The sequence below is a fragment of the Citrobacter sp. CRE-46 genome (genome assembly GCF_059615875.1).
The window spans coordinates 514787-571950 of sequence record NZ_CM184341.1 but is presented as its reverse complement, the minus strand read 5'-3'; the positions used below and the strand labels follow the sequence as shown (position 1 = coordinate 571950).

Below are 57164 nucleotides of genomic sequence, written 5' to 3'. Positions count from 1 at the left end.
ATACGCGTATCTTTACCGATGATAATTTTTCGTGAACCATGACGTGCCAGCACTTTTCCTGCCGCCCACCCCAGTTTCAGCACAAAGTCAGGGGTAATTGGGGAGTCGCCTACGCGGCCACGGATCCCATCAGTGCCAAAATATTTACGATTACTCATAGCGTTTGTTTTCCTTTGCAGACAATGTGGCTTCCACCACACGCATCGCTTCTACGGTTTCTTTGACGTCATGGACACGAACGATCTGCGCCCCCTGCATTGCGGCAATCACCGCGCACGCAAGACTACCGTTCAGGCGTTCGGATGGCCCCACATTCAGCAGTTGACCAACCATTGATTTTCGTGACATTCCAACCAGCAGCGGCAGCTCAAAATGATGAAACTCAGCCAGGCGTGCCAGTAATGTGTAGTTGTGGGTGAGATTTTTACCGAATCCGAATCCCGGGTCGAGCAACAATTTATCTTTTGTGATTCCGGCTCGTTCACAACGTGCTATTTGCTCAACAAAGTAACGATTTACCTCAGCGAACACATCCTCATACTTTGGCGCTTCCTGCATAGTTTTCGGTTGCCCCTGCATATGCATCAAACAAACCGGCAGTCCGGTTTCCGCGGCGGCTTCCAGCGCCCCGGGCTCCGAGAGTGAACGAATGTCATTGATGATATGTGCGCCGACCCGCGCGCATTCGCGAATCACTTCGGGTTTCGAGGTATCGACGGAAATCCATACTTCAAAACGTTGAGCAATCGCCTCCACCACAGGGATCACTCGCTGCAGCTCTTCTTCCACGCTCACATCAGCAGCGCCAGGACGCGTGGACTCCCCCCCCACATCAATGATAGTCGCCCCAGCGTTAATCATCAGATTTGCGTGTTTTACCGCCTCAACCAGAGAGTTGTGCGCCCCGCCATCGGAAAAAGAATCTGGCGTAACGTTTAAAATCCCCATGACGTGAGGATGGCTGAGATCCAGTGAAGAACCCTGAGCAAAGAGTTTCATAGTTTTATCCCTGGTAAAAATCTTGAGTATGCAGATAAGAAAAACCCCGGAGCAAGCCCCAGGGTTTTCAATTAAAACACGGTCATCATCAACGATAACTTATTTGTCGCCCAGTTGCTCTGACATGGTGCCAGAGTCCGGCGCACGCGGTTCATCAACCGGACGCGGCGCGCTCGGCTTGCCGGTGCTGCCAGAGTTGTTGTTAGAAGAACCCGGTTCTTCCCAACCCGCTGGCGGGCGCACGTCGCGGCGAGCCATCAGATCATCAATCTGCGGCGCATCGATGGTCTCATATTTCATGAGCGCATCTTTCATCGAGTGCAGAATGTCCATGTTTTCGTTCAACAGACGACGCGCACGGTCATAGTTACGCTCAATCAGCAGCTTAACTTCCTGATCGATAATGCGAGCCGTTTCATCGGACATATGTTTAGCTTTCGCAACAGAACGTCCCAGGAACACTTCGCCTTCTTCTTCAGCGTACAGCAGCGGACCGAGTTTATCGGAGAAGCCCCACTGAGTAACCATGTTACGCGCCAGGTTAGTCGCGACTTTGATGTCGTTCGACGCACCGGTAGAAACATGTTCAGCACCGTAGATGATCTCTTCCGCCAGACGACCGCCGTACAGCGTGGAGATCTGGCTTTCCAGCTTCTGACGGCTGGCGCTAATTGCGTCGCCTTCAGGCAGGAAGAAGGTCACACCCAGCGCACGACCGCGCGGGATAATCGTTACTTTGTGTACTGGATCGTGTTCCGGTACCAGGCGACCGATAATCGCGTGGCCAGCTTCGTGATACGCGGTAGATTCTTTCTGCGCTTCCGTCATCACCATGGAGCGACGTTCCGCACCCATCATGATTTTGTCTTTCGCTTTCTCGAACTCAACCATCGACACGACGCGCTTGTTGCCGCGAGCAGCAAACAGCGCCGCTTCGTTCACCAGGTTCGCGAGGTCAGCACCGGAGAAGCCCGGCGTACCACGTGCAATGATTGCCGCATCGATATCCGGAGACAGCGGTACGCGACGCATATGCACTTTCAGGATCTGTTCACGACCACGAACGTCCGGCAGACCAACCACAACCTGACGGTCGAAACGGCCTGGACGCAGCAGCGCAGGGTCAAGAACGTCCGGACGGTTAGTTGCCGCGATAACGATAATACCTTCGTTACCTTCGAAGCCGTCCATCTCAACCAGCATCTGGTTCAGGGTCTGCTCACGTTCATCGTGACCACCGCCCAGACCAGCGCCACGCTGACGGCCTACTGCGTCGATTTCATCGATGAAGATGATGCACGGTGCCGCTTTTTTGGCCTGTTCGAACATGTCACGCACACGAGATGCACCCACACCCACGAACATTTCCACGAAATCAGAACCGGAAATTGTAAAGAATGGAACCTTCGCTTCACCGGCGATAGCTTTCGCCAGCAGGGTTTTACCGGTACCCGGAGGACCGACCATCAGGACGCCTTTCGGGATTTTACCGCCCAGCTTCTGGAAACGGCTCGGTTCGCGCAGGTATTCAACCAGCTCAGCAACCTCTTCCTTCGCTTCGTCACAACCCGCAACGTCAGCAAACGTGGTTTTGATCTGATCTTCCGTCAGCATGCGCGCTTTGCTCTTACCGAACGACATGGCGCCTTTGCCACCACCGCCCTGCATTTGACGCATGAAGAAGATCCAGACACCAATCAGCAGCAGCATTGGGAACCAGGAAATGAAGATAGAAGCCAGCAGGCTCGGCTCTTCAGGCGGTTCGCCGACAACCTTGACGTTTTTGGTCAGCAGGTTATCAAGCAGCTTCGGATCGTTAACCGGAATGTAGGTCGTGTAACGGTTACTATCTTTCTTGGTAACGTTAATCTCACGTCCGTTGATCTTCGCTTCACGAACCTGGTCCTGATTGACCTCTTGCAGGAAGGTAGAGTAATCAACCTTACGGCCATTAGACTCGCTGGGCCCAAAGCTCTGGAATACTGACATCAGCACAACGGCAATGACCAGCCAGAGAATTAGGTTTTTCGCCATGTCACTCAAGGGATTAACCTCATATTACAACTGTGTTAAAAACAGCGTCAGGATACTCTATATCCAGTTTCTTTCAAACTTTCGTTTGAAATCTACCGGTTATGGTTTACGCCCGGTCGCTACAATATACACTTCACGCGAACGGGCGCGAGAAGAGTCCGGCTTACGAACTTTGACCTTCGTAAACAGGGAGCGAATCTCTCTTAGATACTCATCGAAGCCTTCGCCCTGGAACACCTTCACTACAAAACTACCACCTGGCGCTAAAACATCTCGAGCCATTCCAAGCGCCAGCTCTACCAGATACATGGCCCGGGGAATATCCACCGCCGGTGTTCCACACATATTTGGTGCCATATCAGACATGACAACTTGTACTTTACTGTCACCTACGCGTTCAAGTAACGCTTGCAGGACTAATTCATCACGAAAGTCGCCCTGAAGGAAGTCCACACCAACGATTGGATCCATAGGTAAAAGATCGCAAGCGATAATGCGGCCGCTGTTGCCGATCTGCGTAACCGCATATTGCGACCAGCCACCCGGTGCAGCGCCGAGATCAACAATCGTCATCCCCGGTTTAAAAATTTTGTCACTTTGCTGTATTTCATCAAGTTTAAACCAGGCACGGGAACGTAACCCCTTTTTCTGCGCCTGTTGAACATATTTATCGCTAAAGTGTTCCTGAAGCCAGCGACTCGAGCTGGCAGAACGCTTTTTACCTGTCATTTCACATTCCCAAAGGGCAGTTCATCGTAACCAATGGTGTAAATTTCTACACAGCTATTTGGTGATATATGGGAGATGGCGGTAGAATGACCCGTTTTCAATCCCAACGTAAGCAAAAATATACGATGAATCTGAGTACTAAACAAAAACAGCACCTGAAAGGTCTGGCACATCCGCTCAAGCCGGTAGTTATGCTTGGCAATAATGGTTTGACCGAAGGGGTACTGGCCGAGATTGAACAAGCGTTAGAGCACCATGAACTTATCAAGGTGAAAATCGCCTCGGAAGATCGCGATACCAAAACCTTGATCGTGGAAGCTATCGTACGCGAAACCGGCGCCTGCAATGTACAGGTCATCGGCAAAACGCTGGTACTGTATCGCCCGACTAAAGAACGTAAAATCTCGCTGCCACGCTAAGAATATCCCAAAGTCGCACACGAAGTTTGTGTAAAACGCGGGGTTCTCCGCTAGCAGGAGAGCAAAATGCCACGCTCTCTTCGTTGATAAAAGGCCGCTATGCGGCCTTTTTCCTTTCTTTACAATGTATCAACATCTTAACCAAGATGCGAATTACAGGTATTCGACCTTCGTTACTTCATATTCAACTTCACCGCCCGGCGTTTTGATAACGACGACGTCATCCTGCTCTTTGCCAATCAGGCCACGAGCAATAGGCGAGTTCACTGAAATCAGGTTCTGTTTAAAATCAGCTTCATCATCGCCGACAATACGCCAGGTCTGCTCTTCGTCATTATCGAGATTCAGAACGGTAACCGTCGCGCCGAAAACAACACGACCATTGTTCGGCATTTTAGTGACGTCAATCACCTGCGCATTGGACAGTTTAGCTTCGATATCTTTAATGCGTCCTTCGCAGAATCCTTGCTGTTCGCGAGCCGCGTGATACTCCGCGTTCTCTTTCAGGTCACCGTGCTCACGCGCTTCCGCGATAGCGGCGATAATTTCAGGACGGCGCACAGATTTCAGAAAATCCAGCTCTTCGCGCAGTTTTTCAGCACCACGTAAGGTCATCGGGATAGCTTGCATTTGTTATACCTCTTGAACATTCCTGTAGGGGCCGATGGTTCTCACCCCGGCTGCTAAGCCCACCCTGGCATACGCCATGCCAGAGTCAGAAGCAAAAAAATACCGACCCGGGGCTCAAGGTCCCAGGTCAGCTACAATTCTCTATTTGATGATCATTTTACCCTGGAGTTCCCTATGGGTCATCGTTTACTTTTTGGGGCGTTGCGCCGTAGTATGACGGCCTGTTTCCAGGTTGTTAGCGCGAGATTATGCGATTTCCCAGATTTACCATTGGATTGACTGCCAGTATAGCGTTCAGCGTTCAGGCTGCGAATGTCGACGAATACATCAACCAGCTTCCTGCCGGGGCCAACCTCGCCCTTATGGTACAGAAGGTTGGCGCATCTGCACCCGCTATTGATTTTCATAGCCAGCAGATGGCGCTCCCCGCCAGTACCCAGAAAGTGATCACCGCGCTGGCGGCGTTGATTCAGCTCGGGCCTGATTTCCGTTTTACCACCACGCTTGAGACGAAAGGCAACGTGGAAGGCGGCGTTTTGAAAGGTGACTTAGTGGCGCGATTTGGCGCCGATCCGACGCTAAAACGCCAGGATATTCGCAATATGGTAGCGACCCTGAAAAAATCTGGTGTGACGCAAATTGCCGGAAATGTTCTGATCGACACCTCTATCTTCGCCAGTCATGATAAAGCCCCCGGTTGGCCCTGGAACGACATGACGCAATGTTTTAGCGCCCCGCCTGCCGCAGCCATTGTCGATCGCAACTGTTTCTCGATTTCGCTCTACAGCGCGCAAAAACCGAACGATCTGGCATTTATTCGCGTAGCATCCTACTACCCGGTCACCATGTTCAGCCAGGTGCGAACCCTCGCGCGTGGCTCTGCCGAAGCGCAATATTGTGAACTGGACGTGGTTCCAGGCGATCTCAACCGCTTCACGCTGACCGGATGCCTACCTCAACGCGCCGACCCGCTGCCGCTGGCGTTCGCCATTCAGGATGGCGCCAGCTATGCCGGGGCGATTATCAAAGATGAGCTAAAACAAGCGGGTATCACTTACAGCGGCACGCTGCTGCGCCAGACGCAGGTCAACGAGCCGGGGACCGTGGTTGCCAGCAAGCAGTCAGCGCCGCTGCATGACCTGCTTAAGATTATGCTGAAAAAATCGGACAACATGATTGCCGATACCGTTTTCCGCATGATTGGCCATGCACGATTTAACGTCCCGGGCACCTGGCGGGCAGGTTCCGATGCCGTACGCCAAATTTTGCGTCAGCAGGCGGGCATCGATATTGGCAACACCATTATTGCCGACGGTTCTGGTCTCTCCCGCCATAACCTGATTTCCCCGGCGACCATGATGCAGGTGCTGCAATATATCGCTCAGCACGATAACGAGCTGAACTTTATAACTATGCTACCGCTGGCGGGCCATGACGGCTCCCTGCAATACCGTGCGGGCCTGCATCAGGCTGGCGTGGATGGCAAAGTATCGGCGAAGACAGGCTCACTACAGGGCGTCTACAACCTCGCAGGCTTCATCACCACGGCAAGCGGTCAGCGCATGGCGTTTGTGCAGTATCTGTCGGGTTATGCGGTAGAGCCGGCTGACCAACGTAATCGGCGTATTCCGCTGGTACGCTTCGAGAGTCGGTTGTACAAGGATATTTATCAGTCTAACTAAGCGGATGCAGGGAGCGGTAACGCTCCCTCGTCGTTTCTAATCGTTTACCGGGATTATCCGCAACTCGGTTAACCCAATCCCCAGCTTCCTTGGCGGAGCGGATTTAGGAAAACCGATATAATTTCCCTCGTTACTCAACTCCGGATAAGAGGGGACAATCGTTAGCGTATCGAGTCTGTCAGGATTCGTCATATGTAATATCACCGTTTCCGCCTCTGCGTGCAGGGTGAGATAGTGGGTACAGGAACCGATGGAAACGGGAATCGGTGCACCAATATTTTTGCCAAAGGCTTTTGCCTTGATCTCAACGTCAAATTTCGCGGGCAGTGGTTGGTTATAGGTGATAGCCACCGCGGGTGACAGGTTCGCATCTGACCACCGTCCCCAGTATTCTGGATGCCCCACTCCTGTTATTGATTTCACAAATGCAGGCAGTCCTTCCGCCGCAAACAGTATGCGATCGGACTGATAGCGGACATCCTTTGCGGAAAGTAATAACCGCGCCTGGATACGCTGAAAGCGTTCATGATTCGTTTTGCCCGGAAATTCACTCATCCCGCCTGAATAATCTTCAGCCGTTATTTTCTCGATGTGAGTCTCGCTACCGGCTTTCCCAGAGGCAACACACCACCCAGTCGTGACGGCAGAATCCGGTTGCCATACGGGGCCAATGCTCAGGCATTGATCTATCCAGATAAATTTATGGCCTTCAGGCAGAAATCCCAGGGTATTCCTTAAAGACATTCCCACGTCATTCCCGTCATCGACAACCGGCCAGACTCGTCCCGGAGATACTTCCAGTAAGGCGGGAATAGGGTATTCAAAACTATCAAAACGCAGCAACTTTCTTCTGGTATCAACGGTAAAATTTTTAATGGACTCGGGAATTCCCCAACGGGAGCGGATAGCAGGCCCCCAGGCTAACAACTTATTTTTAAAGTCGTCAAAAACCGCTGCCAGGGAAGGCTGACTTAATGAACTTCTCCCTAAGCCTATTGCATTACCACCCCCCATCAGCTCAAGCACCGTTGCCCCATTATCTAACGTGCTTCGCTTATCGGCGATAACTTTCGGCGTCACGCCATTTCTGAAAACCACAAATAAATTGCGGCGAGGCATTTTATTTAAATAATCCACAGCAGCCGTCATATTTTGCATTACCAGATGATCGGATGAGAGAACAATAATCGTATTACTGGCCCAGGGCGAAGCCTGTATCCGTCTAATGAATTTAGCGATTTCCCTCTGGCTACAAAGCACAGAGGTTAACGCATCGACTTCGCTACCATTTTTTTTATAGCTGACAGGACAGCTCGTGGGGATATAACCTTCAGGGGGATGGGTGTCCAGCGTCAACGTGAATAACGCAAAAGGCGTTTTTTGCCGGGACAAATGCTGAAACTTGCGCCAGACCTTTTCCAGCAGCATATCATCATATAGCCCCCAGGCATTCTGGGCGGAAAAATCCTTCTCCAGGCCAGACTCCGCCAGTCCCCAGGCATGGTCAATGCCGTGCGTTTTAAAAAACACATCCTTATCGGCGAAACGTAAATCAGCGCCCTGCATAAACCAGGTTTCATAACCTGAATTTTTCAAAATATCCCCAAGGCAGACTGAAGAGGAAAAGAAGCCCAGACTTGCTTTCTTGCCACTTAAATCGGTCGGTGCAAACAGCGGAAGACCACACTGCGATGCCACGATCCCTGCTATTGTAAAATCCGTCGCCGGATACTGTTCTGTACCGCTAAAATCCAGGCCATCTTGTTTCAGCGCCGTTAAATCAGGCAGCAACTGAGGAAATGTGTCTTTATCAAAGTAGGTTCTTTCCAGGCTTTCTGCATAAATATATACCAGATTATATTTTGGATTATTTATCCTGGTATCTGGCGTAATATAGTAGCGCGAAAAATCGGAGCCATCTACTTCTGCTGGCGGCTTGCTATAATTAGTGAATTGTAATAATGCCGGAGAGATGCCAACAGCAAAAAATGTCAGTAATACGGCGGTTATCGAAGCGTAATGTTTTCTCTCTTTTTGAACATTTTTACCTTGCATGAATCGCCAGCTCAGAAAGAGTAGCAGTCCAATCAGCAAGACAGCAACGACAAAAGGCGCGACGTAATCTTTAAAATCCGCGCCATAAAGCGAGCGGGTCAAAGTATAAATAACAGCGTCATTAACCCCTTCGCCCGTAAAGTAATAACAGCCTAACCAAAACAGGCTTAAAAATAAAGAAATGCACTGAGCAAGTAAAATAAGAAAGGCGTAATAGATTGCCCTATAGCCTTTACTTTTATAAATCAGGGCGGCCAAAATCATTGATGCCAGTGATATAATAATTGCTACAAATGAGTATTGCATTACCTCGTCTCATACATGCACGCTAAATGAGGAGGAATTATAATTGGTCGTTTAATGCGGGAACATCATTAATATTTTTTTCAGAATATATAAATAAAAGGGCTGGTAAACCAGCCCTCAAAATCAACGCTTATAGATGAACTCAACGCCTTCTTCGTCGTCTTCGTCCCAGTCGTCATCCCAGTCATCTTCCGCTTCGTCTTCGACTTCAGCGAGCTGCTGGCGGTGATAATCATCCCACATGAACTCAACTTTCTCTGGCTGTTTCGCTTCTTCAGCCTGAACAATCGGGTTCTCGATGATAAAGGTCATCACATCCCAGCACAGATCCTTCACGCCCAACTGACTGGCGGCGGAGATCAGGTAATATTTACCTTCCCAGCCCAGCGCTTCAGCGATCGCTTTCGCTTTCTCTTCCGCTTCAGCCTTGTCCAGCAAATCAATTTTGTTGAACACTAACCAGCGCGGTTTAGACGCCAGATCCTGACTGTATTTTTCCAGTTCGCCAATAATGATACGGGCGTTTTCTACCGGATCGGAGCCATCAATTGGATCGATATCGATGAGGTGCAGCAGCACGCGGCAACGTTCCAGGTGTTTCAGGAAGCGAATCCCCAGACCCGCGCCTTCAGCCGCGCCTTCAATCAGCCCCGGAATGTCGGCCACTACGAAGCTCTTTTCGTTGTCCATACGCACCACACCCAGGCTTGGTACCAGGGTGGTGAACGGATAATCGGCAACTTTCGGCTTCGCCGCGGATACCGCACGGATAAAGGTTGATTTACCGGCATTTGGCATACCCAACATACCTACATCCGCCAGCAGCATCAGCTCCAGCAACAGATCGCGCTTATCGCCCGGTGTCCCCATCGTTTTCTGACGCGGAGTACGGTTGACCGAGGATTTGAAACGGGTGTTACCCAGGCCGTGCCAGCCGCCTTTAGCGACCATCAGACGCTGACCATGCTTGGTCATGTCGCCCATGGTTTCGCCGGTGCCCTGATCGATAACGCGCGTACCGACAGGCACTTTAATCGTAACGTCTTTACCGCGTTTACCTGTGCAATCGCGGCTCGCGCCATTCTGACCACGTTCCGCACGGAAAGATTTTTCAAAACGGTAATCGATCAGCGTGTTCAGGTTTTCGTCGGCTTCCATCCATACGTCGCCGCCATCACCGCCATCACCGCCGTCCGGGCCGCCTTTTGGAATATATTTTTCACGGCGGAAGCTCACGCAACCATTACCGCCATCACCTGCAACGACCAGAATCGATGCTTCATCAACAAACTTCATTTTACTCTCCGTAAATCATTCGCCTGAGCGGGGTTGCGAAACCACCGTTTCATGCTTACGTAAACCGCCCCAAATTCGATGACCAATGGCGGAATACATCGCGCCCGCAACCACGATAAACGCACCGAGATAACCTAAAAGGTTTAGCATCGGTCTGGCGAAGAAATCGGGCCAGGCCAGTGATAATAAATCTGAAAATAACAACGTAAACAGCGGCGTAAGCGTAATAATGGCGCTTACCTGCGCCGCCTGCCAGCGCGCCATCGCTTCCGCGAGAGCGCCGTATCCTACCAGCGTATTCAGGCCGCAGAATACCAGGCAGGCCAGCTGCCAGTCGCTGAGCTGCGTGATGACACCGGGTTTAGCCAGCGGCAACAACGCGATCGTACATAAAGTGTACAGTAAAAACAGGATCTGCGGTGACGCCAGACGGCGCAATAACACCTTTTGCGCGACCCCATAGCTCACCCAGACCATCGCCGCACCGACACCAAAGATAACGCCCCAGGTGTAATCGGTGAGTCGGGTAAAAATTTCGATCAGACTGGTATTAAAAAACAGAACCAGGCCGCTCAGAAGCATAATGGCGCCAATCACCTGCGTGCCGCGCATCTTTTCTTTCAGGATAAAGACGCTGGCGATCATCATGCCAACGGGTGACAGCTGACCGATAACCTGCGAGGCCGTTGGGCTCAAGTATTGCAAAGATGAACTAAACAGTATGAAGTTACCGAACAGCCCACCGGTGGCTATTGCCAACAGCACCAACCAACGCGCTTTGCGAAAAATGCGCAATGGGGGGAGCTTTTTTTTAACCGCAAGGATAGCGCCAAGGCCAATACTTGCCATTAAAAAACGGTAGAACACCACGGTAGGAGGCTCCATCACCTCCAGCACTTGCTTCATTGCTATTGGCAAAGCGCCCCAACATATTGCAGTCGTGAGTGCTAACAGAATACCAATGCCTGCCTGCTGCTTCATGCCGTATTCCCTGCAAGGGCTCGTTTCCGGTTTATCACGGCGCGACGAGCATATTTACCGGCCGTCGAATGTAAAAAGCCCCGCAACGTGTTGCGGGGCTTTTATCCGTTACCGGGACGCGAAAAACTTATTCAGCAACGATGCTGATGAATTTACGGTTTTTCGGGCCTTTCACTTCAAATTTCACTTTACCGTCTGCTTTAGCAAACAGAGTGTGGTCTTTGCCGCAACCAACGTTGGAGCCAGCGTGGAATTTAGTACCACGTTGACGAACGATGATGCTACCAGCCAGAACTGTTTCACCGCCGAAGCGTTTTACGCCCAGACGTTTAGCTTCTGAATCGCGACCGTTACGAGTCGAGCCGCCAGCCTTTTTATGTGCCATTTAATCTGCTCCCCTTAACTTAAGCGCTGATGCCAGTGATTTTCACATCAGTGAACCACTGACGATGGCCCTGCTGCTTACGGTAGTGTTTACGACGACGAAACTTAACGATTTTAACTTTCTCGCCACGACCATGAGCAACAACTTCAGCTTTGATAACGCCGCCATCAACGAAAGGAACGCCGATTTTGACTTCTTCACCGTTTGCGATCATCAGAACTTCAGCGAATTCAACAGATTCGCCAGTTGCGATGTCCAGCTTTTCCAGGCGAACGGTCTGACCTTCGCTTACTCGGTGTTGTTTACCACCACTTTGGAAAACCGCGTACATAAAAAACTCCGCTTCCGCGCACACCTTTTTGATGATTCAGAGTGCGCTATAAATATTCACAATAGGGCGCGAATATTACGCAAAACGCGAGCCTTTGACAAGTGCTACCGTCAATACATGAAGAAAAAAAACACAACACGTACGGTAACGTTTATCTACGGCGTTTTTTCAGTACAATCAGCATATATTTATAAACCTGAACCCGACGTTACCTTGCCATACGGTGAGGTAATCGGGGCGAGAAGCCCGGCTTTTGCGATGAATTTAGAAAAAATCAATGAGTTAACCGCGCAAGATATGGCGGGGGTCAATGCGACAATCCTTGAACAGCTCAATTCCGACGTCCAGTTGATCAATCAGTTAGGGTACTACATCGTGAGCGGCGGCGGAAAACGCATTCGCCCAATGATCGCCGTACTTGCAGCACGTGCCGTTGGTTACCAGGAAAATGCGCACGTTACGATTGCAGCCCTCATCGAGTTTATCCACACTGCGACCCTCCTGCATGACGATGTTGTGGATGAGTCCGACATGCGCCGCGGGAAAGCCACAGCAAATGCGGCGTTTGGTAATGCGGCCAGCGTGCTGGTCGGCGATTTTATCTATACCCGCGCATTTCAGATGATGACCAGCCTCGGCTCGCTGAAAGTACTGGAAGTCATGTCGAAAGCGGTTAACGTCATCGCAGAAGGTGAAGTTCTGCAGTTGATGAACGTCAACGACCCGGACATCACCGAAGAAAACTATATGCGCGTCATCTACAGCAAGACGGCGCGTTTGTTTGAAGCCGCAGCCCAATGCTCGGGTATTCTGGCTGGCTGCAGCGAAGAACAAGAGAAAGGGTTGCAGGATTATGGCCGTTATCTTGGGACTGCGTTCCAGTTAATTGACGATTTACTGGATTACAGCGCAGATGGCGAGCAGTTAGGTAAAAACGTCGGTGATGACCTTAACGAAGGTAAGCCGACGCTACCGCTGCTGCATGCCATGCGCCACGGCACCCCGGAGCAGGCGCAGATGATCCGCCAGGCCATTGAACAAGGTAACGGTCGTCACCTTCTGGAGCCGGTTCTGGAAGCGATGAACGCCTGTGGCTCTCTGGAGTGGACCCGACAACGTGCGGAAGAAGAGGCCGATAAAGCCATCGCCGCGTTGCAGGTGCTGCCTGATACGCCATGGCGAGAAGCGCTGATTGGTCTGGCGCATATCGCCGTACAGCGCGACCGCTAATTACCTTCCCCCCAGCCACTCATCATCCCGTGCCTAGCACGGGATGCTCTTATAAACTCCAATAAATCCTTTCAGCTTTCCGGATTATTACGCCAGATATTGGCATAATCTGAATATACTCACACCTTACACGAACATTTTAGAACATTTGTTCTCGGAGCGTTATAGTGTCGCCACAACCGAACGTGAAACCGTAAGTCATTAACCAAAGGAGGGATGAATTTATGGAAAGCAAGCTGATTGACTGGCATACGGCCGACATCATCGCCGGACTGCGCAAAAAAGGCACCTCAATGGCCGCTGAGTCACGTAAAAATGGCTTGAGTTCATCAACGCTGGCGAACGCGTTAACGCGGCCATGGCCGAAAGGAGAGTTGATTATTGCCCGGGCGCTGGGAACCGACCCTTGGGTGATCTGGCCGTCGCGCTACCACGATGCCAAAACGCATGAATTCATCGACAGAACACGAATGATGAGGGGACCGAGAGGGAAAAAGAATCCTGAATGAACATTAAGCAGTAACCCCCGGCCCAAAGACCAGGGGGTTACCAGAGGCGTTGACGATTACTCGCCTTTCACGCGCTCAATGTTTGCGCCCAGCGCACGCAGTTTATCTTCGATGCGCTCATAGCCGCGATCGATGTGATAAATACGGTCGACCACCGTCGTACCTTCAGCAATACAACCCGCCAACACCAGGCTTGCTGACGCACGCAGATCGGTCGCCATCACTTGCGCGCCGGAGAGCGTTTCCACACCGTGGCAAATCACAGTGTTGCTTTCGATTTCCGCGTGAGCGCCCATACGGCTCAGCTCAGGCACGTGCATGAAGCGGTTCTCAAACACGGTTTCCGTGATGAAGCCTGTCCCTTCTGCCACCAGGTTCAGCAGCGTGAACTGGGCCTGCATATCAGTCGGGAACGCCGGGTGCGGCGCAGTACGTACATTGACCGCCTTCGGACGCTTGCCGTGCATGTCGAGGCTTATCCAGTCCTCGCCGACTTCGATATCCGCCCCCGCATCACGCAGCTTCGCCAGGACGGCATCCAGCGTGTCAGGTTGCGCATTGCGGCAGATAATTTTGCCGCGAGAAATCGCTGCTGCAACCAGGAAAGTGCCGGTTTCAATACGGTCTGGCAGAACGCGATAAACACCACCGCCGAGACGTTCAACACCTTCGATGGTAATGCGATCGGTACCCTGGCCGCTGATCTTCGCACCCAGCGCAATCAGGAAATTAGCGGTATCGACGATCTCCGGCTCGCGTGCGGCGTTTTCAATGATGGTGGTGCCTTCAGCAAGTGTTGCTGCACACATAATAGTGACCGTCGCGCCGACGCTCACTTTATCCATGACGATATGCGCGCCTTTCAGACGGCCATCAACGGACGCCTTCACATAGCCTTCTTCCAGCTTGATCGTCGCGCCTAACTGCTCCAGACCGGTAATGTGCAGGTCAACCGGACGCGCGCCGATGGTGCAACCGCCCGGCAGTGAAACCTGCCCCTGGCCAAAGCGAGCAACCAACGGTCCGAGCGCCCAGATAGACGCACGCATGGTTTTCACCAGATCATACGGTGCACAGAAGACGTTAACGTCACGCGCATCAATGTGCACGGAACCATTACGCTCAACTTTCGCACCCAACTGGCTCAGTAGCTTCATGGAAGTGTCAACGTCCTTCAGTTTCGGGACGTTTTGGATCTCTACAGGTTCTTCCGCCAGCAGCGCCGCAAACAGGATCGGCAGTGCGGCGTTTTTAGCGCCTGAAATTGTGACTTCGCCCTGGAGCTTCGTTGGCCCCTGAACACGAAATTTATCCATTATTCTGTTCTCTGTTAAGAATTTATCTTCGCTACCGGCACATCACCCGTAGCTCAAAAACCATTAAGTTTGCGATCGCGCGCCCATTCCGCTGGGGTAAACGCTTTAATCGACAAAGCATGAATGCGGTTGTCCGCAATGTACTCCATCAACGGGCCATAGACTGATTGCTGCTTCTTGACCCGGCTCATGCCTTCAAACATCTCACCCACGGCAATAACCTGAAAGTGACTGCCGTCGCCAGAAACGTGGACTTCCTGGAGGGAGAGCGCATTCATCAGCACGCTCTGAATTTCATTATTTTCCATGGGCTCTTCATTCGTCAGATAGTGAAAACAGCCCAACATCTTAGAGCAAAGTGGCGCTGTCATAAATAAGCAAAAAGCCTCGCTGATAAATCAGACAAGGCTTTGATGGCAGATCCCTTATGATGGGGATGCTGGATGAAGGCACAAGGCCTTATCCAGCCTGAAAAAATTAACGCGGAAGGACATCGTCAGGCAGATTGTAAAGCTGCGCCAGCGTGTAAACTTTATCGTTAACACCAGCGAGCGAAACGCTGTTCCCCTGCTGCTTGCCCTGATCAATCAAGTGCAGCAGTAACGCCAGACCACCGGTATCCACCCGGGAAACCTGGTTCAGGTCGATGCAGGTTACCCCTTGCATCGCCTCAACTCGCGCATCCCATAATGGATTTAACACGTCTTGATCCAGCTCTCCCGCCAGCACCAGCTTGTCACCTTCACGCTTCCAGGTGAGTGACTGGGTCATTATTTTTTCTCTTCCAGGGTAATTTTCTGCTGAGAAATAGATTTCAGCTGTGCTGTCAGGCCATCGATGCCTTTGGTACGCAGCAGGTCGCTCCACTCATTCTGTTTGGTGGTGATCATGCTGACGCCTTCGGCGATCATGTCATACGCCTGCCAGTTACCGGTTTGCGAGTTTTTACGCCACTGGAAATCCAGACGAACCGGAGGACGGCCATTCGGATCGATAATGGTCACGCGGATAGGCACGATGGTCGCATCACCCAGCGGCTGCTCAGGGGCAATCTGATAGGTCTGACCGTGATACATTGCCAGCGCCTGACCGTAAGCCTGCTTCAGATATTCACGAAAGGCGGCGAAATAGGCGTCACGTTGTGCCGGGGTCGCTTCTTTGTAGTAGCGGCCCAGGACCAGCGCACCAGCATATTTAACCTGTACGTATGGCAACAATTCCTGATCGACAACATCGCGCAGGTAATCCGGGTTGGCGCGGATTTTAGGTTGCTCGTTCTTCAGGCGGTCAAAGGTCTTCTGCGCCGCCTCATTCATCAACTTGTACGGGTTAGTCTGATCCGCCGCGGTTGCCGCGCTAAGGGGGGCAATGATCAGCATAGCCACCATCATCAATCGTTTAAACATACGTCGATTCTCCTGAGATTATTTCGTTGCGCCCGCAGGCGTAGTGGCTTCATTATTGCCTTCAGTTGCGGCTGGCGCATCGCCAGAATTCTTATTGTCATCACCTTTACTGTTGCTGTTGTAAAGGAACTGACCAATCATGTCTTCCAGCACCATCGCGGATTTCGTGTCCTGAATCGTACCGCCATCTTTGAGGATAGACGTTCCCAGCTCAGGATCTTCAAAACCGACGTTCAATGCCAGATACTGTTCTCCCAGCAGGCCGGAAGTACGGATGCTCAGGGAGCTGGTGTCAGGAATATGGTTAAAACGCGATTCGATTTCCAAGGTCACGCGCGGTAGGTACGTTTTCGGATCCAGCGAGATATCCGATACGCGTCCAACCACCACCCCGCCAATCCGCACCGGAGAGCGTTCTTTCAGGCCGCCAATATTATCAAAGGTCGCATAAATCGTGTAAGTCGGCTCAGTACGCATTGAGGTAACATTCGCTGCCTTCAGGCAGACAAACAGCGCAGCCAGCAGCGCAATCAGCAGAAATAACCCGACCCAAATTTCATTTTTTTTCGTTTGCATGAACTCAATTCCCAAACATCAGTGCGGTGAGCACAAAATCCAGCCCCAGAACGGCGAGAGAGGCGTGCACAACGGTGCGTGTCGTTGCCCGGCTAATGCCGGCTGAGGTCGGAATCGCATCATAACCATTGAACAATGCAATCCAGGTGACCGTTATGGCGAACACCACGCTCTTAATCAGACAGTTGACCAGATCCAGACGCCAGTCGACGGCATTTTGCATCGCCGACCAGAAAAAGCCTGCATCAATACCTTTCCAGCTTACTCCAACCAGCGAACCGCCCCAGATCCCCACCGCGACAAAAATAATCGTCAACAGCGGCAATGAAATGACACCGGCCCAAAAACGCGGAGAGATCACCCGACGCAGCGGATCGACGGCCATCATTTCCAGACTGGAGAGTTGCTCGGTCGCCCGCATCAGGCCAATCTCTGCGGTTAAGGCCGATCCGGCGCGCCCGGCAAACAGTAGCGCCGCAACAACCGGCCCCAGCTCACGTAACAATGACAGCGCCACCAGCATGCCAAGGCTGGTTTCCGCACTGTAGGTCGTCAGAACCAGGTATCCCTGCAACCCCAGCACCATACCGATGAACACACCAGAAACAATAATGATCAGCATCGATAAGACACCGACATTATAGAGCTGGCGTATCAGCAGTGGCGCATGTTTGCGAAACTCTGGCTTGCCGACAACCGCATTGAACAACATTAATCCGGCTCGCCCGAACGTCCTGAGGGTTTTAATCCCTCGATGTCCGAGTGATGCCAGCGCATTTAACAACATGGGTGGCTTAACTCCCTGTTTTGAGTAAATCGATGTGGTAGTCGCCCGCCGGATAACGGAACGGAACCGGCCCATCAGCAATACCGTCAAGGAACTGACGTACGCGCGGGTCGGCGTTTTCTTGCAGAGCCTGAGCACTACCGTAGGCCACTATTTTTTTGTCCGCCATAATATAGGCGTAATCTGCAATACTCAGCACCTCAGGCACATCATGGGACACCACCACGCAGGTGACGCCCAGCGCACTGTTCAGTTCCGAAATCAGTTTTACCAGCACCCCCATGGTAATGGGATCCTGGCCGACGAACGGTTCGTCAAACATAATGAGGTCAGGCTCCAGCGCGATGGCGCGTGCTAACGCAGCACGCCGTGCCATCCCACCGGATAATTCAGAAGGCATTAACTTTGCCGCGCCCCGCAGACCAACGGCTTCAAGCTTCATCATCACCGTGCTTTTCAGCAACGCTGCAGGCAACGTCGTATGCTCGCGTAGCGGATACGCGACGTTGTCAAACACGTTCATGTCGGTAAACAGCGCGCCGGACTGAAACAACATACTCATGCGTTTACGCACGGTAAATAAGCGCGAACGGGACATGGCCGGAACGTTCTCGCCGTCGAACAGGATCTCGCCCTTATCTGGGGGTATCTGTCCGCCAATCAGACGCAATAGCGTCGTTTTGCCGATGCCTGATGGCCCCATGATCGCCGTCACCTTACCACGCGGCACCGTCAGGGAAATATTATCAAAGATGCAGCGATCGCCTCGGGAAAAGCTGACATCGCGCATATCGACTAGATTCGCCACAGACTGACCCATTGATTCATCCTTTACTATTGCCTCGTTGATCGAAGAGTTTGGCGCTCAATTTAGCCCTGAACCCAACATATTTACAGATTATTGCCTGTCCTGGTTAGCGAAAGCTGGCATTTGTTTTACTTTTTAGCCGCATAAAGTCAAAATTAAGACTTCGTTACGGCTTCCAGAAGATCCTTCAAGTGGACCGGCGAGTATACCTGAAGAAAGGACTTTAGATGCTTTTAGCGACGGCGCTGTTAATAATTGGTTTACTTCTGGTGGTCTACGGTGCCGACCGTCTGGTATTTGCCGCATCCATTTTATGTCGAAATTTCGGTATCCCCCCCATTATTATTGGGATGACCGTTGTCAGCGTAGGGACGTCGTTACCCGAGATCATTGTCTCTGTGGCGGCATCAATAAATGGGCAACTCGATCTGGCCGTGGGTACCGCTATCGGATCTAACATTACCAACATTCTGCTTATTTTAGGTCTGTCGGCGCTGATTCATCCTTTTACCGTGCATTCTGATGTTCTGCGTCGTGAATTACCGCTAATGTTGCTGGTGAGTATTTTAGCCGCATCCGTGTTGTATGACGGACAGTTGAGTCGTAGTGACGGTTTCTTTCTCCTGCTTCTGGCCGTGCTATGGCTGCTATTCATTGTTAAAATCGCCCGTCTGGCTGAGCGACAAGGCAATGACACGCTGACCCGAGAGCAGATAGCGGAACTTCCACGCGAAGGCGGATTGCCGGTCGCATTTTTGTGGTTGGGCATTGCGTTGATTATTATGCCAATGGCAACACGGATGGTGGTGGATAACGCCACCGTACTGGCGAACTATTTCGCCATGAGCGAACTCACCATCGGGCTGACGGTAGTCGCTATTGGCACCAGTTTGCCAGAGCTGGCAACGGCCATTGCGGGTCTGCGTAAAGGCGAAAACGATATTGCCGTTGGCAACATCATCGGCGCGAACATTTTTAATATTGTTATCGTCCTCGGGTTACCGGCGCTAATTACGCCGGGTGAAGTCAATCCGATGGCCTTCACCCGTGACTATAGCGTCATGCTGCTGGTGAGCGTGATTTTTGCACTACTCTGCTGGCGACGTCCGCGCCAGATTGGTCGCGGCGCGGGTGCGCTGCTGACCGGCGGTTTTATCATATGGCTGGCGATGCTGTATTGGTTATCGCCACTTCTCGTTGGATAACTGGAAACGCATTATGTCGCACTTAGAGTTGCAACCGGGTTTTGACTTTCAGCAAGCAGGCAAGGAAGTCCTGGCAATTGAACGTGAAGGCCTGGCGGAGCTTGATCAGTACATTAATCAAAACTTTACCCTCGCCTGTGAAAAAATATTCAGTTGCCCGGGCAAAGTCGTGGTGATGGGGATGGGGAAATCCGGACATATTGGGCGGAAGATGGCGGCCACTTTTGCCAGCACCGGCACCCCCTCATTTTTCGTGCATCCGGGCGAAGCCGCGCATGGCGATTTAGGCATGGTCTCGCCGCAGGATGTGGTGATCGCCATCTCTAACTCCGGCGAATCCAATGAGATAGCGGCGTTAATCCCGGTATTAAAACGTCTTCATGTCCCGCTTATCTGCATGACCGGCCGTCCGGAAAGCAGCATGGCGCGTGCGGCAGATGTGCATCTGTGTGTTAAAGTGCCCAAGGAAGCTTGCCCGTTAGGCCTGGCGCCGACCAGCAGCACCACCGCAACGCTGGTGATGGGCGATGCCCTTGCCGTGGCGTTATTAAAAGCACGCGGCTTCACCGCGGAAGATTTTGCGTTATCGCATCCGGGTGGCGCACTGGGCCGTAAGCTTTTGCTGCGTGTTAACGATATTATGCATACGGGTGATGAGATTCCGCATGTTAATAAAAGCGCCAGCCTGCGTGACGCCTTACTTGAGATCACACGTAAAAATCTCGGCATGACCGTCATTTGTGATGATGCAATGAAGATTGACGGTATTTTCACGGATGGCGATTTACGTCGCGTCTTTGATATGGGCGTAGATGTACGCCAGTTAGGCATTGCCGATGTGATGACCCCTGGAGGCATTCGCGTGCGTCCGGGCATTCTTGCCGTTGATGCCCTGAACTTAATGCAGTCCCGCCATATCACTTCGGTAATGGTTGCTGATGGCGACCAGTTACTCGGTGTGTTACATATGCATGATCTGCTGCGTGCAGGTGTAGTGTAAGAAACTCAAGGATAAAGAAAATGAGTAAAGCAGGTGCGTCGCTTGCGACCTGTTATGGACCCGTCAACGCTGACGTTATCACCCGGGCTGAGAACATCCGTTTGCTGATCCTGGATGTGGATGGCGTATTGTCTGATGGTCTGATTTATATGGGCAACAACGGTGAAGAGCTGAAGGCTTTTAACGTCCGCGATGGCTACGGAATTCGCTGTGCGCTCACTTCCGGTATTGAGGTTGCTATTATTACCGGACGAAAGGCTAAACTTGTAGAAGATCGCTGTGCCACATTGGGGATCACGCATCTGTATCAGGGGCAGTCAGACAAACTGATCGCCTTTGACGATCTGCTTGGAAAACTGGCGATCGCGCCGGAAAATGTGGCCTATGTTGGCGATGACCTGATCGACTGGCCAGTGATGGCAAAAGTGGGATTAAGCGTAGCGGTGGCGGATGCCCATCCATTGCTGATTCCACGCGCCGACTACGTCACCCGTATCGATGGGGGACGCGGCGCTGTACGTGAAGTCTGCGATTTATTACTCCTGGCGCAGGGCAAACTGGACGAGGCCAAAGGGCAATCGATATGAGCAAAACCAGACGTTGGGTTATCATTCTACTGTCGCTGGCTGTCCTTGTGATGATTGGTATTAACCTGGCAGACAAAGACGAGGCCACTCAGGTCGCCGTCAATAACAACGAGCCAACCTATAAAAGCGAACATACCGATACCGTCGTGTATAGTCCGGAAGGCGCGCTGAGCTATCACTTGATCGCCCAACACGTTGAATATTATTCGGAGCAAGCGGTTTCGTGGTTTACTCAACCGGTATTAACCACGTTTGATAAAGATAAAGTACCGACCTGGTCAATCAAAGCCGATAAAGCCAAATTGACCAACGATCGAATGCTGTATCTGTACGGCCATGTTGAAGTTAACGCCCTGGTGCCTGACTCTCAACTACGCAGAATTACGACCGATAACGCACAGATTAACCTGGTGACTCAAGACGTCACTTCTGATGATCTTGTCACGTTATATGGCACAACATTTAACTCCAGCGGACTGAAGATGCGCGGCAACTTACGCAACAAGAACGCCGAGCTGATTGAAAAGGTTAGAACCTCATATGAAATCCAAAATAAACAAACTCAGCCTTAATCTTGTGCTTGCCAGTTCACTTCTGGCCGCCAGCATTCCGGCATTTGCCGTCACCGGCGATACCGAGCAGCCGATTCACATCGAGTCGGACCAGCAGTCCCTGGATATGCAGGGCAACGTGGTGACGTTTACTGGTAACGTGATTGTGACTCAGGGCACCATCAAAATTAATGCCGATAAAGTCGTTGTGACCCGCCCGGGCGGTGAAGACGGTAAAGAAGTGATTGATGGTTACGGTGAGCCCGCCACCTTTTACCAGATGCAGGACAACGGTAAGCCAGTGAAAGGCCGCGCCTCACACATGCACTATGAACTGGCGAAAGACTTCGTCGTGCTTACCGGTAAGGCTTACCTGGAACAGCTCGATAGCAACATCACGGGTGATAAGATCACCTATCTGGTGAAAGAGCAGAAAATGCAGGCCTTCAGCGATAAAGGCAAACGCGTCACCACCGTTCTGGTTCCGTCGCAGTTGCAGGACAAAAACAAGGCTCCGGCAGAGAAAAAAGGTAACTGATTCGTTATGGCAACATTAACTGCAAAGAACCTTGCAAAGGCCTATAAGGGCCGCCGTGTGGTGGAAGATGTCAGTCTGACCGTCAACTCCGGGGAGATCGTCGGTCTGCTTGGTCCTAACGGTGCGGGCAAGACAACGACATTTTACATGGTGGTCGGCATTGTCCCGCGCGATGCGGGCAACATTATCATTGATGACGAAGATATCAGTCTGCTGCCACTGCATGCGCGCGCGCGTCGCGGCATCGGCTACCTACCGCAGGAAGCGTCTATTTTCCGTCGCCTGAGCGTGTTTGATAACCTGATGGCGGTACTGCAAATTCGTGACGATCTCACCAGTGAGCAGCGGGAAGATCGCGCCAATGAGCTGATGGAAGAATTCCATATCGAACATCTGCGTGACAGCATGGGCCAATCGCTCTCCGGTGGTGAACGACGCCGTGTGGAAATCGCCCGCGCGCTGGCCGCGAATCCGAAATTTATCCTGCTTGATGAACCGTTTGCCGGTGTTGACCCGATTTCCGTTATCGATATCAAACGGATCATCGAACACCTGCGCGACAGCGGGCTTGGGGTGTTGATTACCGACCATAACGTCCGCGAAACGCTGGCAGTTTGTGAGCGCGCCTATATCGTGAGCCAGGGACACCTGATCGCCCACGGCACGCCGACAGAAATACTGCAGGATGAGCACGTTAAGCGCGTATACCTTGGGGAAGACTTCAGACTCTGATAGGGTAGAAGACTTCACGTCACCGCAGGAGAAAACAACTCTGAACATGAAGCAAGGTTTGCAACTCAGGCTTAGCCAACAACTGGCGATGACGCCTCAGCTACAACAGGCGATCCGTCTGTTGCAGTTGTCCACGCTGGAACTTCAGCAAGAACTTCAGCAAGCGCTGGAAAGTAACCCACTGCTCGAGCAAACCGATCTTCACGACGAAATTGATACCCAGGAAAAACAGGACAGCGAATCCCTCGATACCGCAGATGCACTCGAACAAAAAGAGATGCCAGAGGAATTGCCGCTTGACGCCAGTTGGGATGAAATCTACACCGCCGGTACGCCTTCAGGCACCAGCGGAGATTACATTGACGACGAACTGCCTGTTTATCAGGGGGAGACCACGCAATCGCTGCAGGATTACCTGATGTGGCAAGTGGAGCTGACCCCGTTCTCGGATACCGATCGCGCCATTGCGACATCAATTGTTGATGCGGTTGACGAAACCGGTTATCTCACCGTGACCCTGGACGATATTCTCGAAAGCATGGGCGATGACGACGTCGGTATGGATGAAATCGAAGCCGTGCTTAAACGCGTTCAGCGCTTTGATCCCGTTGGCGTGGCAGCCAAAGATCTGCGTGACTGCTTACTGATCCAACTCTCGCAATTTGATAAGTCCACGCCATGGCTGGAAGAAGCGCGTCTGATCATCAGCGATCACCTCGATCTGTTAGCCAACCATGACTTTCGCTCGCTGATGCGCGTAACCCGACTGAAAGAAGACGTGCTGAAAGAAGCCGTCAACCTCATCCAGTCGCTCGATCCCCGCCCAGGACAGTCGATCCAAACCGGCGAGCCGGAATACGTCATCCCGGATGTGCTGGTGCGTAAGCATAACGATCGTTGGGTGGTCGAACTCAACGGCGACAGCATTCCACGCTTGCAGATTAACCAGCACTACGCCGCGATGTGCAATAGCGCGCGCAACGATGCCGACAGCCAGTTTATTCGTAGCAATTTGCAGGATGCGAAGTGGCTGATTAAAAGTCTGGAAAGCCGCAATGATACGCTGCTGCGCGTCAGTCGCTGTATCGTTGAACAGCAGCAGGCCTTCTTTGAGCAAGGCGAAGAATTTATGAAACCGATGGTGCTGGCGGATATCGCCCAGGCCGTCGAGATGCACGAATCGACCATTTCCCGAGTGACCACGCAAAAGTATTTGCACAGTCCGCGCGGCATATTTGAACTGAAGTATTTCTTTTCCAGTCACGTTAACACTGAAGGCGGGGGCGAAGCCTCATCCACAGCTATCCGCGCACTGGTGAAGAAATTAATTGCTGCGGAAAACCCCGCGAAACCGCTGAGTGACAGCAAGTTAACCTCTATGCTGTCGGATCAGGGTATCATGGTGGCACGCCGCACCGTTGCGAAGTACCGAGAGTCTTTATCCATTCCGCCGTCTAACCAGCGCAAACAACTGGTGTGACCCAACCGATAAGGAAGACACTATGCAGCTCAACATCACTGGAAACAACGTCGAAATCACGGAAGCTCTGCGCGAGTTTGTTAATACCAAATTCGCCAAGCTTGAACAATATTTCGACCGGATTAATCAGGTCTATATTGTGTTGAAAGTGGAGAAGGTTACACATATCTCGGATGCAACACTGCATGTAAACGGTGGCGAAATTCATGCCAGCGCGGAAGGTCAGGATATGTACGCCGCCATTGACGGTTTAATTGATAAACTGGCTCGGCAGTTAACAAAACATAAAGATAAACTGAAACAGCACTAACTTGTCCGGGCAGTTAGCGGGTGCAGGACGGCCTGTTGTGCAGCACAACGGGCCATTTGTACAGTTAGCGCTTAGGTGAAATTATGACAAATAACGATACGACTCTACAACTGAGCAATGTTCTTAACCAGGAATGTACGCGCGCGGCCGTTCACTGCCAAAGCAAGAAACGCGCACTGGAAATCATCAGTGAACTGGCGGCAAAACAGCTCAGCTTGCCCTCTCAGGTGGTATTTGAAGCCATTCTGACGCGTGAAAAAATGGGCAGTACCGGCATCGGTAATGGTATTGCCATCCCGCACGGCAAGCTGGAAGAAGACACGATGCGCGCGGTTGGCGTGTTTGTGCAACTCGAAACGCCCATCGCCTTCGACGCCATTGATAATCAGCCCGTCGATCTGCTTTTCGCCCTGCTGGTCCCGGCAGACCAAACCAAGACGCATTTGCATACATTATCGCTGGTCGCCAAACGTCTGGCAGATAAAGCCATCTGCCGTCGCCTGCGCGCCGCACAGAGTGACCAGGAGTTGTATCAAATCATCACGGACACCGAAGGTGGACAGGATGACGCATAACAACCCAATGGCATCCTTTTTTGTCGTTGTGAGGAGAAACAGTACATGGTACTGATGATCGTCAGCGGTCGTTCAGGGTCAGGCAAATCCGTTGCCCTGCGTGCGCTGGAAGATATGGGTTTTTACTGCGTGGATAACCTTCCCGTAGTGCTGTTGCCCGATCTGGCTCGTACACTGGCCGATCGCCAGATTTCTGCGGCCGTCAGCATTGATGTGCGTAACATGCCGGAATCCCCGGAGATTTTCGAGCAGGCAATGAACAATCTGCCTGAAGGCTTCTCACCGCAGTTGCTGTTCCTTGATGCTGACCGTAACACGCTGATTCGCCGCTACAGCGACACGCGTCGTTTACACCCCCTCTCCAGCAAAAACTTGTCGCTGGAAAGCGCTATCGATAAAGAAAGCGATTTGTTGGAGCCGCTGCGTTCCCGCGCAGACCTGATTGTTGATACCTCCGAAATGTCCGTACACGAACTGGCGGAAATGCTGCGTACCCGACTGCTGGGCAAACGTGAACGTGAACTGACGATGGTATTCGAATCCTTTGGTTTCAAACACGGTATCCCGATTGACGCGGACTACGTCTTTGACGTGCGCTTCCTGCCCAACCCACACTGGGATCCGAAGCTGCGTCCGATGACCGGTCTTGACCGCCCTGTCGCCGCCTTCCTCGACAGGCACACAGAAGTACACAATTTTATCTACCAGACCCGCAGCTATCTTGAGCTATGGTTACCCATGCTGGAGACCAACAACCGCAGCTACCTCACTGTAGCCATCGGCTGTACCGGCGGGAAACACCGTTCGGTGTATATTGCAGAGCAGTTGGCAGACTACTTCCGCTCACGCGGTAAAAACGTGCAGTCACGCCATCGTACGCTGGAAAAACGTAAATCATGACCGTGAAGCAAACCGTTGAAATCACTAATAAGCTGGGCATGCATGCCCGGCCAGCAATGAAACTTTTTGAATTGATGCAGGGTTTCGAAGCAGAAGTTTTGCTGCGTAATGATGAAGGAACGGAAGCCGAGGCAAACAGCGTTATCGCGCTGCTGATGCTGGATTCTGCGAAGGGGCGGCAGATAGAAGTTGAAGCCACAGGCCCGCAGGAAGTTGAAGCTCTGGCCGCGGTAGTTGCCCTGTTTAATTCAGGGTTTGACGAAGATTAATCGAGTACACAGAACATAGCCAGTAGGCCGGATAAGGCGTTTACGCCGCATCCGGCAATAACTCAGCTAATACAGCTTATTTTCCCGCATAAACGACTCACCGCCTAACTGGCGCATTTGGCGCATAATCCACGCCTGACGGCTACGCACATAACCCGAAGGCGCATTCGCTTTAAAACGTAAAGGATTAGGTAGGACCGCCGCCAGCAAGGCCGCTTCAGACATACTTAAGCGACTGGCAGGTTTATGAAAATACCGCTGCGCCGCCGCCTCCACGCCAAAAATGCCGTCGCCAAACTCCGCAACGTTCAGATAGACGGTCAGAATACGTTTCTTGCTCCAGACCGTTTCCATCCCCAGCGTGAGCCCGGCTTCAAGGCCCTTACGCACCCAGCTACGTCCATCCCACAGAAAGAGGTTTTTTGCCGTCTGTTGCGATAACGTTGACGCCCCGCGAATACGGTTTTCATTACGTTCATTATGCGCCAGCGCTTTCTCGATGGCAGAGACATCGAATCCCCAATGGTCAGGGAACTTCTGGTCCTCGGCGGCAATCACCGCCAGCCCCATCCACGGTGAGATCTCATCCATACTCACCCAGTCCGAGTGCGCCACATACCCGAAATCACCGGATAACCATGCGCCCAGTTGCCGCTCGACCATCACCGCCGAAAACGGCACCGGCATCACGCTGAAAAGGGCGATGCCCCCGCCCCAGAATACGGCGAGGACGATAACCGCTCGTAGAAAGATACGCCGCAGAAAAGCGGTAACGCCTGTTCTCATTCAACCAACACCAGCACACGCGAGACCAGTTTATCGATGCCACTCGCGGCCTGAGCGATATCCTGCGCCAGCATATAGGCGGGCGTGGTAACGATTTTGTTGTCTTCATCAACGACAATGTCATCAACCGGACAAGGCACATGTTCAGCGCCCATCTCCTCCAGTACCTCTGCCGTATCGATATCCGTGCCAATGGTCAGACGCAGCGGAAAATCAAAAATTTTGGGTAACATGGCGGGCGCAATACACATAAATCCCAACGGTTTCCCCATCTGATGCATGGCAACTGCCAGCGCGGCTAAATCACTGTCAACCCGGCATTCGCTGCCCTGGCTGGCAAAATTACTCAGATTTTTGGCGGCGCCAAACCCACCCGGCACGATCAACGCATCCAGTTCCGTTGAAACCGCCTGAGCAAGCGGGCGAATCTCGCCGCGTGTGAGGCGAGCGGCTTCAATCAGGACATTGCGTGTTTCCGACATCGGCTCACCGGTCAGATGATTAATCACATCAGCTTGTTGTTTATCCGGTGCGAAGCAGACGGCCTGCGCGCCGTTGCGGGCAATGGCCAGCAGCGTGAGTACGGTTTCATGGATCTCTGCACCGTCATACACACCGCATCCGCTGAGCACGACTCCCACTTTTTTCATCGTGATACTCCTTTCTCAACTGGCTGAAACATATTAGTTATTATGATTTAAATGCTACGCTTCACACATTTAACTGATTCATGTAACAAATTATTTAAGATTTGCTATCTTAACTGCGTGCGGCCTGAAAAATAGGGCTGTGCCTTTGTACACAATGACAATAAGTTACGGCGCAGCCACGATTTCCCTGGTGTTGGCGCAGTATTCGCGCACCCCGGTCAAGCCGGGGTCATTTTTTTTCCACACTCGCCACCCAGGCTTTTAGTACCGCCACGTCGTGCTGCCACTCCTGCTTCATCTCTTCAATCCATTCAGCAACGTTATCTTCCCAGGCTGGAAGATCTGGCGACTGGATTTGCTGACCTAACTGTTGCAGATGGCGCAGCCCCACCGAACCTGCCGCACCTTTAATTTTATGACCTTCCTCAACCACGCCTTTTTTATCACGTGCAGTCAGATTGGATTCCAGCACGCTCAAATATCCCGGCATCATCTTCTCAAACACCGCCAGCCCGTCGGTAATTAACTTCGGTCCCACCAGCTCGAGGTATTGTTCCAACATAGGAATATCTAATAGCGCTTGCGATTTACTGCTCTCTTCAGATGTCACAGTGCTCTCCTCTTTGTTTCGGGTATCCCAGTATTTTTTGATCATGGCGGTTAAAGCCGGGACTGACAGCGGCTTACTCAGCACGTCGTCCATTCCCGCATCCAGATACTCTTTTTTATCTTTCAGAACGTTGGCGGTAAGGGCCACCAGCGGCGGCAGATCTTCACGCGCGTATTTTTGCGTAAGCTCGCGGGAGATATCCAGCCCGGTCATATCCGGTAGCTGAATATCCAGCAATACTAGGTCATATTCACCCGGCGTGAACATTTCCAGCGCGGCTTTCCCGGTCATGGCGACATCCACGCTATTACCCAGTTTTTCCAGCACTGAGCGCGCGACAATGACGTTCAGTTCAATGTCTTCCACCAGCAGGACATTCAGGGCGGGCAGCGGCATGTCATCGTCTTCAAAAGCGTCTTCAATCTCTTCCGCTACCGCAGGCGCATGCACAGTCAGCGTAAAGACAGAGCCTTTACCAGCCTGGCTGGAGACCGTAATATCGCCGCCCATATTTTTCGCCAGACGCTTTGATACGGCCAGACCAATCCCGGTTCCTGTTGCCGGTTTGCCGCCGTTACTGTCCTTCACCTGATAATACATGGCGAAGATTTTATCCTGTTCATCCTGCGGAATGCCGATCCCGGAATCTTCTACCTCGAAATGCAGCATATTCCCCTGGTCATAGCGCGCCCGCACGGTCACCTGCCCCTGCTGGGTAAACTTCACGGCGTTGCTGATCAGATTCCACAGAATCTGGCGCAAACGCGTGCCGTCGGTAATCACTTTATGCGGCAACGGTAGCGTTGGCTCAAGCACAAAACGCAGCCCTTTTTGCTGCGCCTGCAGGCCAGAGAGGTTTTCCAGATCCGCCATAAAGCTGGTGAAATCGATCGGCTGGTTATCGAGCTGGACTTTACGCCGCTCCATCTTATCCATATCGATAATATCGTTGAAAATATTGCCCAGCGTCACGGCTGAGACGTGGATAGTTTTCAGGTATTTTTCCTGCTCGGCGGTCAAATCCGTATCCAGCAGGATCCGGCTTAAGCCAACAATACCGTTCAGCGGCGTACGCAGCTCGTGACTGATGGTGGAAATAAACGTGGTCTTATCGCGGCTGGCGCGTTCAAGCGCGTCCTGATAACGCTTACGTTCGGTAATATCGCGACCAAAGCCCATCAGGCCATGTCGTTTACCGACGCGGTCGTAGTAAGGCACTTTACGAATTTCAAAGCAGGCTTTGCGTCCATCCGGATAGTCCAGCCACTGTTCATAGGTGAGCGAGACGTTATGACGAAACACCTTCTCGTCGGTCTCAATAACTTTTTCAGCCGCCTCAGGGGAGTAAACGTCAGCCGGTTTCAAATTCACCAGTTGCTTTTCGCTCTTGCCGGTCAGCAACTCCATGGCGCGGTTACAGCCGGAAAATTCTTTATCTTCATTACGATAAAAGACCAGGTCCGGCGAGGCATCAAGGAAAGAGCGTAAAAATGAAGACTGTTGCTCAAGCTGAATCTGCGCTTCTTCGCGCTCTTTGATTTCGACCTTCAGTTGCTCAAACGTTTCCTGACGCTCCGCTTCAGCTTTTTCGCGCTCAACAATTTCCTGATTGAGCTGGGCGATATTATCTTTCAACTGCACATTGAGCTTGAGATCGCGCTCGCGCATCTCTTCCAGCTTTTGCACCAGCCGTGACAGACGCTGCCGGGATTCCTCCAGTTGCTCCACCACCACTGACAAAAAATAGACGGCCCAGGGGGTAATTAACAGACCAAAAAAGATAGAGCGGATGACATCAATGCTTTCTACCTGGCCATGCAGCACCATGGTGACAGCCATTTGCACCACAATTGCCAACACGACCAAAGCCAGCGCTAATAGCAGCGAAAAGCGCACCAGACCTAACTTCATCATCAGGTCGACATAATATTGCGCCAGCATACGAATTTGCTTCATAGAGGGTTCCTTCACGACAACTTGGCACAATAATACTCAATTCTCAGCGTGACGTTGAAGATTGTGCAAGAAATGCGGCGGTTATCGGTGAAATGACCGGGTAGGCGGTAGGCCGGATAAGTTCATCGTAGGCCTGATAAGCGAAGCGCCATCAGGCAAGCAGGCGCAGATTGCCTGATGGCGGCTTTGCCTTATCAGGCCTACATACTAGCTCCCCAGTTGCACCCACGGCGTACCCAGCGCCGAGCCTTGCACGCCGTGCTCGTTAAGGTACTTATCCAGTTCGACCATCCCCGTCCAGCGATTTTCACACCATAGCGGCGCCAACAGCGTTGGGCGACGCGCGCTGGCGGAAATACGATGATAAATCACCTCCGGCGGCGTATGGCGGATCATCTCACCTGCGGTAATCGTGTAGTCGTCCAGTTCAATCCCGTTCAGCCGCCCGGCTTCCCAGGCTTTTGCCATCGTACTGCCTTTCACAATATGCAGCGGATGCAGCTTAATACCGTCAACGCCCGTCTCCACCACGCGTTCCATGGTTTGCAGACATTCTGCCTGCCCTTCTCCCGGCAGACCGACGATCAGATGCGAGCACACTTTCAGCCCGCGCTCGCGCGCCAGCCGCGTGGTGTTTTGGTAGCAGGCGAAATCATGGCCGCGGTTAATTCGGTGCAAGGTTTTGTCATGCGCGGTTTGCAGACCGAGCTCCAGCCACACTTCATAGCCCAGATCTTTATACTCGCAAAGCAGATCAAGCACCGCTTCCGGCACACAGTCGGGGCGTGTCCCAACGCATAACCCAACGATACTGGCCTGGCTGACCGCCTGTTGATACATCGAACGCAGCACCTGTACTTCAGCAAAGGTGCTGGTGTAGGCCTGGAAATAGGCCAGATAGCGTTTTGCGCGATTGACCAGGTGCGCCTGATGTTCAAGCTGCTCGGCTATGGAATGGTGCTGCTGCGCTTCATCGGCAAACGAGGCAACATTACAGAAAGTACATCCGCCGCGCCCGATGGTGCCATCGCGATTTGGGCAGCTAAAGCCGCCGTGCAGCGTGAGTTTATGAACCTTTTGTCCATAACGGCGAGAAAGATCCCCACCAAACATATTGACTAATTTCTGTAACTGCATAATCTGGTAGACCGCGCCTTGAAAAGAGGCCAAAGCCTGCCATTTTTTGCCCCAGTCGGCGATGACCTGGATCAATCGCCCTGGCGAGCCTTTATTCATTGCATAACAAATCAAAATAATCGAAATTTCATTCACTAAAAATGTAATTACTTTTCCTTATATTCGACTCTTTTTTTTATCTTCTTATACTCTTTGCATAAAAACAGTATCTTTAAGACGCCAAAACTTTAAAAACCAGCATAAAATGCCAAACATCTTGATAAACAAAGGCAGGACGAGGGATATACAGCCGTTCTGACAGTGAGACAGATCACACTTCCCTGACCGTTCCCCCTACGTTAAACCTATGTAAAAAACCATTTTATTTCAGCAATTTCATAAAGTTAATTGTCCCATAGCACATTTTTGCATAAATAAGATTGCCATTTGACCTGTGTGTGGATTCCCGATAACGTGGAAATCCGCTGGAAGCTTTCTGGATGAGCAGCCTGCTCATCATATTTATGCAGTAATTGAGATTCCCTCTGAAGCAAGTCCTCAAACTTGTTTGACCTGTGCGAAAAGGATAAAGAGGGCGAATGCGAGGTAAGCGTATGCACGCAAACCCCGTCGCCATGCTCTTGGAGTGCCCGTGCGCAACGGTTCAGATGGGAATCCCGCAGAGCCTGGGGAGGTTCACTCATATGTTGTACGATAAATCTCTTGAGAGGGATAACTGTGGTTTCGGCCTGATCGCCCACATAGAAGGCGAACCTAGCCACAAGGTAGTGCGTACCGCCATACACGCACTGGCCCGCATGCAGCACCGTGGCGCAATTCTTGCCGATGGAAAAACCGGCGATGGTTGCGGCCTGCTGTTACAAAAACCGGATCGCTTTTTCCGCATCGTGGCGCAAGAGCGCGGCTGGCGTTTAGCCAAAAACTACGCCGTCGGCATGATCTTTTTAAATAAAGACGCCGAACTGGCGGCAGCCTCTCGCCGCATAGTCGAAGAAGAATTACAGCAGGAGACCCTGTCGATTGTCGGCTGGCGCGACGTGCCGACCAACGAAGGTGTTCTCGGTGAAATCGCTCTATCCTCCCTGCCTCGTATTGAGCAAATTTTCGTTAACGCCCCTGCGGGTTGGCGCCCACGTGATATGGAACGCCGCCTGTTCATTGCTCGCCGTCGTATTGAAAAACGCCTCCTGCAAGATAAAGACTTCTACGTCTGTAGCCTGTCGAACCTGGTCAATATCTATAAAGGTCTGTGTATGCCGGCGGATCTGCCGCGCTTTTACCTGGACCTCGCGGACCTGCGTCTGGAATCGGCCATCTGCCTGTTCCACCAGCGCTTCTCCACCAACACCGTGCCGCGCTGGCCGCTGGCGCAGCCGTTCCGCTACCTGGCGCACAATGGCGAAATCAACACCATCACAGGTAACCGCCAGTGGGCGCGCGCCCGTACCTATAAATTCCAGACGCCACTGATCCCTGACCTGCATGACGCGGCGCCGTTCGTCAACGAAACCGGCTCCGACTCCAGCTCCATGGATAACATGCTGGAGCTGCTGCTGGCGGGCGGGATGGACATCATCCGCGCCATGCGCTTACTGGTGCCGCCGGCCTGGCAGAACAACCCGGATATGGATCCGGAGCTGCGCGCGTTCTTTGACTTCAACTCTATGCACATGGAACCGTGGGACGGCCCGGCGGGCATCGTCATGTCCGATGGTCGCTTTGCCGCCTGTAACCTCGATCGTAACGGCCTGCGCCCGGCGCGCTACGTCATCACCAAAGACAAGCTGATTACCTGCGCCTCTGAAGTCGGGATCTGGGATTATCAGCCGGATGAAGTGGTGGAAAAAGGCCGCGTCGGCCCTGGCGAGCTGATGGTTATCGACACCCGCAGCGGCCGCATTCTGCACTCAGCGGAAACCGATAATGACCTGAAAAGCCGCCACCCCTACAAAGAGTGGATGGAGAAAAACGTTCGTCGCCTGGTGCCGTTCGAAGAGCTGGCTGACGATCAGGTCGGCAGCCGCGAGCTGGACGATGATACCCTCGCCAGCTACCAGAAACAGTTTAACTACAGCGCCGAAGAGCTGGATTCCGTCATTCGCGTGCTCGGTGAAAACGGCCAGGAAGCGGTCGGCTCAATGGGTGACGATACCCCGTTTGCCGTGCTGTCCAGCCAGCCGCGCATCATTTATGACTACTTCCGTCAGCAGTTCGCGCAGGTGACTAACCCGCCGATCGACCCGCTGCGTGAAGCGCACGTTATGTCGCTGGCCACCAGCATCGGTCGCGAAATGAACGTCTTCTGCGAAGCCGAAGGTCAGGCACACCGTCTGAGCTTTAAATCACCGATCCTGCTGTACTCCGATTTCACCCAGCTCACCACCATGAAAGAGGAGCATTATCGCGCTGACCGGCTGGATATCACCTTTGATGTGACCGAAACCACGCTTGAAGAGACCGTCAAAGCCTTGTGCGATAAGGCGGAACAGATGGTACGTAACGGCACGGTACTGCTGGTGCTTTCTGACCGTAACATCGCGAAAAACCGCTTGCCGGTTCCGGCACCGATGGCCGTGGGCGCAGTGCAAACGCGTCTGGTAGAACAAAGCCTGCGTTGCGACGCCAACATCATCGTTGAAACGGCGAGCGCGCGTGACCCGCACCACTTCGCGGTGCTGCTCGGCTTCGGTGCGACGGCCATTTATCCGTATCTGGCCTATGAAACGCTGGGGCGTCTGATCGACACTCAGGCGATTGCCAAAGATTACCGGACCGTGATGCTGAACTACCGTAACGGCATCAACAAAGGTCTGTACAAGATCATGTCCAAAATGGGCATCTCAACCATCGCCTCTTACCGCTGCTCGAAGCTGTTTGAAGCCGTTGGTCTGCACGATGATGTCGTGGCGCTGTGCTTCCAGGGCGTAGTCAGCCGCATCAGCGGCGCAGCTTTTACCGACTTCCAGCAGGATCTGCTAAACCTCTCGAAACATGCCTGGCTGGCGCGGAAACCGATTAGCCAGGGCGGTTTGCTGAAGTACGTCCACGGCGGCGAATACCACGCTTACAACCCGGACGTGGTACGCACGCTGCAACAGGCTGTACAAAGCGGCGAATACAGCGACTATCAGGAATATGCCAAGCTGGTCAATGAGCGTCCGGCAGCCACGCTGCGCGATCTGCTGGCGATTACGCCTGGCGATGAAGCCGTGAGCATTGACGAGGTAGAGCCCGCAAGCGAATTATTTAAACGCTTTGATACCGCAGCCATGTCTATCGGCGCATTAAGCCCGGAAGCACATGAGGCGCTGGCGGAAGCGATGAACAGCATCGGCGGTAACTCTAACTCCGGCGAAGGCGGCGAAGATCCTGCGCGTTATGGCACCAACAAGGTATCGCGTATTAAGCAGGTGGCTTCCGGTCGCTTTGGCGTAACCCCGGCGTACCTGGTCAACGCCGACGTCATTCAGATTAAAGTCGCTCAGGGCGCGAAGCCGGGCGAAGGCGGTCAGTTGCCGGGTGATAAAGTTACCCCGTACATCGCCAAACTGCGCTATTCGGTGCCGGGGGTGACGCTGATCTCCCCGCCGCCGCACCACGATATCTACTCTATCGAGGACTTAGCGCAGCTGATTTTCGACCTTAAACAGGTTAACCCGAAAGCGATGATCTCGGTGAAGCTGGTGTCCGAACCGGGTGTCGGCACCATCGCTACCGGCGTGGCAAAAGCCTATGCGGATCTGATCACCATCGCCGGCTACGACGGCGGCACCGGCGCAAGCCCGCTCTCCTCTGTGAAATATGCGGGCTGCCCATGGGAGCTGGGTCTGGTGGAAACCCAGCAGGCGTTGGTCGCCAACGGTCTGCGTCATAAGATTCGTCTGCAGGTCGATGGCGGTCTGAAAACCGGCGTGGATATCATTAAAGCGGCGATTCTTGGCGCGGAAAGCTTTGGTTTCGGCACCGGCCCAATGGTCGCGCTGGGCTGTAAATACCTGCGTATTTGCCATCTGAATAACTGCGCAACCGGCGTGGCAACTCAGGACGACAAACTGCGTAAGAACCACTATCACGGTCTGCCGTTCAAAGTGACCAACTACTTTGAATTTATCGCCCGCGAAGTACGCGAGCTGATGGCCGAGCTGGGCGTGAAACGTCTGGTGGATCTGATTGGTCGTACCGACCTGCTCAAAGAGCTGGAAGGGTTTACCGCCAAACAGCAGAAGCTGGAGCTGTCGCGTCTGCTGGAAACCGCCGAGCCGCATCCTGGTAAGGCGTTGTTCTGCACCGAGAACAACCCGCCGTTTGATAACGGCGTACTGAACGCACAGCTACTGCAACAGGCAAAACCGTATGTCGACGAGCGCCAGAGCAAAACCTTCTGGTTCGATATCCGCAACACCGACCGTTCCGTCGGCGCGTCGCTGTCTGGCTATATTGCCCAAACCCACGGCGATCAGGGCCTGGCATCTGACCCGATTAAAGCGCACTTCAACGGTACTGCAGGCCAGAGCTTTGGCGTGTGGAACGCGGGCGGCGTGGAGCTGTATCTGACCGGCGATGCCAACGACTATGTCGGCAAAGGTATGGCGGGCGGCCTTATCGCGATTCGTCCGCCAATAGGTTCCGCATTCCTCAGTCATAAAGCGAGCATCATTGGTAATACCTGCCTGTACGGCGCCACCGGCGGTCGTCTGTTTGCGGCAGGTCGTGCGGGCGAGCGCTTTGCGGTACGTAACTCCGGCGCAATCACCGTGGTGGAAGGTATCGGCGACAACGGCTGCGAATACATGACCGGCGGCATCGTCTGTATTCTCGGCAAAACGGGCGTTAACTTCGGGGCAGGCATGACGGGCGGATTCGCCTACGTACTGGATGAAGATGGCGATTTCCGCAAGCGCGTGAACCCGGAACTGGTGGAAGTGCTGGACGTTGATTCTCTTGCCATTCACGAAGAACACCTGCGCGGTCTGATTACCGAGCACGTACAACATACCGGCTCTTCACGCGGCGAAGAGATCCTGGCTAACTGGCCAGCATTCTCAGCGAAATTCGCGCTGGTAAAACCAAAATCCAGTGATGTGAAAGCACTGTTGGGTCACCGTAGTCGTAGCGCAGCAGAGCTGCGTGTGCAGGCGCAGTAAGGGGTAGCAGCAATGAGTCAGAACGTATACCAATTTATCGACCTGCAGCGCGTTGATCCGCCGAAGAAACCGCTGAAGATCCGTAAGATCGAGTTTATCGAGATCTACGAGCCTTTTTCTGAAGGCCAGGCGAAAGCGCAGGCGGATCGCTGCCTGTCCTGCGGCAACCCGTACTGCGAGTGGAAGTGCCCGGTGCATAACTACATCCCAAACTGGCTGAAGCTGGCCAACGAGGGGCGTATTTTTGAAGCGGCTGAGCTGTCACACCAGACCAACACCCTGCCGGAAGTTTGCGGCCGCGTCTGCCCGCAGGATCGTCTGTGTGAAGGATCCTGTACCCTGAATGACGAGTTCGGCGCGGTGACCATCGGTAACATCGAGCGCTATATCAACGATAAAGCGTTCGAAATGGGCTGGCGCCCGGATATGACCGGTGTGCGCCAGACGGACAAACGCGTGGCGATTATCGGTGCGGGGCCGGCGGGCCTGGCCTGCGCTGATGTGCTAACCCGCAACGGCGTGAAGGCAGTGGTGTTTGATCGTCATCCGGAGATCGGTGGTCTGCTGACCTTCGGCATTCCGGCTTTCAAGCTGGAGAAAGAGGTCATGACCCGCCGCCGTGAAATCTTCACCGGCATGGGTATTGAGTTCAAACTCAACGTGGAAGTGGGCCGTGACGTCCAGCTCGACGACCTGCTGAAGGATTACGACGCGGTATTCCTTGGCGTAGGTACCTATCAGTCGATGCGCGGCGGACTGGAGAACGAAGACGCTTCCGGCGTATTCGACGCCCTGCCATTCCTGATCGCCAATACTAAACAGTTGATGGGCTTTGGCGAAAGCAGCGACGAGCCGTACATCAGCATGGAAGGCAAACGCGTCGTCGTTCTCGGCGGTGGCGATACGGCAATGGACTGCGTGCGCACTTCGGTTCGCCAGAACGCAGCACACGTAATCTGCGCCTATCGCCGCGACGAAGAGAACATGCCGGGTTCCAAGCGCGAAGTGAAAAACGCGCGTGAAGAAGGCGTGGAATTCCAGTTCAACGTCCAGCCGTTAGGCGTGGAAGTGAATGCCAACGGTAAAGTATGCGGCGTGAAAATGGCGCGTACCGAAATGGGCGAACCGGATGCGAAGGGTCGTCGCCGCGCGGAGATCGTCGCCGGTTCCGAGCACGTTGTACCGGCGGATGCGGTGGTACTGGCGTTTGGTTTCCGTCCGCACAGTATGGAATGGCTGGCAAAACACAGCGTCGAACTGGATTCTCAGGGCCGGATTATCGCCCCTGAGCGCAGTGACATCGCCTTTCAGACCAGCAACCCGAAAATCTTCGCCGGTGGCGATATCGTGCGCGGTTCGGATCTGGTGGTCACCGCGATTGCCGAAGGTCGTAAAGCGGCTGACGGGATTCTGAATTATCTGGAAGTGTAACTCTTCGGGCTCCCCTGCCACAGCCTGACGCTGATGGATGGGGAGCTAATATTTTTCCGCTTACATGGTCAGCTTACTGGTATTACTCACAGACGAACTCATTCGTTCGCAAACCATGCTGGAAACTCAACTCACACACGGTGGTTCATTGACGACGGAGAAAAATTAGCGAAACCATTAACCCCATGAATAATCATCAAGAAAACATCACACGAAAACGTTTGCTTTATTCTGAGAACTGTATATTATGCGGCGGATTTTTTGGGCAAAATTCATGGAGGCGTTGTGTCGCAGGACAACAATTATAGCCAGGGCCCCGTCCCTCTGGCGGCGCGGAAAGGCGTGATACCACTAACGTTTGTTATGTTGGGGCTCACATTTTTTTCCGCCAGTATGTGGACCGGTGGCACACTCGGTACCGGTCTTTCTTATAATGATTTCTTCCTCGCAGTTCTCTTCGGTAATCTTCTCCTCGGTATTTACACTGCATTTCTCGGTTTCATCGGCGCAAAAACCGGACTCTCCACCCACCTCCTTGCTCGTTACTCATTTGGCGTGAAAGGTTCCTGGCTTCCTTCACTGCTATTAGGCGGCACCCAGGTAGGCTGGTTTGGCGTGGGTGTGGCCATGTTTGCCATCCCGGTTGGCAAAGCGACGGGGATTGACGTCAATATCCTGATTGCGGTTTCCGGTCTGCTGATGACGATGACTATCTTTTTTGGCATCTCGGCCCTGACCATTTTATCTATCATCGCCGTGCCCGCCATCGTCATTCTTGGCAGCTACTCCGTCTGGCTTGCGGTGAGCGATGTCGGCGGTTTAGACCATTTAAAAGCGATTGCGCCGCAAACGCCGCTTAATTTCTCCACCGCTCTGGCGCTGGTGGTAGGCTCGTTTGTCAGCGCCGGGACGTTAACTGCTGACTTCGTTCGCTTTGGCCGCAATGCCAAAGGCGCGGTGCTGATTGCCATGGTCGCTTTTTTCCTTGGCAACTCGTTGATGTTTATCTTCGGTGCGGCGGGCGCCGCTGCAGTCGGACAAGCAGATATTTCTGACGTGATGATAGCCCAGGGCCTGCTGCTGCCAGCGATTGTGGTGCTCGGCCTGAATATCTGGACCACTAATGACAATGCGCTGTACGCATCGGGTCTGGGATTTGCCAATATTACCGGCCTTTCCAGCCGTACGCTGTCGGTGGCTAACGGCATTATTGGCACACTCTGCGCGCTGTGGCTTTACAATAACTTTGTTGGCTGGCTAACATTTCTGTCGGCAGCGATTCCGCCGATTGGCGGGGTGATTATCGCCGACTATCTGCTGAACCATCGCCGATATGCCGATTTCAGCAAAGCACGATTTATGACCGTCAACTGGATAGCTATTTTGTCCGTTGCACTGGGCATTGCCGCCGGTCACTATATTCCCGGTATTGTGCCAGTCAACGCCGTACTCGGCGGCGTATTCAGCTATATCCTGCTGAATCCACTTTTCAATCGCAGCCTTGCTAAATCACCAGAGGTCAGCCATGCAGAACAATAACATCACCATCCGTCAGGCGCGTTTACAGGGACGCGAAGGATTATGGCAGCTCACGATTGAAAACGGGCGCTTCAGCCGGATTGAGCCTCAGGACGCAGCTGCGTTACCACAAGGCGAAGTGCTTGATGCCGAGGGCGGTCTGGCAATCCCACCGTTCGTTGAGCCACATATTCATCTGGATACCACGCAAACCGCGGGTGAGCCGAACTGGAACCAGTCTGGTACGCTGTTTGAGGGTATTGAACGCTGGGCCGAGCGTAAGGCAATGCTGACTCACGAAGACGTCAAAGCGCGCGCGATGCAAACCCTGAAATGGCAGATGGCTAATGGCATCCAGTATGTCCGTACCCACGTTGACGTTTCCGATCCTACGCTAACGGCTTTGAAAGCCATGCTGGAAGTGAAGCAAGAGGTCGCGCCGTGGGTAGAGCTGCAAATTGTTGCATTCCCGCAAGAAGGTATTCTGTCTTATCCCAACGGTGAAGCGCTGTTAGAGGAAGCCGTGCGTTTGGGGGCCGATGTCATCGGCGCGATTCCTCACTTTGAATTTACGCGTGAATATGGCGTGGAGTCGCTGCACAAAATCTTCGCCCTGGCGCAAAAATACGACCGACTTATCGATGTGCACTGCGACGAAATTGACGATGAGCAATCACGCTTTGTTGAGACCGTCGCGGCGCTGGCGCATCGCTACAATATGGGCGAGCGCGTGACTGCCAGTCATACCACGGCAATGCACTCCTATAACGGCGCATATGCTTCCCGTCTTTTCCGCCTGTTGAAAATGTCCGGTATTAACTTTGTCGCCAATCCACTGGTGAATATTCACCTGCAAGGACGCTTTGACACTTATCCTAAACGCCGCGGCGTCACGCGCGTCAAAGAGATGCTGGAAGCGGAGATCAACGTCTGCTTCGGTCATGATGACGTCTTCGATCCGTGGTATCCATTAGGCACGGCAAATATGTTACAGGTGCTGCATATGGGGTTACACGTGTGCCAGCTGATGGGATACGGGCAGATAAATGATGGACTGAATCTGATCACTACCCACAGCGCGAAAACCCTGCACCTGCAAGACTATGGCCTGAGCGTGGGGAACACCGCGAATCTGGTGATTTTACCGGCTGAAAATGGATTTGACGCGGTTCGTCGCCAGACGCCAGCACGGTATTCTATGCGTCACGGGCGAGTCATTGCCGAGACGGTCCCCAGCCAGACCACGCTGCACTTGACGCAGCCGGAAGCGGTGACGTTTAAGCGCTAAATTGTTATATCCCGTGTCGGATGGCGCCAACCTTGTCATCCGACACCGTCTCTCTCATCGTCAGGCGTGTAACAAGCTGGCGCGCACCTTAATCACGACTTTTTTGATTTCCCTTGGGTCCCCCACTGCACAACCCGGTTTATGCGGTTCACCCGGCATAAAAATTGCGAATCTTCCCGGCTTTAAGGTGAGCGCCTGCTCATCGGCAATGTGATTGCACAGTTGATAATCGTCCTCAGCATGTATCTCTTCGCACTGGCGAGCAGAATCGGTCATCCCGAACAGAATGCGTTCTTCACCGGACAACAGCACCTGAATATCAATGTACTGCTGATGCAGCTCCGCTTTCTTTTGCTCTGGGCTCTGCGTGACGAACTGCATGACGTTCATAAAAATATTATCGCCCTGCAGCTCATAACATCCTGGTACTTTCTCCTGCGGCCTTGCCGCAACGGCCAGCGTTAGCGCTTCCTGCAATACCGGATGTAATCCGGAAGAAGGCAGTGAACGCAGCTCATCGGTCATCATCATTATTCTCCCCGGGCCAACAACGCAGCCCCCAATAATCCAGCGTCATGACGGTAATGCGCTGCCAGTAATTCCACGTGATAGGCCGCAGGCTCTTGTGCCAGATAATGTTCCACCAGCGCCAGATACCCTTCAGCCAGCCCAACGCTGCCGCCAATGACCACGCACTGGCAATCGGTCATGGCCTTCACATCAGCGACAAGCCTTGCCAATGTTCGCGCTGAGCGATGGATCAACTGGCTTGCCTGCTCATCACCCTGCCCGGCACGGCTAAAAATAGTTTTGGCGTCGCATCCGGCAAGCGCGCCTTCGGCAGCCGCCGCGATCCCACGACCAGATGCGATCGCTTCAACGCAGCCCACACGCCCGCAGCCACACACGGGTCCATGCGGATCGGCCAGCGTATGTCCCAGATGCCCGGCCAGACCGCCGACTCCGGTCAGCAGTTTCCCAGCACTCACTACCCCGCCGCCCACGCCGGTGGAAACAGTAATGAACACCATATCGCGATACTTGCCGCCAAGCGCATGATACTCAGCCCACGCCGCGGCCTGCGCATCATTGACCGCCAGCGTCGGCAAACCGGTGAGATCGTTTAGCGTTTGCCGCAGCGGAAAATGCAGCAACCCGCCGAGGTTATGCGGATTCAGCGCCAGCAAAGAACCCTCATGGATAATCCCCGTCGAGGCGATCGCCACCCGCTTCGCCTGCCCTTGTAGTGGCGCAATCAGTGCCTTTAACGCGGCGCGCAGCGCATCCGGCGTTTTGCTGGCAGGCGTTGGCAATTCACGCCGTTCGCGGATTTGCAGACTGCTGTCCACCAGCGCGGCAGCCAGTTTGGTGCCGCCAATATCAATCGCCAGCGTAGTCATGACGCAGCCTTCTGCATCGCGGTGATAAGCTTTTTATCCCACTGCTCAAATAACGACATCGTTCTTCCCTTTCGCTAGTTGCCCGGTTTAGCGCCGGGCAACCCGATTAACTTTTGGATTTCACCATGGTGCTTTTGTCACCGCCGAACGGCACGGCCCCGCTAAATGGCCGACCATCGATGGCATCATGCGTGCGTAACGCCTCAGGGCGCAGCCAGCGCTGTACGCGGGACGGCATATCGAGACCAATCAGCAGGATCACCACAAATGTCAGGCCGAAGGAGAGCGATCCCAGCGCAGTACCCAGATCCAGACGTTGTGCAATCAGCGCGCCGATGATCGGCGCCAGTGCCCCGCCCAGCGCCCCAACGTTGTAGGTGAAGCCCAGACCCGCAGCACGCTGGTCGGTATCGAAATAGCCGCCAATTAATTTCGGTAAGATCCCGGAGATCCCCTGACCGAGCATTTGCTGGAAAAACAGCAGCAAACCGAGTACCCAGACGTTTGAACCACCGATCGCAAACACTGGAATAATCAGCAACTGCGAGGCCAAAAGACTGCAGACATAGGCTTTACGGGTGCCCAGCCAGTCGCCAAGAAACCCACCGACGCAACAACCGACCGCCGCGCCAAAGCCGCTAAAGAAGAGCACTCTGGCAACCGTTGAGGGGTCATACATGAGTTCGGTTTTCAGATACGTGGGCAGCAGCGCCTGAATCGGCCACGAGTAAAGGAAAGCGAACAGCACGACGACCATCAGCATGACGCCCGTTGGCCAACGCTTACCGCTGCTTTGCACCATAAAGCTAATGAAGATAAATGCGCATATCAGTCCGAGAATCGCCACGATAGCCGCATTTTGCAAATTGCCCGCAAAGCAGAACCACAGCGCGGTTGCGGCGGCGAGAGTCATCAGAATATTGATAACCCGATGTTCGCCCCGGTAGAGAATGTCCACCATCGTCCGCACCGGCGCTTTGCCTTCGTGTTTCTCTTTCCAGTCTTCCGCTTCCGGAATATTTTTACGCAGCCAGAGGGCGAAGATAATCGGCAGAATGCCGATAAAAAACAGCGCGCGCCATCCCCAGACCGGGACCACCAGGCTGTAAACCTGGGCGGCGACCACGGCACCAACGGAGAAGCCGGAGATCAGGAAACCACTGGCTTTGTTACGCAGGTGTTTAGGCCAGCTTTCAATGACATAGGTGGCGCTGGAACCGTACTCGCCGGCCATCCCCATCCCAATAACCAGGCGGGCGATAAACATGGTGGTGTAACCCGGCGCGAAGCCGCAAGCCAGCGTCCCCACAGAGAACAGTATGATGCTGGTGACCATCGCCAGACGGCGTCCGTAACGGTCGCCCATGGCCCCCAACATTAACCCGCCAAACCAGCGGGAGATAAAGGCGGCTGAGATCAAACTGGCAGCCTGCACCGTCGTCAGACCGAATTCGCCTTGTACTTCCGTCAGCACAAGGGCGATTAACACAAAATCAAAACCATCAAGTAAATATCCCAGCCAGGCGGCGGAAAATGCCCGCCATTGCGCCCGATTGAGATGGCGATACCACGGGATGCTCTGGGTAGAAGTACTCATTTTACTCTCCCGACGATTTTTGTTGTTGTGCCGGATAGCGGCTTTGCCTTATCCGGCCTACGGTCGAAAATCCAGGCCGGGCGAGCGAAGCGTCCCCGGCGACCCGCGATTACGCCTTTTCCGCCAGCAGTTGGTTAGCCAGCGCTTTCAGTTCCGGCAGATAGCGTTCATCTACCGGGGCAAACGGCTTACGACACAGCGGAACAGAAACTACGTCCATATAGTGCAGTACCGTTTTCAGGCCACGGAACACGCCAACCTTAATGAGCAGATCGATAACCTTATTGCATTCAGTTTGCAGCTTTTGTGCCGTCCGGATATCGCCTTCTTTGAGCGCTTTCACAATTCCCTGATAACGCCATCCCATGATGTTGTAAGTGCTACCGATACCGCCATCTGCGCCCGCCAGCAAACCAGAAGCGAAAATCTCGTCATAACCGTTATAAAGCACCAGATCGGGATGAGCGCGGCGGATCTGTTCCATCTGATAGAGATCGCCGGAAGTTTGCTTCAGCGCGCCAACGCCAGGTAGCGTCACCAGCGTGTTGATCTGATCCAGCGTCAGTTTTACGCCGCTCAGCGCCGGGATGTTATAGACCACCATCGGCAATCCATTCGCTGAATCAATAATTGCGCGGTAATGATCGCAGTGCTCTTCGAAGCTGAACGGATAGTAAAACGGCGTGACGGCTGAAACCGCATCAAAGCCGTAGCGATACGCGGCGCTCGCCAGCTGCTGGCTCTCTTCGGTGCTCACCGTGCCAACGTGGGCGATAAGCGTCACCTTGCCTTTCGCTTCTTCGGCAACAATTTCCAGCACCTGCTCTCTTTCAACGCGATTTTGGACAAAGGCCTCGCCCGTAGAGCCACCGACATAGAGCCCATCAATACCCTGGCCAATGTTGAAACGCACCAGCCGGCGCAGGCTCTCAACATCCAGCCGCTGTTGGTTATCGAATGGGGTTAACAACGCTGGCATTACGCCTTTTAAATCTCTTGCCATAACTACCTCTGTCGATGATTAGTGTTATCTGACTGCATACCTTTATACCTGTTATACCAGAACAAATAAGCAGCAATACAATACAGAACGCTTATAGTGCGATCTGCTTCACTAAAAGATCGTCAGGATCGCGATTACTTACGCAATTTTTTATTTTTGCTGAAGGCGTGCCAGGTTGCGGAAACGCTGTTGAGGTGTTCTTGCAGTGCGCGGTCAGCTTCTTCAGGATCGCGCTGGCGAATTGCGTCGACAATGGCGATATGCTGCTGATAACTCACGTTGTTGTGCTCATACAACTCTTGATCGGCAACGGTCGGGCGGGCAGCAATCAGCCAGTCTAAAAGCGCAACATGGATCGCCATAAAGATGGGATTGCCCGGGATCTCCGCCAGCACGCGGTGAAAATCAACGTCCGAGCGAATGAACAGCGTATTGTCATCCAGCGACTGGCTGTTGATCTCCAGTGCTTTCGCCAGTCTGTCGATTTGCTCGTCAGTAGCATGTTCTGCGGCATATCGTACCAGGCTGGATTCAAAGAACAGGCGCAGCTGCTCGAAGTGGGCTATGCCGCCGGGATGCGCGAGGAAATCTTTGGCCATACCGGAGAGCTCGCTGATAATGGTATCAGCCGAAGGACGCGAAACGCGGGCGCGCTCGCCGTTGTTGATTTGTACCAGGCCTTTGCGTTTTAACGCTGCCAGCGCTTCTCGTACAGAAGGACGGCCCACGTTAAAGAAGGCCATCAGCTCCCGCTCAGACGGCAGTTGTTCCCCCTCGCCAAATTCCCGACGACGGATCATCTGCTCCAGTTCTTCTTCAACCATCTCAGACAGTTTTTTACGCGCCAGCGGGCGATTGCGTAAGCTACGGCCAATGGTGGATGGAGAGTCTTCAGCTTGCGAATCAAATGCGTTCATAGGGTCCATTCAGCTAAGTCGTGGTGACAAACAACAGCGGGTTTATCCTAACACAGGATCGAAAGCAGGGTGAAATGATGGTCATCCAGACAGTCTGGCTTATGAATAATATATTTAATATTAATATTATATTTCGCTTAAACATGCTGAGTATCTTTAATTAAACAAGATCATATCAGCTTCGTGAAATTTATGAATATGAACGTGATAATTTATCATAACCAACTATTTTATAACGAAAAATAAATTAACCATTGCATTAAAAATAAGATATCCACTCCATAAAAAGTGTCCAGAAAAATATAACATCCATTTTGACAACAGCATTATTACCGGATTTATCATCTTCCCTGGCATGGAGTGAAACAATGTTCGGCATTATTATCTCTGTCATCGTTTTATTAACGATGGGTTACTTGATCCTCAAAAACTACAAACCCCAGGTCGTGCTGGCCGCAGCCGGGATCTTCCTGATGATCTGCGGCGTCTGGCTGGGTTACGGCATGCTGGTCGCTGACGATAAAAGTAGCGGCTATCTCCTGGTCGATATTTACAACGAAATTCTGCGTATGCTCTCAAATCGGGCGGCAGGGCTGGGGTTATCCATCATGGCGGTGGGCGGTTATGCCCGTTATATGGACAGGATGGGGGCCAGCAGAGCGATGGTTAGCCTGTTAAGCCGACCGCTGAAGCTAATCCGTTCCCCCTATGTCGTGCTGGCCGCCACCTATGTGATTGGTCAGATCATGGCGCAGTTCATTACCAGCGCTTCCGGGTTAGGCATGCTGCTGATGGTGACGCTTTTCCCAACGCTGGTCAGTCTTGGCGTGAGTCGATTATCCGCGGTTGCGGTCATTGCTACCTCGATGTCGATTGAATGGGGCATTCTGGAAACCAACTCTATTTTTGCCGCGCAGGTCGCGGGCATGAAAATCGCCACCTACTTCTTCCATTATCAGCTCCCCGTCGCCTCATGCGTTATTGTCGCTGTCGCCATTGCGCATTTTTTCGTACAGCGCCGATTTGATAAAAAAACGTTACCGGAAAACAACAGGTTCGCTGAGCAAAAGACGCTGGAAGATGTGCCCCCGCTGTATTACGCCATTTTACCGGTGATGCCGCTGATCCTGATGCTGGGTTCACTGTTGCTGGCACATATGGGATTAATGCAGGCAGAGCTGAATCTGGTGGTGGTGATGCTCATGAGCATGACGCTGACCATGTTTGTCGAATTCCTGCATAAACATAATCTGCGCGAAACAATGGATGATGTGCAGGCTTTTTTTGACGGCATGGGGACGCAGTTTGCCAACGTTGTCACACTGGTGGTCGCCGGTGAGATCTTTGCCAAAGGGTTGACGACTATCGGCACAGTGGACGCCGTGATTAAAGGCGCGGAACACTCCGGCCTGGGCGGCATCGGCGTGATGATCATCATGGCCGTGGTCATCGCCGCCTGCGCGATCGTCATGGGATCAGGCAACGCACCGTTTATGTCTTTTGCCAGCCTGATCCCGGATATTGCTGCCGGGCTGCATATTCCGGCAGTGGTGATGATTATGCCGATGCATTTTGCCACTACGCTGGCCCGCGCGGTATCACCCATTACCGCGGTGATTGTCGTAACTTCAGGGATTGCCGGCGTGTCGCCCTTTGAGGTGGTAAAGCGCACCGCTATTCCGATGGCAGTAGGATTTGTGGTGAATATGATAGTCACCATCGCGCTGTTTTATTGATTGCGGAGCCAGAAAACAGAACAGGCCCGAAAGGGCCTGTTTTTTATTTCACTATTTACTTCACTACGCGTAGCGCTGGGCGCCCGCCGCGAGGCGGCGGCGGAGTGTCATCCGGATCGTTGTCGTCGCTGTTGTCAGGCTTATCGCCATCAATGACCGACATGACCGTTTCACTCTCAAAACCAGACGCTTCGTTGTCGTCATCATTTAAGCTGGCGACATCTTCGTCGTAGGCGGCTTCCGGTTCAAACATCGTACCGGCGCCGTTTTCACGAGCATAAATAGCCAGAACCGCAGCCAGCGGGACGGAAACCTGACGCGGCACACCACCGAAGCGCGCGTTAAAGCGTACTTCGTCGTTTGCCAGTTCCAGGTTCCCCACCGCGCGCGGTGCAATATTCAGAACTATTTGCCCGTCACGTGCGTATTCCATCGGAACCTGCACGTCCTGGAGCGTCACATCAACCACCAGATGCGGCGTGAGCTGGTTGTCTAACAACCACTCATAGAATGCGCGCAGCAGATACGGACGGCGTGGTGTTAGCTGTGGCAAATCCATACAGGTTAACCCCGGCCCAGACGCATTTCACGTTCAGGCTCAGTCAGAGAAGCCAGGAAAGAATCACGTTCAAAGACGCGAGTCATATAACCTTTCAGTTCTTTCGAACCGGCACCGTTGAATTCAATACCCAACTGCGGTAAACGCCACAGCAGCGGCGCCAGGTAGCAGTCTACCAGGCTGAACTCATCGCTCAGGAAGTAAGGTTTCTGACCGAATACTGGCGCAATTGCCAGCAGCTCTTCGCGCAGACGCTTACGCGCGACCTCGGCTTCAGAAGCGGAACCGTTCACAATGACGTTCATCAGCGTGTACCAGTCTTTTTCGATACGCTGCATGTACAGGCGGCTTTCACCACGCGCAACCGGGTAAACCGGCATCAGCGGCGGATGCGGGAAGCGCTCATCCAGGTATTCCATAATGATGCGAGATTCCCACAGGGTCAGCTCACGATCCACCAGTGTCGGTACGCTCTGATTCGGGTTGAGGTCGATCAGATCCTGAGGTGGATTGTCCTTCTCCACGTGCTCAATCTCGAAACTAACACCTTTTTCAGCCAGCACGATGCGGACCTGATGGCTATAGATGTCAGTAGGACCAGAAAACAGCGTCATTACCGAACGTTTGTTGGCAGCGACAGCCATGAAAACCTCCAGGTATATTCAGAATTTTTACTGCTACCAGCCACTCAGTGACCAGCCAGAAGTGATGTCACCCAGACTCAGGAAAGCCATTACTGTTTAAAATACAAACAAAAAATGAGCGATACCTGACATTTGGGCAGAAAATTGGATGATAGTTTACCAGATTTTGTGACCTTTGTGGTGAGTCGATTCTTGAAATGGGAAAAAAGAGGTGGCAATCAGCGGATTACCGTGGTTCAAGGGGGAGAAATAGTGATAAAAAAACCCGCCGAAGCGGGTTTTTTCGCAAATTGTTGTCTGCCAAAGCAGAAAGCAATTAACGTTTGGAGAACTGCGGACGACGACGTGCTTTACGCAGACCGACTTTCTTACGTTCAACCTGACGAGCATCACGGGTAACGAAGCCAGCTTTACGCAGTTCGCCACGCAGGGATTCGTCGTACTCCATCAGAGCGCGGGTGATACCGTGACGGATCGCACCAGCCTGACCAGAGATACCACCACCTTTAACAGTGATGTACAGATCCAGTTTCTCAACCATGTCGACCAGTTCCAGCGGCTGACGAACTACCATGCGGGCAGTTTCACGACCGAAGTACTGTTCCAGAGAACGTTGGTTGATTACGATTTTACCGTTGCCCGGTTTGATGAAAACGCGAGCTGCGGAACTTTTGCGGCGACCAGTGCCGTAGTATTGATTTTCAGCCATTGCCTATAATCCCGATTAGATGTCAAGAACTTGCGGTTGCTGTGCCGCGTGGTTGTGCTCGTTGCCAGCGTAAACTTTCAGTTTACGGAACATAGCACGACCCAGAGGGCCTTTTGGCAGCATGCCTTTAACCGCGATTTCAAGCACACGCTCAGGACGACGAGCGATCATCTCTTCAAAGGTCGCTTGCTTGATACCACCGATGTGGCCGGTGTGGTGATAGTACACTTTGTCAGTACGCTTGTTGCCGGTTACAGCAACTTTGTCAGCGTTCAGAACGATGATGTAATCACCGGTATCTACGTGCGGAGTGTATTCCGCTTTGTGCTTACCGCGCAGGCGCAGAGCCAGTTCGGAAGCCAGACGACCCAGAGTCTTACCGGTCGCGTCAACAACATACCAGTCGCGTTTTACGGTTTCTGGTTTAGCTGTAAAAGTTTTCATTAAAAGCTTACCCAAATAAATAAGTTACACGTAGGTGTTCACCCAAACGTTTTAGTCAGTTGAGGTTCACACGACAAAGTCCGGCAAACCTACCCCTTCGAATAGCCTATGCCGGCGAGAAAGTTTTGGGAAAAAACTCTCTTGTAACGTGGGGTCGCAAGATTATAGAGAAGTCAGGGTCAAAGATCGACCCCTTTATGTGATTTGCGGCAGGTTTAACCGGCTAAATGTTCCCGCTTCAGGTACTCCTCGCTTTGCATCTCCTGCAAACGCGACAAACAACGCTGAAATTCAAACTTCAGACGCTCGCCCTGGTAGATCTCATATAAGGGAGATGCCGCACTCACCACCAGCTTGACGTGGCGTTCATAGAACTCATCCACCAGCGCGATAAAGCGCCGCGCTTCGCTTTCCATCAGCATCGTCATGACCGGCACATCGAACAACAGCACCGTGTGAAACAGACGCGACAGCGCAATATAGTCATGCTGACTGCGAGCATCGACGCAGAGCGTGGTGAATGACACCGCCAGCGTTTGGTTTTCGACGGCCAGCGTCTGCATCGGACGATGGTTAATCTCCAGCGTCGGCGCATGTTCACCTTTGGTTCCCGCTAATGCCAGCCACAGCTTATCCATCTGCTGGCGGGTTTCATCATTCAGTGGCGACAACCACAAATGCGCCTGCGTTAAGGTGCGCAGACGATAATCGACGCCGGCATCGACATTCATGATGTCACAATGCTGCTTGATGGCATCAATGGCAGGAAGAAAACGCGTGCGTTGCAAACCGTTACGATACAGTTCGTCAGGCGGAATATTGGAGGTCGCCACCAGCGTGATGCCTCGGGCAAACAGCGCCTTCATTAAACCGCCAAGCAGCATGGCGTCGGTGATATCAGAAACAAAAAATTCGTCAAAGCACAGCACGTCCGTTTCGGCTTTAAAGCGGTCGGCAATGATTTCCAGCGGATCGCTATGCCCCTGCAGGGCGGTAAGCTCTTCATGGACGCGCAGCATAAAACGGTGAAAGTGCAAACGCTGTTTACGCCCCCCCGGCAGACTATGGTAGAACAGATCCATCAGCCAGGTCTTTCCACGTCCGACTCCGCCCCACATATACAAACCACGCACCGGCGGGTTGGTCGGCGACTCACGCTTGCCCAGCAATTTGCCAAACCGTGCCATCAGACCACTCTCCTGCGGCGCAGGTCGAGCTGGCGTCGTTAGCGCCTGGAAAATGGTTTCCAGTCGATTCACGGCTTCTTGTTGTACGCTGTCGGGCTGATGAGTGCCCTCTTTAAGGGCTTGCTGGTAACGCGATGTCGGGGAAAGGCTTTGCATGATGTTATTGTTATTCCTTGAGAATCGATGTGCCGTCGCTCACGGTTGACGAAAAAAAGGCCGTTCTACATTACGTGATATAAACACGGGATTCCACTTCTACGGGATTAGCGGTTATAGTGGCATAATCAGGCGCAGGCATGGAGCCTAAAGCCAACACCCTACGGAAACACAAGACAACGGGAGATGTTCATGACCTGGGAATATGCGCTAATTGGGTTAGTCGTCGGTATCATTATTGGTGCTGTAGCCATGCGTTTTGGTAATCGTAAATTACGCCAACAGCAGGCATTGCAGTACGAACTGGAAAAAAATAAAGCTGAGCTGGAAGAGTACCGCGAAGAGCTGGTGAGCCACTTTGCCCGCAGCGCTGAATTGCTGGATAACATGGCGGACGATTATCGTCAGATCTACCAGCATATGGCGAAAAGCTCGAGCAACCTGCTGCCAGGTATGTCGCCGGAAAACAACCCGTTCCGTAATCGTCTGGCAGAGTCCGAAGCTGGCAACGATCAGGCGCCGGTTCAGATGCCGCGTGACTATTCTGAAGGGGCCTCCGGCCTGCTGCGTAGTGGCGCAAAGCGCGACTAAACGCACATCATTAAGAAATTTATTGGGCGCAGTAATTGCGCCCTCCGCTTCTCTTCCCGTCCCAGCTATTATTTAGTCGTTAGCCTCATTGTGACCAAACCGAAAATTCAATAACATCAAACTGTTTTGAATCATCTTCCGTTTACTCAAGGTACGAGAGCAGGATCCATGAAAAAACAAACCCAGCTGTTGAGTGCATTAGCGTTAAGTGTCGGGTTAACTCTCTCGGCGCCATTCCCGGCCGTTGCGTCGATTCCCGGCCAGGTTCCCGGTCAGGCTGCGCTTCCCAGCCTCGCCCCGATGCTGGAGAAAGTGTTACCTGCCGTGGTGAGCGTTAGGGTCGAAGGCACCGCAGTCCAGGGACAGAAAGTCCCGGAAGAGTTTAAAAAGTTTTTTGGTGATGAGCTTCCCGACCAACCTTCACAACCTTTTGAAGGGCTGGGCTCAGGGGTCATTATTGATGCCGCAAAAGGCTACGTCCTGACCAATAACCACGTCATTAATCAGGCGCAAAAAATCAGCGTTCAGCTTAACGATGGCCGAGAGTTCGACGCGAAGCTGATCGGCAGTGACGATCAGAGCGATATCGCCCTGCTGCAAATTCAACACCCCAGTAACCTGACGCAAATTGCCATTGCCGACTCCGACAAACTCCGCGTGGGTGATTTCGCGGTAGCCGTGGGTAACCCGTTCGGTCTCGGGCAAACCGCCACATCCGGTATTGTATCGGCGTTAGGTCGCAGCGGTCTGAACCTGGAGGGTCTGGAGAACTTTATTCAGACCGACGCCTCTATCAACCGGGGAAACTCCGGCGGCGCGTTACTTAACCTCAACGGTGAGTTGATTGGCATTAACACCGCGATTCTGGCGCCCGGCGGCGGCAGCATCGGCATTGGCTTTGCGATTCCGAGCAACATGGCGCGCACGCTGGCGCAACAGTTGATGCAATTTGGCGAAATCAAACGCGGTCTGTTAGGGATTAAAGGTACCGAAATGACCGCCGACATCGCCAAAGCGTTCAATCTGAATGTGCAACGCGGCGCGTTTGTCAGCGAGGTTCTGCCTAACTCAGGTTCTGCCAAGGCGGGGGTGAAATCCGGTGACGTCATTACCAGTCTCAACGATAAACCACTCAGCAGCTTTGCCGAACTGCGTTCACGCATTGCGACAACTGAACCAGGAACCAAGGTCAAACTGGGGCTACTGCGTAACGGTAAACCGCTGGAGGTTGAAGTCACCCTCGATACCAGCACGTCTTCGTCCGCCAGCGCGGAAATGATCGCCCCTGCGTTGCAAGGCGCTACGCTCAGCGATGGTCAGTTAAAAGATGGCACCAAAGGCATCAAAATTGATAACGTTGAAAAAAGTAGCCCAGCCGCGCAGGCCGGTCTGCATAAAGATGACGTTATCATTGGCGTGAACCGCGATCGCGTAAACTCGATTGCCGAAATGCGTAAGGTGCTGGAAACGAAGCCGTCGATCATTGCTCTGCAAGTGGTTCGCGGTAACGAGAGTATTTACCTGCTCCTGCGTTAATGCATTAAACCGGACATCCCCTCCCCGTGTGATGTCCGGTAAACTCGTGATATGCTGCTGCCGTTCCCTTTTTTAATGACGCCGCCATCATGTTTGTGAAGCTTTTACGTTCGGTCGCGATTGGTTTAATCGTCGGCGCCATTCTGCTGGCGGCGATGCCCTCTCTGCGCAAAATTAATACTCTTACCACACCGCAGTTCGACAGTGCCGATGAAACGCCCGCCAGCTATAACCCAGCGGTTCGCCGTGCTGCACCTGCCGTCGTTAACGTTTATAACCGCAGTATGAACAGCACTGCGCATAACCAGCTTGAGATCCGTACGCTCGGCTCAGGCGTTATCATGGATCAGCGCGGCTATATCATTACCAATAAGCACGTCATTAATGATGCTGACCAAATCATCGTCGCATTACAGGATGGACGTGTATTTGAAGCGCTGCTCGTGGGCTCTGATACGTTAACCGACCTTGCGGTGCTGAAAATCAATGCGACTGGTGGACTGCCGACAATCCCCATTAATAACAAGCGTGTGCCGCACATTGGCGATGTGGTGCTCGCCATCGGTAACCCGTACAACCTTGGGCAAACCATTACCCAGGGGATCATTAGCGCCACCGGCCGTATTGGGCTAAACCCGACAGGACGCCAAAACTTCCTGCAAACGGATGCCTCCATCAACCACGGTAACTCCGGCGGTGCGCTGGTTAACTCATTGGGTGAACTGATGGGCATTAATACGCTGTCATTTGATAAGAGTAACGACGGCGAAACCCCGGAAGGTATTGGCTTTGCCATTCCGTTTCAGTTGGCAACCAAAATTATGGATAAGCTGATTCGTGACGGGCGCGTGATTCGCGGCTATATCGGCATCAGCGGTCGTGAAATTGCGCCACTGCACGCGCAAGGCAGCGGGATGGATCAAATTCAGGGGATAGTGGTTAACGAAGTGGCTCCGGACGGTCCGGCAGCCCAGGCAGGTATTCAGGTCAACGATCTGATCATTTCGGTCAATAATAAACCGGCAGTATCCGCTCTTGAGACCATGGATCAGGTGGCCGAAATTCGCCCAGGTTCAGTCATCTCGGTCGTCGTGATGCGCGATGACAAACAGCTGACGCTGCAGGTGACGATTCAGGAATACCCGGCCACCAACTAACGTCACGTCCTGGCAGCCTACTTACCATGAAAAACCGGAGCACATTGGCTCCGGTTTTTATTAGGCGATATCGTAGAGAGTTAGCACGTAATGCCTGATAGCGCGCAGCTTTCAGGCCTACAAATACACGCTGGCCTCTCTTCGCGTTACTTAACGAATTCTTCGCCCAGAGTAATATCTTTCTTCAGCGTGTCCAGCATGCCTTCCAGCGCGCTTTGCTCAAACGCGCTCAGCTTACCGATCGACTGACGCTCTTCTACGCCATTTTTGCCCAGCAGCAACGGCTGAGAGAAGAAGCGAGCATACTGGCCGTCGCCTTCAACGTAAGCACATTCAACCACGCCTTTTTCGCCGCTCAGTGCGCGAACCAGTGACAGGCCGAAACGTGCTGCGGCCTGACCCATAGACAGGGTAGCAGATCCGCCACCGGCTTTAGCTTCCACAACTTCAGTACCCGCGTTCTGGATACGTTTGGTCAGGTCAGCCGCTTCTTGCTCGGTGAAGCTCACGCCAGGAATTTGTGACAGCAATGGCAGAATGGTCACGCCAGAGTGGCCGCCAATAACCGGGACTTCAACGTCGCCAGGCTGTTTGCCTTTCAGTTCCGCAACAAAGGTATTGGAGCGGATAATGTCCAGCGTGGTCACGCCAAACAGTTTGTTCTTATCGTATACGCCTGCTTTTTTCAGCACTTCTGCAGCGATAGCAACGGTCGTGTTTACCGGGTTGGTGATGATACCGATACATGCTTTCGGACAGGTTTTAGCAACCTGCTGCACCAGGTTCTTCACGATACCGGCGTTGACGTTGAACAGGTCGGAACGATCCATACCCGGTTTACGCGCGACGCCCGCAGAGATCAGTACCACATCAGCACCTTCCAGTGCAGGGGTAGCGTCTTCGCCGCTGAAGCCTTTGATTTTCACAGCAGTAGGGATATGGCTCAAATCAACGGCCACACCAGGCGTTACTGGAGCGATGTCATACAGGGAGAGTTCTGAACCTGAAGGCAGTTGGGTTTTTAACAGTAATGCTAGCGCCTGACCGATACCACCAGCAGCGCCGAGGACTGCAACTTTCATCCTAAACTCCTTATTATATTGATAAGCAAAGTGTCGATTGCTCCGCGGCGGCGACCTTAATTCACAAATCCAACGAATACAACAACCACGCGTCAAGAATGCGTAGTCACGCAAATTTGGCTTTTATGCATTTAACTTACGTAAAATAAAACCTAAGTTACGTAATTCAAAACCACCCGCACAGTAGAGCAACTTTCCAACAGGTGCTGACAATATACCCTACCCACCTCTCAAAACAACATCAATTTGATAACAATTAATTTACTTTTAACCTTATTTGCGAGCCGTGACACAGGCATGTTTCTTGATAACGAAATTTGATAAAATTCCGCTCTTTCATAACATTATTTCAGCCTTTACCAGGGCAGACCGTTTGCATAAAAATTCATCTGTATGCACAATAATGTTGATTCTACCGCCATATTACGGGTGACTTATGCGAAGCTCGGCAAAACAAGAAGAATTAGTGAAGGCGTTTAAAGCGCTACTTAAAGAAGAAAAGTTCAGCTCTCAGGGCGAAATCGTCCTCGCCTTGCAGGATCAGGGCTTTGATAATATCAATCAGTCCAAGGTTTCACGCATGCTGACCAAGTTTGGCGCCGTGCGTACACGCAATGCGAAAATGGAAATGGTGTACTGCCTGCCGGCTGAGTTGGGGGTGCCGACAACCTCCAGCCCGCTGAAAAATTTGGTACTGGATATCGACTACAACGATGCGGTCGTGGTTATTCACACCAGCCCCGGCGCCGCTCAGTTGATTGCCCGTCTGTTGGATTCGTTGGGTAAAGCGGAAGGTATTTTGGGAACGATTGCCGGTGACGATACCATCTTCACCACGCCAGCTAAGGGTTTTACGGTAAAAGATCTGTACGAAGCCATTCTGGAGCTGTTCGAACAAGAACTGTAATACCTCCTTCCCCGTCGACTCCCGGCGGGGAAAAACCTCTGCTTCCCCCTCTTGGTTCTATTTTCCACTGCCATTCATTTAACAAATGGTGCGTTTAACCGCTAAAATTCGTTCACATAGTGAATATGAAGGCTGAAAAACGCACATTTTGCAAAATACAGTATCTCATTGATTTTACTTAATTTAATTCTATGTGAATGTTAAAAACGTCAGTTTTAATTCCTTTAAGTTATAAAAAATAATCTCCTTAAAACCTAATAACCATAGAAACAATTAGCGTGGTATTAATTTATCGCGTTATTAGTGTATACTTGATTTTGTGATGAGGGTCACGAAACAAGACCCACAATAAAAGAATTCGACGAGGTAAATATCATGAAAATCAAAACTACT

57 protein-coding genes and 1 pseudogene (2 of these 58 running past the window's edge) are annotated in these 57164 nt (G+C 52.6%); 26 read left to right on the top strand and 32 right to left on the bottom strand.

The features are described 5' to 3' along the window. The 4 genes from glmM to rlmE form a co-directional block, all read right to left on the bottom strand. Positions 1-158 carry the 5' portion of a phosphoglucosamine mutase gene (gene glmM / locus AC534G_RS02825; RefSeq protein WP_038634228.1) on the bottom strand. Its footprint begins 1180 nt before the window's first position, so 158 of the gene's 1338 nt are visible here — the first part of the coding sequence; the start codon lies at positions 156-158; its stop codon lies beyond the left edge, outside the window. Beyond that, positions 151-999: a dihydropteroate synthase gene (gene folP / locus AC534G_RS02820; protein ID WP_038634231.1), complete on the bottom strand. Its 849-nt coding sequence runs from the start codon at positions 997-999 to the stop codon at positions 151-153. The genes glmM and folP overlap by 8 nt, the downstream gene beginning before the upstream one ends. A gap of 99 nt (positions 1000-1098) precedes the next feature. Beyond that, the gene (gene ftsH / locus AC534G_RS02815) at positions 1099-3033 is read right to left on the bottom strand and encodes an ATP-dependent zinc metalloprotease FtsH (RefSeq protein ID WP_003025013.1); all 1935 of its coding nucleotides are present in this window, start codon (positions 3031-3033) and stop codon (positions 1099-1101) included. 99 nt (positions 3034-3132) lie between these two features. Continuing rightward, complete coding sequence (rlmE, locus tag AC534G_RS02810) at positions 3133-3762, bottom strand: 23S rRNA (uridine(2552)-2'-O)-methyltransferase RlmE (RefSeq protein ID WP_006687879.1); 630 nt, start codon at positions 3760-3762, stop codon at positions 3133-3135. A 125-nt stretch (positions 3763-3887) separates the two neighbouring features. Here rlmE and yhbY point away from each other — a divergent pair, with 125 nt between their 5' ends. Continuing rightward, positions 3888-4181 (top strand): ribosome assembly RNA-binding protein YhbY, encoded by a 294-nt coding sequence (gene yhbY / locus AC534G_RS02805; protein WP_003025016.1) that lies wholly within the window; start codon positions 3888-3890, stop codon positions 4179-4181. A 153-nt stretch (positions 4182-4334) separates the two neighbouring features. Here yhbY and greA read toward each other — a convergent pair whose 3' ends face one another. Next, positions 4335-4811 (bottom strand): transcription elongation factor GreA, encoded by a 477-nt coding sequence (greA, locus tag AC534G_RS02800; protein WP_003025019.1) that lies wholly within the window; start codon positions 4809-4811, stop codon positions 4335-4337. A 248-nt stretch (positions 4812-5059) separates the two neighbouring features. Here greA and dacB point away from each other — a divergent pair, with 248 nt between their 5' ends. Next, complete coding sequence (dacB, locus tag AC534G_RS02795; protein WP_038634235.1) at positions 5060-6493, top strand: serine-type D-Ala-D-Ala carboxypeptidase; 1434 nt, start codon at positions 5060-5062, stop codon at positions 6491-6493. Between the two features lie 36 nt (positions 6494-6529). Here the strand turns inward: dacB and opgB are convergent, their stop codons facing one another. The 5 genes from opgB to rplU form a co-directional block, all read right to left on the bottom strand. Further along, positions 6530-8854 carry a phosphatidylglycerol--membrane-oligosaccharide glycerophosphotransferase gene (gene opgB, locus AC534G_RS02790; protein ID WP_110496734.1) on the bottom strand — a complete coding sequence of 775 codons (2325 nt, stop codon included), beginning with the start codon at positions 8852-8854 and terminating at the stop codon, positions 6530-6532. Between the two features lie 123 nt (positions 8855-8977). Next, entirely contained in the window at positions 8978-10150 is a 1173-nt protein-coding gene (gene cgtA, locus AC534G_RS02785) for an Obg family GTPase CgtA (RefSeq protein WP_038634240.1), read from the bottom strand. 15 nt (positions 10151-10165) lie between these two features. Then, complete coding sequence (locus tag AC534G_RS02780) at positions 10166-11131, bottom strand: DMT family transporter (RefSeq protein WP_006687874.1); 966 nt, start codon at positions 11129-11131, stop codon at positions 10166-10168. A gap of 127 nt (positions 11132-11258) precedes the next feature. Next, positions 11259-11516, bottom strand: coding sequence for a 50S ribosomal protein L27 (gene rpmA, locus AC534G_RS02775; protein ID WP_003025030.1), 258 nt, complete (start codon positions 11514-11516; stop codon positions 11259-11261). Positions 11517-11535: 19 nt separating this feature from the next. Continuing rightward, complete coding sequence (gene rplU / locus AC534G_RS02770; RefSeq protein ID WP_003025032.1) at positions 11536-11847, bottom strand: 50S ribosomal protein L21; 312 nt, start codon at positions 11845-11847, stop codon at positions 11536-11538. A 258-nt stretch (positions 11848-12105) separates the two neighbouring features. On the opposite strand from rplU, the gene ispB reads away from it, so the two are divergent. After that, positions 12106-13077, top strand: coding sequence for an octaprenyl diphosphate synthase (gene ispB / locus AC534G_RS02765; RefSeq protein ID WP_003025033.1), 972 nt, complete (start codon positions 12106-12108; stop codon positions 13075-13077). 224 nt (positions 13078-13301) lie between these two features. Next, positions 13302-13586, top strand: coding sequence for a DNA-binding transcriptional regulator SfsB (sfsB, locus tag AC534G_RS02760; RefSeq protein ID WP_038634246.1), 285 nt, complete (start codon positions 13302-13304; stop codon positions 13584-13586). Positions 13587-13642: 56 nt separating this feature from the next. Here sfsB and murA read toward each other — a convergent pair whose 3' ends face one another. From murA to mlaF, 7 genes are all read right to left on the bottom strand, one after another. Beyond that, on the bottom strand, positions 13643-14902 hold the full coding sequence (gene murA, locus AC534G_RS02755; protein ID WP_038634248.1) for a UDP-N-acetylglucosamine 1-carboxyvinyltransferase: 1260 nt from the start codon (positions 14900-14902) through the stop codon (positions 13643-13645). A gap of 53 nt (positions 14903-14955) precedes the next feature. Next, complete coding sequence (gene ibaG / locus AC534G_RS02750) at positions 14956-15210, bottom strand: BolA family iron metabolism protein IbaG (RefSeq protein ID WP_032940719.1); 255 nt, start codon at positions 15208-15210, stop codon at positions 14956-14958. Positions 15211-15379: 169 nt separating this feature from the next. Continuing rightward, positions 15380-15673, bottom strand: coding sequence for a lipid asymmetry maintenance protein MlaB (mlaB, locus tag AC534G_RS02745; RefSeq protein WP_038634251.1), 294 nt, complete (start codon positions 15671-15673; stop codon positions 15380-15382). Continuing rightward, the gene (gene mlaC / locus AC534G_RS02740; protein WP_038634253.1) at positions 15673-16308 is read right to left on the bottom strand and encodes a phospholipid-binding protein MlaC; all 636 of its coding nucleotides are present in this window, start codon (positions 16306-16308) and stop codon (positions 15673-15675) included. Before mlaC ends, mlaB begins: the two co-directional genes overlap by 1 nt. Positions 16309-16326: 18 nt before the next feature. Continuing rightward, positions 16327-16884: an outer membrane lipid asymmetry maintenance protein MlaD gene (gene mlaD / locus AC534G_RS02735; RefSeq protein ID WP_038642894.1), complete on the bottom strand. Its 558-nt coding sequence runs from the start codon at positions 16882-16884 to the stop codon at positions 16327-16329. Positions 16885-16888: 4 nt separating this feature from the next. Continuing rightward, on the bottom strand, positions 16889-17671 hold the full coding sequence (gene mlaE, locus AC534G_RS02730) for a lipid asymmetry maintenance ABC transporter permease subunit MlaE (protein ID WP_003025053.1): 783 nt from the start codon (positions 17669-17671) through the stop codon (positions 16889-16891). A 7-nt stretch (positions 17672-17678) separates the two neighbouring features. Then, positions 17679-18491, bottom strand: a complete 813-nt coding sequence (mlaF, locus tag AC534G_RS02725; RefSeq protein ID WP_038634255.1) for a phospholipid ABC transporter ATP-binding protein MlaF — start codon at positions 18489-18491, stop codon at positions 17679-17681. Between the two features lie 215 nt (positions 18492-18706). Between mlaF and AC534G_RS02720 the strand changes: the two genes are divergently transcribed. The 11 genes from AC534G_RS02720 (at position 18707) to npr (ending at position 26626) form a co-directional block, all read left to right on the top strand. Continuing rightward, positions 18707-19684 carry a calcium/sodium antiporter gene (locus AC534G_RS02720; protein WP_038634258.1) on the top strand — a complete coding sequence of 326 codons (978 nt, stop codon included), beginning with the start codon at positions 18707-18709 and terminating at the stop codon, positions 19682-19684. Between the two features lie 13 nt (positions 19685-19697). Next, entirely contained in the window at positions 19698-20684 is a 987-nt protein-coding gene (gene kdsD / locus AC534G_RS02715) for an arabinose-5-phosphate isomerase KdsD (protein WP_038634261.1), read from the top strand. Positions 20685-20704: 20 nt separating this feature from the next. Continuing rightward, positions 20705-21271 (top strand): 3-deoxy-manno-octulosonate-8-phosphatase KdsC, encoded by a 567-nt coding sequence (kdsC, locus tag AC534G_RS02710; RefSeq protein ID WP_069324401.1) that lies wholly within the window; start codon positions 20705-20707, stop codon positions 21269-21271. After that, positions 21268-21843 carry an LPS export ABC transporter periplasmic protein LptC gene (lptC, locus tag AC534G_RS02705; protein ID WP_038634267.1) on the top strand — a complete coding sequence of 192 codons (576 nt, stop codon included), beginning with the start codon at positions 21268-21270 and terminating at the stop codon, positions 21841-21843. The genes kdsC and lptC overlap by 4 nt, the downstream gene beginning before the upstream one ends. Beyond that, positions 21812-22360, top strand: a complete 549-nt coding sequence (gene lptA / locus AC534G_RS02700; RefSeq protein ID WP_038634270.1) for a lipopolysaccharide ABC transporter substrate-binding protein LptA — start codon at positions 21812-21814, stop codon at positions 22358-22360. The genes lptC and lptA overlap by 32 nt, the downstream gene beginning before the upstream one ends. A gap of 6 nt (positions 22361-22366) precedes the next feature. Beyond that, positions 22367-23092: an LPS export ABC transporter ATP-binding protein gene (gene lptB / locus AC534G_RS02695; protein ID WP_003025073.1), complete on the top strand. Its 726-nt coding sequence runs from the start codon at positions 22367-22369 to the stop codon at positions 23090-23092. A 46-nt stretch (positions 23093-23138) separates the two neighbouring features. Further along, positions 23139-24572: an RNA polymerase factor sigma-54 gene (rpoN, locus tag AC534G_RS02690; protein WP_038634272.1), complete on the top strand. Its 1434-nt coding sequence runs from the start codon at positions 23139-23141 to the stop codon at positions 24570-24572. Positions 24573-24594: 22 nt separating this feature from the next. Next, positions 24595-24882 carry a ribosome hibernation promoting factor gene (gene hpf, locus AC534G_RS02685; protein WP_038634275.1) on the top strand — a complete coding sequence of 96 codons (288 nt, stop codon included), beginning with the start codon at positions 24595-24597 and terminating at the stop codon, positions 24880-24882. A gap of 83 nt (positions 24883-24965) precedes the next feature. Then, complete coding sequence (gene ptsN, locus AC534G_RS02680) at positions 24966-25457, top strand: PTS IIA-like nitrogen regulatory protein PtsN (RefSeq protein WP_087856899.1); 492 nt, start codon at positions 24966-24968, stop codon at positions 25455-25457. A gap of 45 nt (positions 25458-25502) precedes the next feature. Next, on the top strand, positions 25503-26357 hold the full coding sequence (gene rapZ / locus AC534G_RS02675) for an RNase adapter RapZ (RefSeq protein ID WP_003025085.1): 855 nt from the start codon (positions 25503-25505) through the stop codon (positions 26355-26357). Further along, complete coding sequence (npr, locus tag AC534G_RS02670) at positions 26354-26626, top strand: PTS phosphocarrier protein NPr (protein ID WP_003025086.1); 273 nt, start codon at positions 26354-26356, stop codon at positions 26624-26626. Before rapZ ends, npr begins: the two co-directional genes overlap by 4 nt. Before the next feature lie 66 nt (positions 26627-26692). Here npr and mtgA read toward each other — a convergent pair whose 3' ends face one another. From mtgA to mnmL, 4 genes are all read right to left on the bottom strand, one after another. Continuing rightward, complete coding sequence (gene mtgA, locus AC534G_RS02665) at positions 26693-27412, bottom strand: monofunctional biosynthetic peptidoglycan transglycosylase (protein WP_038634281.1); 720 nt, start codon at positions 27410-27412, stop codon at positions 26693-26695. Then, positions 27409-28062: an isoprenoid biosynthesis glyoxalase ElbB gene (elbB, locus tag AC534G_RS02660; protein WP_110496732.1), complete on the bottom strand. Its 654-nt coding sequence runs from the start codon at positions 28060-28062 to the stop codon at positions 27409-27411. Before elbB ends, mtgA begins: the two co-directional genes overlap by 4 nt. Before the next feature lie 229 nt (positions 28063-28291). Next, positions 28292-30628 (bottom strand): aerobic respiration two-component sensor histidine kinase ArcB, encoded by a 2337-nt coding sequence (arcB, locus tag AC534G_RS02655; RefSeq protein WP_069324404.1) that lies wholly within the window; start codon positions 30626-30628, stop codon positions 28292-28294. A 207-nt stretch (positions 30629-30835) separates the two neighbouring features. Further along, positions 30836-31765: a tRNA modification radical SAM protein MnmL/YtqA gene (mnmL, locus tag AC534G_RS02650; protein WP_110496730.1), complete on the bottom strand. Its 930-nt coding sequence runs from the start codon at positions 31763-31765 to the stop codon at positions 30836-30838. A gap of 683 nt (positions 31766-32448) precedes the next feature. Here mnmL and gltB point away from each other — a divergent pair. From gltB to AC534G_RS02625, 5 genes and pseudogenes are all read left to right on the top strand, one after another. Continuing rightward, the gene (gene gltB, locus AC534G_RS02645; protein ID WP_137347345.1) at positions 32449-36909 is read left to right on the top strand and encodes a glutamate synthase large subunit; all 4461 of its coding nucleotides are present in this window, start codon (positions 32449-32451) and stop codon (positions 36907-36909) included. A 12-nt stretch (positions 36910-36921) separates the two neighbouring features. Beyond that, the gene (locus tag AC534G_RS02640) at positions 36922-38340 is read left to right on the top strand and encodes a glutamate synthase small subunit (protein WP_038634296.1); all 1419 of its coding nucleotides are present in this window, start codon (positions 36922-36924) and stop codon (positions 38338-38340) included. A gap of 82 nt (positions 38341-38422) precedes the next feature. Further along, positions 38423-38509, top strand: a pseudogene (locus AC534G_RS02635) (hypothetical protein); the annotation flags it as partial. A gap of 116 nt (positions 38510-38625) precedes the next feature. Further along, the gene (codB, locus tag AC534G_RS02630; RefSeq protein WP_085048636.1) at positions 38626-39879 is read left to right on the top strand and encodes a cytosine permease; all 1254 of its coding nucleotides are present in this window, start codon (positions 38626-38628) and stop codon (positions 39877-39879) included. Further along, positions 39866-41146, top strand: coding sequence for a cytosine deaminase (locus AC534G_RS02625; protein WP_110496725.1), 1281 nt, complete (start codon positions 39866-39868; stop codon positions 41144-41146). Before codB ends, AC534G_RS02625 begins: the two co-directional genes overlap by 14 nt. Before the next feature lie 60 nt (positions 41147-41206). On the opposite strand, the gene nanQ is transcribed toward AC534G_RS02625, so the two are convergent. The 5 genes from nanQ to nanR form a co-directional block, all read right to left on the bottom strand. Continuing rightward, positions 41207-41674 carry an N-acetylneuraminate anomerase gene (nanQ, locus tag AC534G_RS02620; RefSeq protein WP_110498777.1) on the bottom strand — a complete coding sequence of 156 codons (468 nt, stop codon included), beginning with the start codon at positions 41672-41674 and terminating at the stop codon, positions 41207-41209. A gap of 2 nt (positions 41675-41676) precedes the next feature. Further along, positions 41677-42546 (bottom strand): N-acetylmannosamine kinase, encoded by an 870-nt coding sequence (nanK, locus tag AC534G_RS02615; protein WP_110496723.1) that lies wholly within the window; start codon positions 42544-42546, stop codon positions 41677-41679. A 106-nt stretch (positions 42547-42652) separates the two neighbouring features. Further along, the gene (gene nanT, locus AC534G_RS02610) at positions 42653-44143 is read right to left on the bottom strand and encodes a sialic acid transporter NanT (protein ID WP_038634306.1); all 1491 of its coding nucleotides are present in this window, start codon (positions 44141-44143) and stop codon (positions 42653-42655) included. A 109-nt stretch (positions 44144-44252) separates the two neighbouring features. Next, positions 44253-45146 (bottom strand): N-acetylneuraminate lyase, encoded by an 894-nt coding sequence (gene nanA, locus AC534G_RS02605; protein ID WP_110496719.1) that lies wholly within the window; start codon positions 45144-45146, stop codon positions 44253-44255. 134 nt (positions 45147-45280) lie between these two features. Then, positions 45281-46072: a transcriptional regulator NanR gene (gene nanR, locus AC534G_RS02600; protein ID WP_038634311.1), complete on the bottom strand. Its 792-nt coding sequence runs from the start codon at positions 46070-46072 to the stop codon at positions 45281-45283. Positions 46073-46431: 359 nt separating this feature from the next. On the opposite strand from nanR, the gene dcuC reads away from it, so the two are divergent. Then, positions 46432-47799, top strand: a complete 1368-nt coding sequence (gene dcuC / locus AC534G_RS02595) for an anaerobic C4-dicarboxylate transporter DcuC (RefSeq protein ID WP_110496717.1) — start codon at positions 46432-46434, stop codon at positions 47797-47799. Positions 47800-47854: 55 nt separating this feature from the next. On the opposite strand, the gene sspB is transcribed toward dcuC, so the two are convergent. From sspB to zapE, 5 genes are all read right to left on the bottom strand, one after another. Further along, entirely contained in the window at positions 47855-48358 is a 504-nt protein-coding gene (gene sspB / locus AC534G_RS02590) for a ClpXP protease specificity-enhancing factor (RefSeq protein ID WP_038634317.1), read from the bottom strand. A 5-nt stretch (positions 48359-48363) separates the two neighbouring features. Further along, entirely contained in the window at positions 48364-49002 is a 639-nt protein-coding gene (gene sspA, locus AC534G_RS02585; protein ID WP_003025132.1) for a stringent starvation protein SspA, read from the bottom strand. A gap of 316 nt (positions 49003-49318) precedes the next feature. Further along, a complete protein-coding gene (rpsI, locus tag AC534G_RS02580; RefSeq protein WP_000829815.1) occupies positions 49319-49711 on the bottom strand; it encodes a 30S ribosomal protein S9 in 393 nt (130 codons plus the stop codon). A 15-nt stretch (positions 49712-49726) separates the two neighbouring features. After that, a complete protein-coding gene (gene rplM / locus AC534G_RS02575) occupies positions 49727-50155 on the bottom strand; it encodes a 50S ribosomal protein L13 (protein ID WP_003025141.1) in 429 nt (142 codons plus the stop codon). Positions 50156-50370: 215 nt separating this feature from the next. Beyond that, complete coding sequence (gene zapE / locus AC534G_RS02570) at positions 50371-51498, bottom strand: cell division protein ZapE (RefSeq protein WP_038634326.1); 1128 nt, start codon at positions 51496-51498, stop codon at positions 50371-50373. Between the two features lie 192 nt (positions 51499-51690). On the opposite strand from zapE, the gene zapG reads away from it, so the two are divergent. The 3 genes from zapG to degS all read left to right on the top strand — a co-directional run bounded on the left by zapG (position 51691) and on the right by degS (position 54782). After that, entirely contained in the window at positions 51691-52089 is a 399-nt protein-coding gene (zapG, locus tag AC534G_RS02565) for a Z-ring associated protein ZapG (protein WP_003025147.1), read from the top strand. Between the two features lie 168 nt (positions 52090-52257). Beyond that, entirely contained in the window at positions 52258-53625 is a 1368-nt protein-coding gene (gene degQ, locus AC534G_RS02560; RefSeq protein WP_069324411.1) for a serine endoprotease DegQ, read from the top strand. Between the two features lie 89 nt (positions 53626-53714). After that, the gene (gene degS / locus AC534G_RS02555; protein WP_038634334.1) at positions 53715-54782 is read left to right on the top strand and encodes an outer membrane-stress sensor serine endopeptidase DegS; all 1068 of its coding nucleotides are present in this window, start codon (positions 53715-53717) and stop codon (positions 54780-54782) included. Between the two features lie 146 nt (positions 54783-54928). On the opposite strand, the gene mdh is transcribed toward degS, so the two are convergent. After that, a complete protein-coding gene (gene mdh / locus AC534G_RS02550; RefSeq protein ID WP_038634337.1) occupies positions 54929-55864 on the bottom strand; it encodes a malate dehydrogenase in 936 nt (311 codons plus the stop codon). A gap of 436 nt (positions 55865-56300) precedes the next feature. Between mdh and argR the strand changes: the two genes are divergently transcribed. Both argR and yhcN read left to right on the top strand, forming a co-directional pair. Next, entirely contained in the window at positions 56301-56771 is a 471-nt protein-coding gene (gene argR / locus AC534G_RS02545; RefSeq protein ID WP_003025162.1) for a transcriptional regulator ArgR, read from the top strand. 375 nt (positions 56772-57146) lie between these two features. Further along, a protein-coding gene (gene yhcN, locus AC534G_RS02540; RefSeq protein ID WP_110496714.1) for a peroxide/acid stress response protein YhcN crosses the window boundary here: on the top strand, positions 57147-57164 show its 5' portion. The gene runs 249 nt beyond the window's last position; 18 of the gene's 267 nt are visible here — the first part of the coding sequence; it begins with the start codon at positions 57147-57149; its stop codon lies off the right edge, out of view.

Coding starts and splice junctions, on each gene's coding strand:
- ibaG (WP_032940719.1), bottom strand. CDS start 15,210: ATGGAAAATAATGAAATTCAGAGCGTGCTGATGAATGCGCTCTCCCTC.
- mtgA (WP_038634281.1), bottom strand. CDS start 27,412: ATGAGAACAGGCGTTACCGCTTTTCTGCGGCGTATCTTTCTACGAGCG.
- lptC (WP_038634267.1), top strand. CDS start 21,268: ATGAGCAAAACCAGACGTTGGGTTATCATTCTACTGTCGCTGGCTGTC.
- greA (WP_003025019.1), bottom strand. CDS start 4,811: ATGCAAGCTATCCCGATGACCTTACGTGGTGCTGAAAAACTGCGCGAA.
- arcB (WP_069324404.1), bottom strand. CDS start 30,628: ATGAAGCAAATTCGTATGCTGGCGCAATATTATGTCGACCTGATGATG.
- elbB (WP_110496732.1), bottom strand. CDS start 28,062: ATGAAAAAAGTGGGAGTCGTGCTCAGCGGATGCGGTGTGTATGACGGT.
- mlaC (WP_038634253.1), bottom strand. CDS start 16,308: ATGTTTAAACGATTGATGATGGTGGCTATGCTGATCATTGCCCCCCTT.
- rplM (WP_003025141.1), bottom strand. CDS start 50,155: ATGAAAACTTTTACAGCTAAACCAGAAACCGTAAAACGCGACTGGTAT.
- sspA (WP_003025132.1), bottom strand. CDS start 49,002: ATGGCTGTCGCTGCCAACAAACGTTCGGTAATGACGCTGTTTTCTGGT.
- kdsD (WP_038634261.1), top strand. CDS start 19,698: ATGTCGCACTTAGAGTTGCAACCGGGTTTTGACTTTCAGCAAGCAGGC.
- lptB (WP_003025073.1), top strand. CDS start 22,367: ATGGCAACATTAACTGCAAAGAACCTTGCAAAGGCCTATAAGGGCCGC.
- mlaF (WP_038634255.1), bottom strand. CDS start 18,491: ATGGGTCAGTCTGTGGCGAATCTAGTCGATATGCGCGATGTCAGCTTT.
- mnmL (WP_110496730.1), bottom strand. CDS start 31,765: ATGCAGTTACAGAAATTAGTCAATATGTTTGGTGGGGATCTTTCTCGC.
- mdh (WP_038634337.1), bottom strand. CDS start 55,864: ATGAAAGTTGCAGTCCTCGGCGCTGCTGGTGGTATCGGTCAGGCGCTA.
- nanQ (WP_110498777.1), bottom strand. CDS start 41,674: ATGATGACCGATGAGCTGCGTTCACTGCCTTCTTCCGGATTACATCCG.
- AC534G_RS02640 (WP_038634296.1), top strand. CDS start 36,922: ATGAGTCAGAACGTATACCAATTTATCGACCTGCAGCGCGTTGATCCG.
- lptA (WP_038634270.1), top strand. CDS start 21,812: ATGAAATCCAAAATAAACAAACTCAGCCTTAATCTTGTGCTTGCCAGT.
- nanA (WP_110496719.1), bottom strand. CDS start 45,146: ATGGCAAGAGATTTAAAAGGCGTAATGCCAGCGTTGTTAACCCCATTC.
- zapG (WP_003025147.1), top strand. CDS start 51,691: ATGACCTGGGAATATGCGCTAATTGGGTTAGTCGTCGGTATCATTATT.
- zapE (WP_038634326.1), bottom strand. CDS start 51,498: ATGCAAAGCCTTTCCCCGACATCGCGTTACCAGCAAGCCCTTAAAGAG.
- yhbY (WP_003025016.1), top strand. CDS start 3,888: ATGAATCTGAGTACTAAACAAAAACAGCACCTGAAAGGTCTGGCACAT.
- npr (WP_003025086.1), top strand. CDS start 26,354: ATGACCGTGAAGCAAACCGTTGAAATCACTAATAAGCTGGGCATGCAT.
- ftsH (WP_003025013.1), bottom strand. CDS start 3,033: ATGGCGAAAAACCTAATTCTCTGGCTGGTCATTGCCGTTGTGCTGATG.
- kdsC (WP_069324401.1), top strand. CDS start 20,705: ATGAGTAAAGCAGGTGCGTCGCTTGCGACCTGTTATGGACCCGTCAAC.
- dcuC (WP_110496717.1), top strand. CDS start 46,432: ATGTTCGGCATTATTATCTCTGTCATCGTTTTATTAACGATGGGTTAC.
- hpf (WP_038634275.1), top strand. CDS start 24,595: ATGCAGCTCAACATCACTGGAAACAACGTCGAAATCACGGAAGCTCTG.
- rpsI (WP_000829815.1), bottom strand. CDS start 49,711: ATGGCTGAAAATCAATACTACGGCACTGGTCGCCGCAAAAGTTCCGCA.
- mlaB (WP_038634251.1), bottom strand. CDS start 15,673: ATGACCCAGTCACTCACCTGGAAGCGTGAAGGTGACAAGCTGGTGCTG.
- rplU (WP_003025032.1), bottom strand. CDS start 11,847: ATGTACGCGGTTTTCCAAAGTGGTGGTAAACAACACCGAGTAAGCGAA.
- nanK (WP_110496723.1), bottom strand. CDS start 42,546: ATGACTACGCTGGCGATTGATATTGGCGGCACCAAACTGGCTGCCGCG.
- AC534G_RS02625 (WP_110496725.1), top strand. CDS start 39,866: ATGCAGAACAATAACATCACCATCCGTCAGGCGCGTTTACAGGGACGC.
- AC534G_RS02780 (WP_006687874.1), bottom strand. CDS start 11,131: ATGAAGCAGCAGGCAGGCATTGGTATTCTGTTAGCACTCACGACTGCA.
- dacB (WP_038634235.1), top strand. CDS start 5,060: ATGCGATTTCCCAGATTTACCATTGGATTGACTGCCAGTATAGCGTTC.
- rapZ (WP_003025085.1), top strand. CDS start 25,503: ATGGTACTGATGATCGTCAGCGGTCGTTCAGGGTCAGGCAAATCCGTT.
- ptsN (WP_087856899.1), top strand. CDS start 24,966: ATGACAAATAACGATACGACTCTACAACTGAGCAATGTTCTTAACCAG.
- murA (WP_038634248.1), bottom strand. CDS start 14,902: ATGGATAAATTTCGTGTTCAGGGGCCAACGAAGCTCCAGGGCGAAGTC.
- nanT (WP_038634306.1), bottom strand. CDS start 44,143: ATGAGTACTTCTACCCAGAGCATCCCGTGGTATCGCCATCTCAATCGG.
- sfsB (WP_038634246.1), top strand. CDS start 13,302: ATGGAAAGCAAGCTGATTGACTGGCATACGGCCGACATCATCGCCGGA.
- AC534G_RS02720 (WP_038634258.1), top strand. CDS start 18,707: ATGCTTTTAGCGACGGCGCTGTTAATAATTGGTTTACTTCTGGTGGTC.
- ispB (WP_003025033.1), top strand. CDS start 12,106: ATGAATTTAGAAAAAATCAATGAGTTAACCGCGCAAGATATGGCGGGG.
- folP (WP_038634231.1), bottom strand. CDS start 999: ATGAAACTCTTTGCTCAGGGTTCTTCACTGGATCTCAGCCATCCTCAC.
- rpmA (WP_003025030.1), bottom strand. CDS start 11,516: ATGGCACATAAAAAGGCTGGCGGCTCGACTCGTAACGGTCGCGATTCA.
- sspB (WP_038634317.1), bottom strand. CDS start 48,358: ATGGATTTGCCACAGCTAACACCACGCCGTCCGTATCTGCTGCGCGCA.
- mlaD (WP_038642894.1), bottom strand. CDS start 16,884: ATGCAAACGAAAAAAAATGAAATTTGGGTCGGGTTATTTCTGCTGATT.
- mlaE (WP_003025053.1), bottom strand. CDS start 17,671: ATGTTGTTAAATGCGCTGGCATCACTCGGACATCGAGGGATTAAAACC.
- cgtA (WP_038634240.1), bottom strand. CDS start 10,150: ATGAAGTTTGTTGATGAAGCATCGATTCTGGTCGTTGCAGGTGATGGC.
- opgB (WP_110496734.1), bottom strand. CDS start 8,854: ATGCAATACTCATTTGTAGCAATTATTATATCACTGGCATCAATGATT.
- degQ (WP_069324411.1), top strand. CDS start 52,258: ATGAAAAAACAAACCCAGCTGTTGAGTGCATTAGCGTTAAGTGTCGGG.
- argR (WP_003025162.1), top strand. CDS start 56,301: ATGCGAAGCTCGGCAAAACAAGAAGAATTAGTGAAGGCGTTTAAAGCG.
- rpoN (WP_038634272.1), top strand. CDS start 23,139: ATGAAGCAAGGTTTGCAACTCAGGCTTAGCCAACAACTGGCGATGACG.
- nanR (WP_038634311.1), bottom strand. CDS start 46,072: ATGGACCCTATGAACGCATTTGATTCGCAAGCTGAAGACTCTCCATCC.
- gltB (WP_137347345.1), top strand. CDS start 32,449: ATGTTGTACGATAAATCTCTTGAGAGGGATAACTGTGGTTTCGGCCTG.
- rlmE (WP_006687879.1), bottom strand. CDS start 3,762: ATGACAGGTAAAAAGCGTTCTGCCAGCTCGAGTCGCTGGCTTCAGGAA.
- degS (WP_038634334.1), top strand. CDS start 53,715: ATGTTTGTGAAGCTTTTACGTTCGGTCGCGATTGGTTTAATCGTCGGC.